Raw genomic sequence first — 56,056 nt, forward strand, 5'->3', positions numbered from 1 at the left:
CGTCCGAGACCTCGTTTCTTGACGGCCATGAGGATTCCTTAAGTTGGCTGGGCTGCAGCGGTGCGGGAGTTGCGGCGTTGGCGACGAACCATCTCGCCCGCCAGGGCCAGGTAGGCAATAGCACCACGGGATGACTTGTCGTACGCCAGCGCGGGCATGCCATAGCTTGGCGCTTCGGCCAGGCGAATGTTGCGTGGAATCACGGTGTCGTACAACTGATCACCAAAGTGTTCCTTGAGCTGCGCCGACACATCGTTCATCAGGCTCAACCGCGGGTCATACATCGTCCGCAGCAAACCTTCGACCTTCAGGTTCGGATTGAGCAATTCGGCGATACGCTTGATGTTATCCACAAGATCGCTCAAGCCTTCCAGGGCGAAGTACTCGCACTGCATGGGGATAATCACCCCATCGGCGGCAACCAATGCGTTCAGCGTGAGCATCGACAGCGACGGTGGGCAGTCGATCAAAATGTAGTCGTAGTTCTCGCGGATCGGCGCCAAGGCGCTACGCAGACGACTTTCTTTCATCTGCATTTCCAACAGCACCACTTCCGCCGCAGTCAAATCGCGGTTGGCCGGCAGCAGTTGATAACCACCGTGCTCGGAATAGTGCATGGCCTGGGCCAGGTCACACTCGCCAATCAGCAAGTCGTAGACCGAGTTTTCCAGGCCGTGTTTATCCACACCGCTACCCATGGTGGCGTTGCCCTGTGGATCGAGGTCGATCAACAGCACCCGACGCTTGGTAGCGACCAGGGATGCTGCGAGGTTGATGCAGGTGGTGGTTTTGCCCACGCCACCTTTCTGGTTCGCTATCGCGAATACCTTAGCCATTCTTGCTTGTGTTCCCAATCATGCCGTGCGGCGCAGTATCAGCAGATGGCGTTGGCCTTGGCAACCGGGTACGGCCAAGGCGTGTTCGCTATCGAGGTGGAAGTCTGCCGGCAATGCTAACAGCTCGTCGCTTGGATGAACGCCCTTCATTGCCAGCCAACGCGTATCGCGGTCGCCAAGATGGCGGGTCCAGTTGCTGAAGTTCTCCATGCTGCTGAACGCCCGGGACACAATTCCGTTGAAAGGCTGTTCAGGCGTGAAGGCTTCGACGCGGCTGTGGATAACTTGCAGGTTATCCAGCTTGAGTTCGAGTTTGACCTGCGTCAGGAAGCGCGTTTTCTTGCCGTTGCTGTCCAGGCAGGTCACTTGCGACTCGGGAAACAGGATCGCCAATGGGATGCCAGGCATGCCACCACCGCTGCCAACGTCGAGCCAGCGGCCATTTTCGATAAACGGCATGACGCTGAGGCTGTCGAGCAAATGCCGGGAAACCATTTCATCAGGATCCCGTACGGCGGTGAGGTTGTAAGCCTTGTTCCATTTGATCAACAGGGCCAGATAACCCAACAGCAGTTCGTGCTGGGCCTCGGTCAGGTTGATGCCAAGTTGGCGAGCGCCTGTGGATAACTCTTCGGCGTGTTGCAAGGTGACCAACGAACTCAAGCGCTTTGCTCCAACTGACGGCCCGCGCCGCGTTTTTTCAAATGAATCATCAACAGCGAAATGGCTGCCGGGGTGACGCCCGGGATACGCGACGCTTGGCCCAGGGTTTCCGGCCGAGTTATCCCCAGCTTGCTTTGGATCTCTTTGGAGAGACCCGAGATGTTCGTGTAATCGATATCCACAGGCAGCTTGGTATCTTCACTGGCACGCAGACGAACGATCTCGTCTTGCTGGCGATCGATGTAGCCCGCGTACTTGGTCTTGATTTCGACCTGTTCGGCGACCTGTGGATCTTCTGCACCGCCGCCAGTTACCGAGATCAGACCAGCGTAGTCGATTTCCGGACGGGACAGCAGGTTCAGCAGGTTGTACTCATGAGTCAGCGGTGTGCCGAATTTTTCAGCAATGGCATCGCCCTGCTCGGTGCCCGGGCGAACCCAGGTACTTTTCAGGCGCTGCTCTTCCAAATCGATGCTTTCGCGTTTTTTGCAGAAGGCGGCCCAACGCACGTCATCCACCAGGCCCAATTCGCGACCTTTTTCGGTCAAGCGCAGGTCGGCGTTGTCTTCACGCAGAATCAGGCGGTATTCGGCCCGGGAAGTGAACATCCGGTACGGTTCCTGGGTTCCCAGGGTAATCAAATCGTCGACTAACACGCCGATATACGCTTCATCACGACGCGGGCACCAGCTGTCTTTGCCCTGAGCGCGCAATGCTGCGTTGGCTCCGGCCAGCAAACCTTGGGCGCCGGCCTCTTCGTAACCGGTGGTGCCGTTGATTTGCCCGGCGAAGAACAAGCCGCCGATAACTTTGGTTTCCAGGCTGTACTTCAAATCACGCGGATCGAAGTAGTCGTACTCGATGGCATAGCCAGGCCGCACGATATGGGCGTTTTCCATGCCGCGAATCGACTGCACAATCTGGATTTGCACGTCGAACGGCAGGGAAGTGGAAATCCCATTCGGGTACAGCTCGTGGGTGGTCAAACCTTCCGGTTCGATAAACACCTGATGGCTTTCCTTGTCGGCAAAGCGGTGGATCTTGTCTTCGATCGACGGGCAGTAACGCGGGCCAATGCCTTCGATCACCCCGGAATACATCGGCGAACGATCGAGGTTCGCGGCAATGATTTCGTGGGTTCGGGCGTTGGTGTGGGTAATCCAGCAACTGACCTGCTTGGGATGCTGTTCCTTGGAGCCCATGAACGACATCACCGGAATCGGCGTATCACCGGCCTGCTCGGTCATCACCGAGAAATCCACAGAACGACCGTCGATACGCGGTGGTGTACCGGTTTTCAGGCGGCCCACCCGCAGCGGCAGTTCGCGAAGGCGCTGAGCCAGGGCGATTGACGGTGGATCACCGGCACGACCACCGGAATAGTTCTGCATACCGATGTGGATAAGTCCACCGAGGAAGGTACCAGTGGTCAACACCACGGATTCTGCGAAGAAACGCAGGCCCATTTGGGTGACAACACCGCGTACCTGATCCTGTTCGACGATCAAGTCATCGGCGGCTTGTTGAAATATCCACAGGTTCGGCTGGTTTTCCAGGGTTTCGCGGACAGCGGCCTTGTACAGGATCCGGTCGGCTTGAGCCCGAGTGGCTCGCACAGCCGGGCCTTTGCGGCTGTTCAATACGCGAAATTGAATACCACCCTTATCGGTGGCCATGGCCATCGCGCCGCCCAGGGCATCGATTTCCTTGACCAGATGGCTTTTGCCAATCCCACCAATGGCAGGGTTACAGCTCATGGCACCGAGGGTTTCCACGTTATGCGTCAGCAACAGGGTTTTTGCCCCCATGCGTGCTGACGCCAGTGCTGCCTCGGTACCGGCATGACCGCCGCCGATGACGATCACTTCAAAACGGGAAGGGAAATCCACCACGCACCTCGTGCCTGCTTCATGTAGGTAATTAGGAATGGGCGTTCGAGCTTTGGTTTTCGAACGCGTTGGCAAGTATAGGGACTTCGCCCTTCCTAAAGAACCCTTTGCACAAAATTTAACCAGCTGTGGATGAATCACAGACAATAGAAATTAAAAGAGAGAAATTTATTAAATCTTTGTTTTTATGTTTATTTCTACTGAGCCTACTTTCTGTGGATAGAATCCTACAGGCTATATTTTACGCTGTGTACAGAGATTCAAAAGTCTGTGGTTAGGTACCAATGAGGCCCTTGGATAAGTGGTTTAAGCCTGTGGATTAAACAGGTGGTTATCCACAGAGGGAGTTTTACTCAGTTTTCGCGCCCTGTTATCAACTGGGCACAAGGGTGGTTATTCACAGGGCTTAATCCACAGAAAAGCGTCCGCCACAGCAAATAGCGCCCACGAAAAAGCCGCCGCTACCGATAGCGTTTGTCAAAAGTTGGAGTTGAGTGCCCTGAAACGGACGGAACAGACAGGCACGAATGGCCTGTCTGTGAGTAACGAAGGACTATTTACCGATGCAGAAGCTGGAAAAGATCCTGCCCAGCAGATCATCGGAGCTGAATGCGCCAGTAATTTCTCCCAGCAGCCGTTGAGCCTGGCGCAAATCCTCGGCAAGCAGCTCTCCTGCTCCAGCCAACGTCAGCTGCGCTCGTCCATGCTCAAGGGCCGCGCTGGCATGTCGCAGAGCCTCCAGGTGCCGGCGGCGGGCACTGAAGCTGCTTTCCGATGTCTGTTCGTAGCCCATGCACGCTTTGAGGTGGTCGCGCAGCAGTTCCAGACCATTGCCTGCCGACTTGGCACTGAGGCTGATGGTCACGTGGCCATCCTCACTGACTTCCAAAGCAATTGGCTCTCCCGTGAGGTCCGCCTTGTTTCGAATCAGGGTGACTTTGGCCGGATCCGGCCGCTGTTCGAGGAATTCCGGCCATAGAGCAAAAGGATCCACAGCCTCCGGAGCAGTGGCATCTACCACCAACAACACCCGGTCGGCCTCGCCAATGGCCTTGAGCGCTCGCTCCACACCGATTTTTTCCACCTGGTCATCGGTATCGCGCAGCCCTGCGGTATCCACGACGTGCAGCGGCATACCATCGATGTGGATATGTTCGCGCAAGATATCTCGCGTAGTGCCGGCGATCTCTGTAACGATGGCCGCCTCACGCCCGGCCAAGGCATTGAGCAGGCTGGACTTGCCGGCATTCGGTCGACCGGCAATCACTACGGTCATCCCGTCACGCAGCAATGCGCCTTGCCCGGCTTCGCGAAGAACGGTGGATAACTCATCACGGACCTTATCGAGCATGGCCAATACATGGCCATCAGCGAGGAAGTCGATTTCCTCTTCCGGAAAATCAATGGCCGCCTCGACGTAGATCCGCAAGCTGATCAACTGTTCGGTGAGGTTATGCACACGCAGGGAAAACGCGCCCTGCAACGAGCGCAACGCATTGCGCGCAGCTTGTGCAGAACTGGCCTCGATCAGGTCTGCGATAGCTTCAGCCTGCGCCAGGTCGAGCTTGTCATTGAGAAACGCGCGTTCACTGAATTCACCCGGCCGGGCCAGGCGGCAACCCAGTTGCAGGCAGCGCTGCAGCAACATGTCCAGGACAACCGGGCCTCCATGGCCTTGCAGCTCCAGAACATCTTCACCAGTGAAGGAGTTGGGCCCAGGGAAATACAGGGCAATACCTTCGTCCAGGACTTCTTCGTTATCGCCCAGGAACGGGCCGTAATGGGCATACCTCGGTTTCAGCTCACGGCCACTGATGGCCTGTGCCGCCACGCGGGCGAGCGGCCCGGAAATACGGACGATGCCGACACCACCACGACCTTGAGCGGTGGCAACGGCGGCGATGGTTTCACGAGGAGCGCTCATCAACGGGTACCCAGACAAAAGTGACGGAAAGCAAAACGCCCCACTAGGGGGCGTCTTGAGTGGTTATCCACAGAGTAAGTTACGCCTCGGCTTTTTTGGTAGCCGCTTCGATCTTACGTGTGATGTACCACTGTTGAGAGATCGACAACACGTTGTTGACCACCCAGTACAGAACCAGACCAGCCGGGAACCACAGGAAGAAGAAGGTGAAGATGATTGGCATCATTTTCATTACCTTGGCCTGCATCGGATCCGGAGGTGTAGGGTTCAGGCGCTGCTGGATAAACATGGTCGCGCCCATGATGATCGGCAGGATAAAGAACGGGTCTTTGATCGACAGGTCAGTTATCCACAGCATGAACGGAGCCTGGCGCATTTCCACGCTTTCCAGGAGTACCCAGTACAGCGACAGGAATACCGGCATCTGTACCAGAATCGGCAAGCATCCACCCAACGGGTTGATCTTCTCTTTCTTGTACAGCTCCATCATGGCTTGCGACATTTTCTGCCGGTCATCGCCATGTTGCTCTTTCAGCGCGGCCAGTTTCGGGGCCACGGCACGCATACGCGCCATCGACTTGTAGCTGGCAGCCGACAGTGGGAAGAAGATCCCCTTGATCAGCATGGTCAGGAAGATGATCGAGAAGCCCCAGTTACCGACGATGCTGTGGATATGTTGCAACAGCCAGAAAATCGGTTGGGCAATGAACCACAGGAAGCCGTAATCCACAGTCAATTCCAGACCTGGGGACAACTCTTTGAGCACAGCCTGGCTTTTCGGACCGGCGTACAGAGTAGCGCTGGTTTCTGCCTTGGCACCTGGCGCGACGGTCAATACCGGCCCAGTGAAACCAATGATGTAGTTGCCTTGGCTGTCTTTACGGGTTTGAACCAGGTTTGCATCACCCTTGGCCGGAATCCACGCGGTCACGAAGTAGTGTTGCAACCAGGCAACCCAACCACCTTGAACGGTTTCTTTCAGCGAGCCCTTGTCGATATCTTTCATCGACACTTTTTTGTACGGCTCGTTACTTGTCCACAGGGCAGCGCCCAGGTAAGTAGCTGTGCCGGTAGCGGTGCTGGAAGATGGATCAGCGCTTGCGTCACGCTTGAGTTGGGCAAACAGGTTGCCCGTCCATGGCTTGGCGCTTTCGTTGTCGATCAGATAAGTGACTTTCAGATCGTACAAACCGCGGGTAAAGCTGAAACGCTTGATGTAGTTGACGCCGTCGTGACTGAATTTCAGGTCGACGTTCAACTGATTCTGGCCATCAGCCAGTTGATAAGACTTTTGTTCGGTCGAATAAATCGGACGACCGGTAGCACGAGCATCCGGGCCGTCAGTGCCAGTCAGGCCACTTTGAGCCAGATAAGTACGTTCGCCACCGTTATCGAACAGTTGGAACGGAACATCTGGATGGTCTTGGCGACGTGGATACAGCGGCAGCTTCAGCTGTGCAATATCACCGCCTTGTGGGTCGATAGCCAGGTCCAGCACATCCGTTTTGACGTGGATGAGGTCTTTATTGGTAACGACTGGAGTTTCCAGAGGTGCGCTGGTGTTGGTATTCGCGCTGGGTACATCGGCACTGGCGGCAGCATTGTTACCCAACGGGGTGTCCGGAATAGCCGGTGCAGCCTGATTGGTAGCAACATTCTGAGTCGGCAGGGCAGCCTGGCCATAGTCCTGGTTCCACTTAAGAACCATGACGTAGGACACGATTGCCAGGGCGACGATCAGGATCGTGCGTTTAATATCCATGATTACTCGGCCATCGAAGAAGAACGGGAGGTAGGGATAGGTGGAACCGGGTCATAACCACCGGGATTCCACGGATGACAGCGACCTAAACGACGAAAGGCCAGCCAGCCACCGCGCAGAAGGCCATGATTTTCTATGGCTTCCAACGCGTAGCAGGAACAACTGGGGTAGAAGCGACAGTGATTTGCCATCAGAGGACTAATGGCATAGCGGTAAAACTGGATCGGAACGAGGGCCAGTTTACGCATCAGTACTGTCTACCCCTACAGTTTCGGGGCTGACTGCTGGTGCTGGCTTGTTGGTACGAGCCAAACGTTTCCAGAGCTTGCCGAAATGCTGAATCAATTCGGGGTTTTCTACGTCCCCCAAGCCTTTGCGCGCGACGATAACAATATCCCAACCAACCAGAGTGTCCTGGTGGAGGCGAAACGATTCGCGCATCAGACGCTTGAGGCGATTGCGCTCAACGGAGAGCTTTACGCTCTTCTTGCCAATCACCAACCCAAGACGGGGGTGATCAAGATCGTTGTTACGCGCAAGGAGCAGGAGATTTTTCCCCGGAACCTTGCCGGTGGGGGAGTCAAAGACTGCCTTGAAATGCCGGGGGGTTAGCAGACGCTTTTCCCGACTGAAGTCCTGACTCACCACCAGTGCCGGATTATCAAACTGCCAGACGCGCACGACCTTTGGCGCGACGACGCGACAGGACGGCACGACCGTTCTTGGTGGCCATGCGGGCACGGAAGCCGTGGGTACGGGCGCGTTTGATGGTGCTGGGTTGGAAAGTACGTTTCATGGCGTGTTACCTGGTTCGTCCACAACGGGCCGGAATGGCCCCCGTTTTAAGAGACCGGCGATTCTAGAGAAAGCAAGCCTCTAGGTCAATTTCCAACCAGCTTTTCCTTTAATTAGGTATTCGAGACGTTTTCAACCCCTCGAGCTTTCATGAGCAATGCCATAGATATAAAAATAAAGAAGGAAGTTATTTAAAGCTTTTCTGTAAAGCTTATAAAAGCTAGGGAGACCATCTTCTGTGGATAACTGCCTTCAGGCCATGTTCTACGTGATGTACAGAGAATGACAACACAGGGGAGAAACGGTGCTCTGCCTGTGCTGCGCTATCGGATAAGCTGTGTGTGGAATGGCTAGTTATCCACAGGCCAGTTACCCACAGACTTTCGCCCCCACTTGTACAACGAGCTTAGGGTCGCTTATCCACAGAGCTTATGCACAGACCATTTGTCGCCTTTTTTACGGTTAAAGCATTGATTCTTGGTGGCCTGTGAGCAACCTACATGTGGATAAGTGGGCGGCTGGCCGCTACAATGGCGGCTGTTTTTGCCTCACCGGCTTTCAACTTAGGGGATATCCGTGTCAGTGGAACTTTGGCAGCAGTGCGTGGAGCTTTTGCGCGATGAGCTGCCTGCCCAGCAATTCAACACCTGGATCCGTCCGCTACAGGTCGAAGCCGAAGGCGACGAGTTGCGTGTCTACGCGCCCAATCGCTTTGTTCTCGACTGGGTCAACGAGAAGTACCTGAGCCGCGTTCTCGAATTGCTCGATGAACATGGCAATGGGCTTTCCCCAGTGCTCTCCTTATTAATAGGCAGCAAGCGCAGTTCCGCACCTCGTGCCGCACCGAACGCGCCGCTGGCGGCTGCCGTATCGCAAGCCCAGGCTGCGGCGGCTCCGGTCAACAACACGCTGGGTGCGCCTGCTGCTGTGACCCCTTCCAAATCATCGACGCAGAAAAACGCGCCGATGAACGAAGAGCCATCCCGTGACAGTTTCGATCCGATGGCAGGTGCCAGCTCACAGCTGGCACCGATTCGTGCCGAGCAACGTACCGTGCAGGTCGAAGGTGCGCTCAAGCACACCAGCTACCTGAACCGCACGTTCACGTTTGAGAACTTTGTCGAAGGTAAATCCAACCAGCTGGCCCGTGCGGCCGCCTGGCAGGTCGCCGACAACCCCAAGCACGGCTACAACCCGCTGTTCCTTTATGGTGGCGTTGGCTTGGGTAAAACTCACTTGATGCACGCTGTGGGTAACCATCTATTAAAGAAGAACCCGAATGCCAAGGTTGTGTACCTGCACTCTGAGCGCTTCGTGGCTGACATGGTCAAGGCCTTGCAGCTCAATGCAATCAACGAGTTCAAACGGTTCTACCGTTCTGTTGATGCACTGCTGATCGATGACATTCAATTCTTCGCCCGCAAGGAACGTTCCCAGGAAGAGTTTTTCCATACGTTCAACGCCTTGCTCGAAGGTGGCCAGCAGGTCATCTTGACCAGTGACCGTTACCCAAAGGAAATCGAAGGCCTGGAAGAGCGCTTGAAGTCGCGTTTTGGATGGGGCTTGACCGTTGCGGTAGAGCCGCCGGAGCTGGAAACACGGGTCGCAATCCTGATGAAAAAGGCCGATCAGGCGAAAGTCGATCTGCCCCACGACGCTGCATTCTTTATTGCCCAGCGCATTCGCTCCAACGTGCGTGAACTGGAAGGCGCGCTCAAGCGGGTCATCGCTCACTCGCACTTCATGGGCCGCGATATCACCATCGAGCTGATTCGCGAATCCCTGAAAGACCTGTTGGCGCTACAGGACAAACTGGTCAGTGTGGATAACATTCAACGCACGGTGGCCGAGTACTACAAGATCAAGATTTCTGACCTGCTGTCCAAGCGCCGTTCGCGCTCGGTAGCACGTCCTCGTCAGGTGGCCATGGCGCTCTCCAAGGAGCTGACCAACCATAGCCTGCCGGAAATTGGTGATGTGTTTGGCGGTCGCGACCACACCACGGTCTTGCACGCGTGCCGCAAGATCAACGAACTTAAGGAATCCGACGCGGATATTCGCGAGGACTACAAGAACCTGCTGCGTACACTGACTACTTGATGAACACCAGCGCAGCTTATTAAGGCAAGGGACTAGACCATGCATTTCACCATTCAACGCGAAGCCCTGTTGAAACCCCTGCAACTGGTCGCAGGTGTCGTCGAGCGCCGACAGACCTTGCCGGTGCTTTCTAACGTATTGCTGGTTGTCGAAGGCCAGCAACTGTCGCTGACCGGTACCGACCTGGAAGTCGAACTGGTTGGTCGTGTCCAATTGGAAGAGCCCGCCGAGCCTGGCGAGATCACCGTGCCAGCGCGCAAGCTGATGGACATCTGCAAAAGCCTGCCCAACGATGCGCTGATCGACATCAAGGTCGACGAGCAGAAGCTGGTGATTAAGGCGGGTCGTAGTCGTTTCACGCTGTCCACCTTGCCTGCCAACGATTTCCCGACCGTGGAAGAAGGCCCGGGTTCGCTGACCTGCAGCTTGGAACAAAGCAAGCTGCGTCGCTTGATCGAGCGCACCAGCTTCGCCATGGCCCAGCAGGATGTGCGTTACTACCTCAACGGTATGTTGCTGGAAGTATCGGAAGGCATCATCCGCGCCGTAGCCACCGACGGTCACCGTCTGGCTATGTGCTCGATGAAGGCCGATATCGGTCAACCGGATCGCCACCAGGTCATCGTGCCGCGTAAAGGTATCCTCGAGTTGGCACGTCTGCTCACCGAACCGGACGGCAACGTCAGCATTGTTCTGGGCCAGCATCATATCCGTGCGACCACCGGCGAGTTCACCTTCACCTCCAAGCTGGTAGACGGCAAGTTCCCGGACTACGAGCGTGTGCTGCCTAAAGGTGGAGACAAGCTGGTGATCGGTGATCGTCAAGCTCTGCGTGAAGCGTTCAGCCGTACTGCGATTCTGTCCAACGAAAAGTACCGTGGTATTCGTCTGCAACTGGCCAACGGTCAGCTGAAAATTCAGGCCAACAACCCGGAGCAGGAAGAAGCGGAAGAAGAAGTGGGCGTCGACTACAACGGCGGCAACCTGGAAATTGGCTTCAACGTCAGCTACTTGCTGGACGTGCTGGGTGTAATGACTACCGAACAGGTTCGCCTGATTCTGTCCGACTCCAACAGCAGCGCTCTGGTGCAAGAGTCCGACAACGATGATTCGGCTTACGTTGTCATGCCGATGCGCCTGTAATCATGTTCAGCAGAAGCTAGATGTCCCTCAGTCGTGTCTCGGTCACCGCGGTGCGCAATCTGCACCCGGTGACCTTCTCCCCCTCTCCTCGTATCAATATCCTCCATGGCGCCAACGGCAGTGGTAAAACCAGCGTGCTGGAAGCCATTCACTTGTTGGGCCTTGCCCGTTCCTTTCGCAGTGCCCGTTTATTGCCGGTGATTCAATACGAACAATTGGCGTGCACGGTATTTGGTCAAGTCGAATTGGCCGAAGGCGGGCATAGCAGCCTGGGGATATCTCGTGATCGTCAGGGGGAGTTTCAGATTCGTATTGATGGGCAGAACGCTCGCAGTGCGGCGCAGTTGGCAGAGATTCTTCCATTGCAACTGATCAACCCCGACAGCTTTCGACTGTTGGAAGGTGCACCGAAAATCCGCAGGCAATTCCTCGATTGGGGAGTGTTCCACGTGGAACCGCGTTTCATGGCCACTTGGCAGCGCCTGCAGAAGGCCCTGCGGCAGCGGAACTCATGGCTGCGGCATGGTACACTTGACGCCGCTTCACAAGCTGCCTGGGACCGGGAACTGTGCCTGGCCAGCGCTGAAATAGATGAATACCGCCGCGCTTATATCAAAGCCTTGAAACCAGTCTTTGAGCAAACCTTGAGCGAGTTGTTGGAGCTCGAAGGTTTAACGCTGAGCTATTACCGAGGTTGGGACAAAGAGCGAGAGCTGAGTGCAGTGCTCGCGACGTCCTTGCAACGGGATCAGCAAATTGGCCACACCCAGGCCGGACCACAACGGGCTGATTTGCGCCTTAGACTAGGTGCACATAATGCCGCAGATATCTTGTCTCGCGGTCAGCAGAAGTTGGTGGTGTGTGCCCTGCGTATCGCCCAAGGGCATCTGGTTAGCCAGGCCCGGCGAGGTCAGTGTATTTATCTGGTGGATGACTTGCCGTCCGAACTGGATGAGCAGCACCGCCGCGCGCTTTGCCGCTTGTTGGAAGACTTACGCTGCCAGGTGTTTATCACCTGTGTAGACCACGAATTATTGAGGGAAGGCTGGCAGACGGAAACGCCAGTCGCTTTGTTCCACGTGGAACAAGGCCGTATCACCCAGACCCACGACCATCGGGAGTGAAGGCATGAGCGAAGAAAATACGTACGACTCGACCAGCATTAAAGTGCTTAAAGGTTTGGATGCCGTACGCAAACGTCCCGGTATGTACATCGGCGATACCGATGATGGCAGCGGTCTGCACCACATGGTGTTCGAGGTGGTCGATAACTCGATCGACGAAGCTTTGGCCGGTCACTGCGACGACATCAGCATCATCATCCACCCGGACGAGTCCATCACCGTGCGCGACAACGGTCGCGGCATTCCGGTAGATGTGCATAAAGAAGAAGGCGTATCGGCGGCAGAGGTCATCATGACCGTGCTCCACGCTGGCGGTAAGTTCGACGACAACTCCTATAAAGTATCCGGCGGTTTGCACGGTGTAGGTGTTTCCGTGGTGAACGCCCTCTCCGAACTGCTGGTGCTGACCGTGCGTCGCAGCGGTAAGATCTGGGAGCAGACTTACGTTCACGGCGTTCCGCAAGAACCGATGAAAATCGTCGGCGAGAGCGAAACCACCGGTACCCAGATTCATTTCCGTCCATCCGACCAGACCTTCAAGAACATCCACTTCAGCTGGGACATCCTGGCCAAGCGGATCCGTGAACTGTCCTTCCTCAACTCCGGTGTGGGTATCGTCCTCAAGGATGAGCGCAGCGGCAAGGAAGAGCTGTTCAAGTATGAAGGCGGCCTGCGGGCGTTCGTTGAATACCTGAACACCAACAAGACTGCGGTCAACCAGGTGTTCCACTTCAATGTTCAGCGTGAAGACGGCATCGGTGTGGAAATTGCCCTGCAGTGGAACGACAGCTTCAACGAGAACCTGTTGTGCTTCACCAACAACATTCCACAGCGCGATGGTGGTACTCACCTGGTGGGTTTCCGTTCCGCACTGACACGTAACCTCAACACCTACATCGAAGCGGAAGGCTTGGCGAAGAAGCATAAAGTCGCCACCACCGGTGACGATGCACGTGAAGGCCTGACCGCGATTATCTCGGTGAAAGTGCCGGATCCAAAGTTCAGCTCCCAGACCAAAGATAAACTGGTCTCTTCCGAAGTGAAGACTGCAGTGGAACAGGAGATGGGCAAGTACTTCTCCGACTTCCTGCTGGAAAACCCGAACGAAGCCAAGCTGGTTGTCGGCAAGATGATCGACGCGGCTCGCGCTCGTGAAGCAGCACGTAAAGCCCGTGAGATGACCCGTCGTAAAGGCGCGTTGGACATCGCTGGTCTGCCGGGCAAACTGGCGGACTGCCAGGAGAAGGACCCTGCTCTCTCCGAACTGTACCTGGTGGAAGGTGACTCTGCTGGCGGTTCCGCCAAGCAGGGCCGTAACCGTCGTACCCAGGCCATCCTGCCGTTGAAGGGTAAGATCCTCAACGTCGAGAAGGCACGTTTTGACAAGATGATTTCCTCGCAGGAAGTCGGCACCTTGATCACGGCCCTGGGCTGTGGCATTGGCCGTGACGAATACAACATCGACAAGCTGCGCTACCACAACATCATCATCATGACCGATGCTGACGTCGACGGTTCGCACATCCGTACCCTGCTGCTGACGTTCTTCTTCCGTCAGTTGCCGGAGCTGATCGAGCGTGGCTACATCTACATCGCCCAGCCGCCGTTGTACAAAGTGAAAAAGGGCAAGCAAGAGCAATACATCAAAGACGACGACGCCATGGAAGAGTACATGACACAGTCGGCCCTGGAAGATGCCAGCCTGCACTTGAACGATGAGGCCCCTGGGATCTCCGGTGAGGCGCTGGAGCGCTTGGTAAACGACTTCCGCATGGTAATGAAGACTCTCAAGCGTTTGTCGCGCCTGTACCCCCAGGAGCTAACCGAGCACTTCATCTACCTGCCAGCCGTCAGCCTGGAGCAGTTGGGCGATCACGCACACATGCAGGATTGGCTGGCCCAGTACGAAGTTCGCCTGCGTACCGTGGAGAAATCCGGCCTGGTCTACAAAGCCAGCCTGCGTGAAGACCGTGAACGTAACGTCTGGCTGCCAGAGGTCGAACTGATCTCCCACGGGCTGTCGAACTACGTCACCTTCAACCGCGACTTCTTCGGTAGCAACGATTACAAGACCGTTGTGACCCTCGGCGCGCAACTGAGCACTCTGCTGGACGACGGTGCTTATATTCAGCGTGGCGAACGTAAGAAAGTGGTCAAGGAGTTCAAGGAAGCCTTGGACTGGTTGATGGCCGAAAGTACCAAACGTCACACCATTCAGCGATACAAAGGTCTGGGCGAAATGAACCCGGATCAGCTGTGGGAAACCACCATGGACCCAGCCCAGCGCCGTATGCTGCGGGTGACCATCGAAGACGCCATTGGTGCGGATCAGATCTTCAACACCCTGATGGGTGATGCGGTTGAGCCTCGTCGTGACTTCATCGAGAGCAACGCCCTGGCTGTGTCCAACCTGGACTTCTAATAGGGTTCTCAGTCGGTAAAACAAAAAGGCCAACGCTTAGCGTTGGCCTTTTTTATTGGACTGGAATTGAGGTTTTTAGAAATGCTCCACGTGGAACATCAAAAAGCGTCTCAGTTGTCAGTGGTCGTCACACTCTCCAACCGATATCCATATCCATAGATCGTCAGCAATTGCCAACCCCTGTCCGCGGTAAGCCCCAGTTTGTTGCGTAGACGATAGATATGCGTATCCAACGGGCGTGAGGACACCATCTCTTCATGGGTCCAGAACCGTTCATAGAGGTACTCACGGGACAGCGGACGCGCCAAGTTAGCAAACAGACACCGGGCCAAGCGGTACTCGCGCTCGGTCAGGCTGATGGGCTTGCCGGCCCGAGTGACGGTCAGCTCGGCGTCATCGAATGTCAGGTCATTGAAGGTGAGTACTTCGCCGGCGGCGGATTTCTGCAAGCCATGGCGTCGCAGGACGGCTGTCACACGAGCCTTGAGCTCGTTCGGACGAAAGGGCTTGCTGACGTAATCATCTGCGCCACTGTTCAGCGCCTGAACGATATCGCTCTCGGCATCTCGGCTGGTGAGCATGATGGCGGCGGGTGGTACCTCCATGTGCTCACGCGTCCAGCGCAACAGTGCCAGACCGCTCAAATCAGGCAATTGCCAATCCAGAATCAGCAGGTCAAACGTTTCACGGCGCAGTTGGCGCAGTAAATCTTCACCGCTCTCAAAGCAATGCAGCGTCCATGGCTGTTCCGAGGCGGTGGGGATTTGTCGCAGTGTCTGTTCCACCCGCCGTAATTCTGCAGGTTCGTCATCCAGTATTGCGACACGCATGGGAGGGTCCTTTCTTCTTGAAGAGTGCGGCTAGTTGTCGGCCTGTTTCGATAAGGGCTGTACTGCGTAAATTCTAGCTGTTGAATCTGAACAATTATCGCCAAATTCTCAAGCCCCCTGGATCTATAGGTACGCTGATATCAAATGGCCGTTAAGCCGTAGGAAATCATCAATACCCAAGCTGGGAAGATACCGGCTCGAGACCGTCAGGAAAAGGATCAATGGCAATCAGGCTTTATGCTGTGTCGGGACGAGCGATCGTTATGGAGCGGGTCAATGTGTGGGGGAGGATGGTTTTGTTGGTGATCGCGGCGGGTCTGGGGACCGAAACGGTAGGAGCCTCTAGCCCGGCAGTGGCACCTACCCCCTTTGACAAGCGGCAGACATTAAGTGAACCAGGCAATGGAATGGGCTTCGCGAGCTCGCCCTTCCAGCAAGCCAGCGTGACTCAAGAGAACCAGCGCTGGGTCTTCTAGTTGTGTTGAATCTGAACAAATGTTGCAGATTCCCCTGATGCACCTCTGCTGTAGGTAAATTCTCTCCCGCTGAGTGACACACAGATTGGAGCGCGGGAGGCGCTCCGACACAGGATGTGTCAACCACAGTCCGAGGTTCGCCACGAACTGTTGTCGGAGGGATGAGAAGGACAGTGTTTCTTCGATGTATACCCCGGACCAGGGCACATGGCCGGGTTCGACACAGGGACGTGTCATCCTCTCAATGGATTCCACGCCCCGAACATTACGGCTATCGAGTGCGATACATCATCGGGTATCGTAGGCGGCATTCAAGGTCTTCCTGCTGCAAGACGCTTTCTGAAAGTGCTTTCTGATGACCCATTAGAACTAGAATCTTGATGAGCGCCATGACCTTCTTTTCCTACCGATACCGTCACCTCTTTTCCACACTGTTAGGCTCAGGCCTGATCGTTACGCTGGGTGCAGTCAGTCTGCCTGCCGTTGCGCGCCCCGCTCTTCCCCGCGCCCCCTACATTGATGACAACCTGCTATGTCGTGCGCAGCCGTTGCCGGCCGTCGTCCAGCATCTGACGGGCGAAGCCTGGAAGCTGGATGACAAAGGCGTGCCGACCGTTCTGATGGAAGGCATGGTCATTGATGAGCAGGAGAGTGTGAAAACCTCTCCTTCGGCATTTGTCAGCCTGCTGCTGGGGGATGGTTCGCGGATCGTGCTGCCTTCCAGCTCCCAGGTCCGCTTGCACCTGGTAGAGGAACAGGCGATCCCTCAGGTCATTCTTGAGCAGGGCCAGGTCGAAGCCTATGTGATCAAGCGTGCCAGCGATTATGACCGTTTCCAGATCGTGACCCCGGTGGGCGTACTCGGTGTACGCGGTACGCACTTCCGGGTTCGCAACGATGGCGAACAATCGGTGGTTGAAGTGCTTAATGGGCAAGTGGCGGTCAATCGTGATGAGACGCCGCCCACTACTAAGGCCATTAAAAAGAAACCGGTGGTCGGTCCGGTGGCGGGCGAAGTGAAGGTCGGCGCTCGCCAAGGGTTGGTGTTCAAGAAACAAGGGGAGCTCAAGCCGGTAGAGCTGCTGGACCCTCCTACCTTGGTGGGCCAGGATGGCCAGAAGGGCGATGCGCCGGTCTGGACCCTGTTCCTGCGACCGCTGCCGGGCGCTCAGCGTTATCGAGCACAGGTCGCTACCGATAAGGAGTTCATGAACATCAAGCAGGAAAACTTCTCCAGTAAGCCGCAAATGAGCTTCACTGGGCTGAAAGCGTCGTTCTACCACGTGCGCTTGTCTGCTTATGATGAACAGGGTCTGGAAGGAGCCACCGGGGTCTATGACATCTTCTACTACCCGCCCGCGACGCGTGTGCAGCAGACCTCCGGCGGTTGACCGGTGAGGCTGTGGCGCAGGGCTGAGAAGCGCCAGCCGACCCAGGCCCAGCGGCTGTTCAACGGCCTGGTTCGTGAGTGGCTGTGGATTAGCCTCCTGTTGTTGCCCATGACGGCATTCCTGTCCCTGAGCCCGGGTCTTGCCCTCAATAACCTGCTGTATGACAGCCTCCGCCGCTTCAGCCCCTTATCGGTTGATCCACGCATTCTATTGGTGACCATTGATGACCGCAGCCTTAAACAGCTGGGCCAATGGCCGTGGTCGCGGCGCATACACGCCGACCTCATTGATCGCCTGAGTGCTGCCAAACCCGCAGGCATTCTGTTTGATGTGATTTTCAGCGAGCCGGCCCGTGAGCCCGCCAACGATCAACGTTTGGCCGAGGCCATCTGCAACGCCGGCAATGTATTGCTGCCACTGATTCGTGAGGGGATGCCTCGCTATGGCCAGCCTGTGGCGCAAATCCAACCCGTGCTGCCGCTGCGTGATTGTGCCCGGGGTGTTGGCCATATCAATGTTGAAGCCGACAGCGATGGCATTGTTCGCAGCCTCTATTTACGTGAAGGTCCACCCGGCCAAATGACGCCACAGTTGGCGTGGCTGGCGTTCGAACTGGCTGGACAGAAAGCCTCGATGCCGGGCCTGTCCGAGCCATCGGAGCGTGCCGATTGGCAGCGGGAGAATGCCATTCGGATTCCTTTCATTGATGCCAGTGCCGGCTTTGCCAGTGTCCCCTATGTCAGCGTGTTGCGTGGAGAGGTTCCGCCTGAGATTTTGCGTGATCGCCTGATTCTGGTGGGTGCCACCGCGCCCGGCATGGGCGACCGTTATGTCACGCCACTGTCAGCCAGTGTGGGCACCACTGCTGGCGTCGAGATTCAGGCCAACATCCTCAATGGTCTGCTGCAAGAGCGCAGCATCGTAGTGTTGCCCGGTTGGCTGGCAGCGTTGATGGCCACCGCCATGGTGGCCCTGCTGCTGGGCTTGTTGCTGTTCCGCCCCCGCTACGCACTGTGGTTGACCTTGGGCTGCATGAGCGCCGCCCTCCTCAGTTCCTGGGGCTTGTTGCGCCTAGGTGGCTGGTGGTCGCCTGCAGCGTGTCTGATCGGCTTACTGCTCGCCTACCTGATCTGGAACTGGCGCCGCCTGAGCGTGATCCTGGCCTATTTCGGCTGGGAACTGGCCCGCCTGGACAACGAACCCAAGGTGCTGCCCGAACGCCGTCGTGCGCCCGCCAGCAAGGGCGATGTGTTGCAAGGGCGGATCTTTGCCCTGGAACAAGCCGTCAGCCGTACCCGCGATACCCGGCGCTTCATGGCGGACGGCCTGGAGTGCTTGCCGGTGGCGACATTGATCACCGACCCGGTGGGGAAGATCCTGCTGGCCAACCGGATTGCCCGAGACGTGTTTGGTAATGAGTTGATTGCCGAAAACCTGCTCGGACAACTGGCCGGATTGGGTTATCCACCGCTACAGGATGGCCTTCGTCCTTCGTTGTCGACGTTGGAAATCGTCGAGTTCCGCGACACCCAGCAACGCAGCCTACGCCTGGACCTGGCCCCCCTGCGGCCGGCAGACGGCGATGTGGCCCTGGGTTGGCTGCTGAGCATGACGGACTTGAGCATCGAGCGTGATGCCCAGCAGCAACGGGAAACCCTGCTGCGTTTTCTGTCCCATGACTTGCGCGCGCCTCATTCGGCAATCCTGGCCTTGCTGGATGTCCAGCGCCACGAATCCTCAAGGGACACGCCGGTGTTCGCCCAGATCGAACAGCAGGTGCGACGGGCGCTGAGCCTTACTGAATCATTTGTCCAACTGGCCAAGGCCGAATCCGACGGCTACCAATTCCAGCCCAGCTTGTTCGCCATGCTCGTGCTCGACGCGTTTGACCAAGTGGCGCTAATTGCCCAACTGAAGGGTATCCACTTGGTTCACGATCTGGACGAGGCCGGCGAAGAGATGGTCTCGGCGGATCAATCGCTGCTGACTCGCGCTCTGTTCAATGTGCTGGAGAACGCGATCAAATACAGCCCGTCCGGGACCACGGTAACGTTGAGTCTGAGCTGTGCTGGCGAGTGGCTGACATGTCGAATCAGCGACCAGGGCCCTGGCATTGCCCCCGAGGACTTGCCTGTCTTGTTTGGTCAGTACCGGCGCTTTGCGTCGTCCCAAGGCAGCGAAGGCTTGGGGTTGGGGCTGACCATGGTCAAGGCGGTAGTGGATCGCCATGGTGGACGTGTCGAGTGTGAGAGTGAGGTGGGGAAAGGCACCACATTCAGCCTGCAATTGCCGTTGTGGAACGAGTGAGTTGGCACGCTTTTTACCTGTGCATAAAAAACCGGCCACGAGAGCCGGTTTTTTAATGCGGAAAAAACTTATGCACCTTTTTCGTTGTTTTATGAGCTTGAGAAATATGTAATTAAATCAGCAATTTATTCGGTAAAAACGCCAATTCGCCAACAAACCGTACACAGGTTATCCACAGAAATTCAAATTGCCGCCGAATCAATTTCAACAGGCAGCGGTGGCAATGAACCCATGGCCCGTTGTTGGGCCTCATTCCAGGCTGCGGCGCGGTCATTGAGCGCTGCAATGGCTCGCGGTCCTTCGCCTTCGGCGTACATCGGTTCGCCGATCACCACCGTAATGGTGCCTTCGCGCTTGGCCCAACCGGTCTTCGGCCAGAACTTGCCGGCGTTGTGGGCAATCGGCAGCACGGGCAGGTTGGCATTGACTGCCAGCGCTGTACCACCGCGAGAGAACTTGCCAACGGTGCCATACGGTACACGCGTACCTTCCGGGAAGATCAGTACCCAAACCCCATCCTTGAGCAGCTCATCACCCTTCTTTGCCACATGCTTGAGCGCTGCCTTGGGGTTGTCGCGGTCGATGGCGATCGGTCGCAACATGGCCATGGCCCAGCCGAAGAACGGCACGTACAGCAACTCACGCTTGAGCACCTGGCTCAGCGGCGAGAAGTAGGCAGAAAGGAAGAAGGTTTCCCAAGTGCTTTGGTGGTTGGACAGAATCACGCAAGGCTGGTCCGGGACGTTTTCGGCGCCCTTGATCTCGAAACGAATATTCAGGAACACCTTGGTCAGCCACAACGCGCAGCGGCACCAAAAGACATTAATGAAACGATAGCGCGCCTTGAACGGCAAAAAAGGCGCGATAAAAAAGCTCAGGGTGCACCAGAGAAACGAACTGGTGCCCAACAGCAGGTAAAAGAAGAAGGTTCTGATGGCCTGCAAAATCGACATGGCGGCATTTACCGTTGCGGGACTACGCCCGCCTGTTAAAAGCGCGCTCCCGAACAGTCCTTGGTCAGGAAGTCAGAAGGGCTGCTAGTTGTTGATAAGTTCTGCGGCAACGGCCGCCAGATCGTCAAAAATCAAGGTGCCTACCGGCAGGGGTTTACCCTGGGTCTTTTCGCCTTTCCCGGTTTTTACCAAAACTGGCTGTGAGTCGACGGCCTTGGCCGCCTCCAGGTCACCGAGACTGTCCCCGACGAACCATAGGCCAGTCAACGGCACATTGTAATATTCGGCAATGGTTTTTAGCATGCCCGGTTTGGGCTTGCGGCATGCGCAGCCCTCATCCGGCCCATGAGGGCAATAAACCACCAGCCCCAACTCACCGCCCTGCTCTGCCACCAATGTGCGCAAACGCGCGTGCATGGCGTCCAGGGTGGCGATGTCGTAGTAGCCGCGGGCAATGCCGGACTGGTTGGTGGCGACTGCCACCGTCCAGCCGGCCTTGCTCAACTGCGCGATGGCCTCGATCGAGCCGGGCAGTGGAATCCACTCCTCCACCGACTTGATGTAAGCGTCGGAGTCGTAATTGATCACTCCGTCCCGATCGAGAATCAGCAGTTTCAACATGATCAGCCCAGTACGGAAATGTCAGCGATGTTGATGAACAACCCACGCAGGCGCGCCAGCATGGCGTAGCGGTTTTTCCGCACACCCGCGTCTTCGGCGTTGATCATCACGGCTTCGAAGAACGCATCCACCGGCTCACGCAAGCTGGCCAGACGGGCCAGTGCTTCGGCGTAGTTGCGTTCGGCGATCAGCGGCTTCACTGCATTTTCTGCCTTGGCGATGGCCGAGTTCAGCGAGAACTCCTTGGCATCGGCAAACAGGCCCGGGTCGACTTCGGCATTACCGAGGTTCTCGGCCTTGCTCAGCAGGTTTGACACACGCTTGTTCACGGCGGCCAGGGCACCGGCTTCCGGCAATTTGCGGAAGGCCTGTACGGCCTGTACACGTTGGTCGAAGTCCAGTGCCGAACCTGGTTGCAGGGCACGCACCGACAGGTACACCGACACGTCCACGCCTTCGTCTTCGTAACGGGCACGCAGACGGTCGAACACGAACTCCAGCACTTGCTCGGCCAGGCCGGCTTGCTTGACCTTGGTACCGAACTGGCCGACCGCAAACACCACGGCCTGGGTCAGGTCGAGGTCGAGCTTTTTGTCGATCAGGATACGCAGCACACCCAGGGCTGCACGACGCAGGGCATACGGGTCTTTGCTGCCGGTAGGCAGCATGCCGATGCCGAAGATACCGACGAGGGTATCCAGCTTGTCAGCGATGGCCACGGCCGCACCGGTGAGGGTGGTCGGCAGTTCGGCGCCAGCGCCGCGCGGCATGTACTGCTCGTTCAGAGCCAGAGCGACGTCTTGTGGCTCGCCGTCATTGAGGGCGTAGTAGTAACCGGCAACACCTTGCATCTCCGGGAACTCGCCGACCATCTCGGTGGCCAGGTCGCACTTGGAGAGCAGGCCTGCGCGGGCTGCCCAAGCGGCGTCACCGCCAATGCGTGGCGCGATGTAGGCGGCCAGTTTGGAAACCCGTACAGCCTTGTCGTAGACGCTGCCCAGTTTTTCCTGGAACACCACGTTCTGCAGGCGCAGGTTGAAGTCTTCGAGCTTCTGCTTCTTGTCTTGCTTGAAGAAGAACTCGGCGTCGGTCAGGCGCGGGCGAACGACTTTTTCGTTACCGGCGATGATCTGCTGCGGGTCCTTGCTTTCGATGTTGGCCACGGTGATAAAGCGCGGCAGCAGCTTGCCATCGGCGTCCAGCAGGCAGAAATACTTCTGGTTGTCCTGCATGGTGGTGATCAGCGCTTCTTGCGGCACGTCGAGGAAACGCTCTTCGAACGAGCACACCAGCGGCACCGGCCACTCAACCAATGCGGTCACCTCGTCCAGCAGGCTCGGCGGCACAATGGCGGTGCCTTCCTGTAGACGTGCCAGCTCTTCGGTGCGTTTGCTGATCAGCTCGCGACGCTCGTTGGCGTCGGCCAGCACGTAGGCGGCACGCAGGTCGTTGAGGTAGTTGGCGGGCGCGGTGATGCGCACGTTTTCTGGATGGTGGAAGCGGTGACCACGGGAATCACGGCCAGCCTTCTGAGCGAGGATGGTGCAATCGATGACCTGGTCACCGAGCAGCATCACCAGCCATTGGGTTGGACGCACGAACTCTTCCTTGCGAGCACCCCAGCGCATGCGCTTAGGGATAGGCAGGTCGTTCAGGGAGTCTTCGACGATGGTCGGCAACAGGCTGGCGGTTGCCTTGCCTTTGATGACCTGGCTGAAACGCAGCTTTGGGCCGCTCTGGTCGATTTCGCTCAGCTCAACGCCGCACTTCTTGGCAAAACCAAGCGCGGCTTGTGTCGGATTGCCTTCGGCATCGAAGGCCGCCTGGCGTGGCGGGCCGTCGAGGTTGATGCTGCGGTCCGGCTGCTGGGTTTCCAGCGAGGTGAGCAACACGGCCAGGCGGCGTGGCGCGGCGTAGACTTTCTTCGCTTCGAACTTCAGGCCGGCGGTTTGCAGGCCTTTTTCGATACCGGCCAGGAACGCGTCGGCCAGGGTGTTCAGTGCCTTGGGTGGCAGCTCTTCGGTGCCCAGTTCAACCAGGAAATCTTGAGCACTCATTGTGCAGCCTCCAGCTTAGCCAACACTTCATCACGCAGATCCGGGGTCGCCATCGGGAAGCCCAGCTTGGCGCGAGCCAGCAGGTAGGCTTGGGCGACGGAGCGCGCCAGGGTGCGTACACGCAGAATGTATTGCTGGCGCGCAGTGACCGAGATGGCTCGGCGGGCATCCAGCAGGTTGAAGGTGTGGGATGCCTTCAGGACCATTTCATAGCTCGGCAACGGCAGCGGCTGATCCAGTTCGATCAGGCGCTTGGCTTCGCTTTCATAGAAGTCGAACAGCTCGAACAGTTTCTCGACGTTGGCGTGTTCGAAGTTGTAGGTCGACTGCTCCACTTCGTTCTGGTGGAACACATCGCCATAGGTGACCTTGCCGAACGGACCGTCAGCCCACACCAGGTCGTAGACCGAATCCACGCCTTGCAGGTACATGGCCAGGCGCTCGAGACCGTAAGTGATCTCGCCGGTTACCGGGTAGCACTCGATGCCGCCTGCTTGCTGGAAGTAGGTGAACTGGGTGACTTCCATACCGTTGAGCCAGACTTCCCAGCCCAGACCCCAGGCGCCCAGGGTCGGCGATTCCCAGTTGTCTTCGACGAAACGGATGTCGTGGACCAACGGGTCCAGGCCGACGTGTTTCAACGAGCCCAGGTACAGTTCCTGGAAGTTGTCAGGGTTTGGCTTCAGTACCACCTGGAACTGGTAGTAGTGCTGCAGGCGGTTAGGGTTTTCGCCGTAGCGGCCGTCAGTCGGGCGACGACTGGGCTGCACATAAGCGGCGTTCCAGGTTTCCGGGCCGATGGCCCGCAGGAATGTTGCGGTGTGGAAAGTGCCGGCGCCTACTTCCATATCGTAGGGCTGAAGTACCACACAACCTTGCTCGGCCCAGTATTGCTGGAGGGCGAGGATCAAGTCTTGGAAGGTACGCACGGCTGGCGTAGGCTGGCTCACGAAATTCACCTGTTACTTGGGCTGCGATTTAAAGAGCGGGAGTATACCCGATTCGGCCCCGCCACCACTCCCTGGAGCCTTATGCCACGCTGCTTTTGGTGTTCTGAAGATCCGCTGTACATGGCTTATCACGATCAGGAGTGGGGAACGCCGCTGCGCGATGCGCAGGGCTTGTTTGAACTGCTTTTGCTCGAAGGGTTCCAGGCGGGTCTGTCCTGGATCACCGTTTTACGCAAACGCGAGCATTATCGGAAGGTCTTGTTTGGCTTTGATGCACAGCGTCTGGCGCAGATGAGCGATGAAGAAATCGAGGCGCTGATGCTCGATCCGGGTATCGTTCGAAACCGCCTGAAACTCAACGCTACCCGGCGCAATGCCGCTGCCTGGCTGGCGTTGGAGGACCCGGTGAAGTTTCTTTGGTCGTTTGTTGGCGGCGTGCCCAAGGTCAATCATTTCAAGGACCGCAGCGAAGTCCCGGCGATTACGCCAGAGGCCGAAACCATGAGCCGCGCCCTGAAAAAAGCCGGATTTACTTTTGTTGGACCGACCATCTGCTACGCGTTCATGCAGGCCTCGGGCATGGTCATGGACCACACTCGGGACTGCGATCGCTACGCCACCTTGGTCCACGGCGGTTAGAATGACCGCTTTGCGCACCGCACAAGATCAGGAGTGACCTGTGGAAAAGTTTAAAGGCGCCTTGTTGGTAGGCGCTCTTCGGTTGTTTGCCCTGCTGCCCTGGCGCGCTGTGCAAGCCGTGGGTTCGGCCATTGGCTGGATCATGTGGAAAACTCCTAACCGCTCCCGTGAAACGGTACGAATCAACCTCTCCAAATGCTTCCCGGACATGGATCCGGCCGAGCGCGAGCGCCTGGTAGGCCAGAGCCTGATGGACATCGGTAAGTCGTTGACCGAAAGCGCCTGCGCCTGGATCTGGCCGGCCCAGCGTTCCATCGACCTGGTGCGTGAAGTCGAAGGCCTGGAAGTGCTGCACGAAGCCCTGGCCTCGGGCAAAGGCGTGGTGGGCATCACCAGCCACTTGGGCAACTGGGAAGTGTTGAACCACTTCTATTGCAGCCAGTGCAAACCGATCATTTTCTACCGTCCACCCAAGCTCAAGGCGGTGGATGACCTGCTACGCAAACAGCGGGTGCAGTTGGGCAACCGAGTCGCCGCATCCACCAAGGAAGGCATCCTTAGTGTGATCAAGGAAGTGCGCAAAGGTGGCCAGGTGGGCATTCCCGCTGACCCGGAGCCGGCGGAATCGGCCGGGATCTTCGTGCCGTTCTTTGCAACCCAGGCGCTGACCAGCAAGTTTGTGCCGAACATGTTGGCGGGCGGCAAGGCAGTGGGTGTGTTCCTGCATGCGCTGCGGCTGCCGGACGGTTCGGGCTACAAGGTGATTCTGGAGGCGGCGCCGGAAGACATGTACAGCACTGACACCGCCACTTCATGCGCGGCGATGAGCAAGGTGGTGGAGCGGTATGTGGGGGCGTACCCGAGCCAGTACATGTGGAGCATGAAGCGCTTCAAGAAGCGCCCACCGGGTGAGGCGCGGTGGTATTGAATTGCGCTGATCTATAGGCCAATGGAGATCTAATGTGGGAGCTGGCTTGCCTGCGATGCAGGCAACTCAGTCTTTCAGTTACACCGAGGTGATGCTATCGCAGGCAAGCCAGCTCCCACAGGGATCACCTCAGGCTTGGCGATCGAGTTTCTTCAGAAACACCGTCATTTCTTTTTCGGCCTGTTTGTCGCCATGTGCCAGGGCCGCTTCGATGCCCTTCTCCCAAGCTCGTCGTGCTGCGACGTTATCCCCCAACCCCAACTGCGCCTTCCCCAACAACTTCCACGCCGCCGAATACTTCGGGTCAAACTCGACGCATTTCTGCAAATGCTCGGCCGCCTTGGCGTTATCTTTCAGATCCAGATAACCCTTGCCCAAACCAAACCGCAGTAATGAGTTATCCACACCCTTGGCGAGCATTTTTTCCAGGGATTCGAGCATGTTGTGAACTCCGTATAGACCTGTAGCCGCTGCCGCAGGCTGCGATAAGACCAAAGGTCTTCAGCGATCTGGAAATTTTACGACCCTGCGGGCCGATCGCAGTCTGCGGCAGCGGCTACAAGATCAGAAAAAGCTCAGCCCCACGTGGAACAACTTCTCCACGTCGCGGATATGTTTTTTATCCACAAGGAACAGAATCACATGGTCGCCGGTGGCGATTACCGTGTCGTCGTGGGCGATGATGACTTCTTCATCCCGAATGATCGCGCCAATGGTCGTGCCAGGCGGCAAGCCAATGTCACGGATGGCCTTGCCAATCACTTTGCTCGACTTCGAGTCACCGTGGGCGATTGCCTCGATGGCTTCCGCCGCGCCCCGACGCAACGAGTGCACGCTGACGATATCGCCGCGCCGCACGTGGGCAAGCAAGGTGCCGATGGTCGCCAGTTGTGGGCTGATGGCGATGTCGATATCGCCGCCCTGGATCAGGTCGACGTAGGCCGGGTTGTTGATGATGGTCATCACCTTCTTCGCACCCAGCCGCTTGGCCAGCAACGACGACATGATGTTGGCTTCGTCATCGTTGGTCAGGGCCAGGAAGATATCCGCGTCGGCGATGTTTTCTTCCAGCAGCAGGTCGCGGTCCGAGGCACTGCCTTGTAGTACGACGGTGCTGTCGAGGGTGTCGGACAAATACCGGCAGCGCGCCGGGTTCATCTCGATAATCTTCACCTGGTAGCGGCTTTCGATGGCCTCGGCCAAGCGCTCGCCGATCTGCCCGCCACCGGCGATGACAATGCGTTTGTAGTTCTCTTCGAGACGGCGCATTTCGCTCATGACTGCACGAATATTGGCTTTGGCGGCGATGAAGAAAACCTCGTCGTCAGCCTCGATCACTGTATCGCCTTGGGGCAGGATCGGTCGGTCGCGACGGAAGATCGCGGCTACCCGCGTCTCAACATTCGGCATGTGCTCACGCAACTGCCGCAGTTGCTGCCCCACCAACGGCCCGCCGTAGTAAGCCTTGACCGCCACCAGTTGCGCCTTGCCTTCGGCGAAGTCGATCACCTGCAAGGCGCCGGGAATCTCGATCAGGCGCTTGATGTAGTGGGTGACGACCTGCTCCGGGCTGATCAGCACGTCCACCGGAATCGCGTCGTTGTCGAACAGGCCGGCGCGGGTCAGGTAGGCCGCCTCACGCACCCGGGCGATTTTGGTCGGGGTGTGGAACAGGGTGTGGGCGACCTGGCAGGCGACCATGTTGGTCTCGTCGCTGTTGGTCACCGCCACCAGCATGTCGGCGTCGTCCGCGCCGGCTTGGCGCAGCACCGTGGGGAACGAGGCACGGCCTTGCACGGTGCGGATGTCCAGGCGGTCGCCCAAGTCACGCAGGCGCTCGGCGTCGGTGTCGACCACGGTGATGTCGTTGGCTTCACTGGCCAAATGCTCGGCCAGCGTACCGCCGACCTGCCCTGCGCCGAGGATGATGATTTTCATCCGGTCACTCCCTTAAAACCATTCAGCCGCGTGCGGCGGCAATCTTGATCAGCTTGGCGTAATAGAATCCGTCGTGGCCGCCTTCCTGGGCCAGCAACTGCCGTCCATGAGGCTGCTTGATCCCGGCCTGGATGTCGAGGTCCAGTTCCCGCGCGCCGCTGGTGCGGGTGAGGAACGCTTCGATCACTTCGGTGTTCTCGGTGGGCAGCGTCGAGCAGGTGGCGTAAAGCAGCACGCCGCCGACTTCCAGGGTAGGCCACAACGCGTCCAGCAGCTCACCTTGCAACACGGCCAAGGCGGCGATGTCGTCGGGTTGGCGGGTCAGCTTGATGTCCGGGTGGCGACGAATCACCCCGGTGGCGGAACACGGTGCGTCCAGCAGGATGCGTTGGAACGGCTTGCCGTCCCACCAGGCGGCGGTGTCGCGGCCGTCGGCGGCGATCAGCTCGGCGCTCAGGCCCAGGCGTGCGAGGTTTTCACGCACGCGCACCAGGCGCTTGGCTTCCAGATCCACAGCCACCACGCCGGCGAGGCCAGGCTCTACTTCCATGATGTGGCAAGTCTTGCCGCCCGGTGCACAGCAGGCGTCCAGCACCCGTTGGCCGGGCGCCAGGTCCAGCAGGTCGGCGGCCAGTTGGGCGGCCTCGTCCTGCACGCTGATCCAGCCTTCGGCAAAACCAGGCAGGCTACGAACGTCGCCAGGCTCTGTCAGAACGATACCGTCCTGGCTGTAGACACAGGCACTGGCTGCTACACCGGCTTCGCTCAGCAATGTGAGATAGGCATCGCGTGTCTTGTGACGGCGATTGACCCGCAAGATCATCGGCGGATGCGCATTGTTGGCGGCGCAGATGGCTTCCCATTGCTCAGGCCAGAACGCCTTCAGGGATTTTTGCAGCCAGCGCGGGTGAGCGGTGCGCACCACCGGGTCATGTTCCAGCTCGGCCAGCAGGGCTTCGCTCTCGCGCTGGGCGCGGCGCAGCACCGCGTTGAGCAACGCCTTGGCCCAGGGCTTTTTCAGCTTGTCGGCGCAACCCACGGTTTCGCCGATAGCGGCATGGGCCGGAACGCGGGTGTAGAGCAATTGGTAGAGGCCCACCAGCAGCAGTGCTTCGACATCGGCATCAGCAGCCTTGAACGGCTTTTGCAGCAGCTTGGCCGCGAGCGCCGACAAACGCGGCTGCCAGCGGGCGGTGCCAAACGCCAGGTCCTGGGTGAAGCCGCGGTCACGGTCTTCGACTTTATCCAGTTGGGTCGGCAACGAACTGTTGAGGGAAGCCTTGCCGTTGAGAACGGCGGCCAAGGCCTTGGCGGCGGCCAGACGTGGGTTCATTGGGCTTCCACCGCTTGGCCCAGGATGATCCCGACGGCAAATTTCTCACGGCGGCTGTTGAACAAATCGCTGAAGTTCAGCGCCTTGCCGCCGGGTAATTGCAGACGGGTCAGACACAATGCTTGCTCACCGCAGGCGACCAACAGGCCGTCCTTGCTGGCGCCGATGATCTCGCCTGGTGCGCCTTTGCCTTCGGCCAAGCTGGCCGCCAGTACTTTCAGGGCTTCGCCATTGAGGGTGCTGTGGCAGACCGGCCATGGGTTGAAGGCGCGTACCAAGCGCTCCAGTTCTACGGCCGGGCGGCTCCAGTCGATGCGCGCTTCGTCTTTGTTCAACTTGTGGGCGTAGGTGGCGAGGCTATCGTCCTGGATTTCGCCTTCCAGAGTACCTGCCGCCAGACCGGTGATGGCCTGGACGACAGCGGGCGGGCCCATTTCGGCCAGGCGATCGTGCAGGCTGCCGCCAGTGTCCTCAGCACTGATCGGTGTGGTGACTTTCAGCAGCATCGGGCCGGTGTCCAGGCCTGCTTCCATGCGCATCACGGTTACACCGCTCATCGCGTCACCGGCTTCGACGGCGCGCTGGATCGGCGCGGCGCCGCGCCAGCGTGGCAGCAGTGAGGCATGGCTGTTGATGCAACCCAGGCGGGGGATATCCAGCACCGCCTGGGGCAGGATCAAACCGTAGGCCACCACCACCAGCAAGTCGGGTTTCAGCGCGGCGAGCTCGGCTTGAGCATCGACGTTACGCAGGGTCGGCGGTTGCAGCACGACGATGTTGTGCTCCAAGGCCAACTGCTTGACCGGGCTGGGCATCAGTTTTTGCCCACGACCGGCCGGACGGTCCGGCTGGGTATAGACCGCCACGATCTCGTAGGGACTATCGAGCAGAGCCTTGAGGTGTTCGGCGGCAAACTCTGGGGTACCGGCAAAAACGATGCGCAGTGGCTCGGTCATGGGAAACGTCTCACAAAAGAAAAAGGCTTGCCGGAGCAAGCCTTTGAAAGAAAGGAATCAAGCTTGCTGGCGATGTTTCTTTTCCAGCTTCTTCTTGATCCGGTCGCGTTTAAGCGTGGACAGGTAATCGACGAACAACTTGCCGTTGAGGTGATCGCATTCATGCTGGATGCACACCGCCAACAGGCCTTCGGCAATCAGCTCGAACGGCTTGCCGTCACGGTCCAGGGCCTTGATCTTGACCTGCTGCGGACGGTCGACGTTCTCGTAGAAGTCCGGCACCGACAGGCAGCCTTCCTGGTACTGGCCCATCTCGTCGGTCAGGGTCTCGAACTCAGGATTGATAAACACCAGAGGCTCGCTGCGATCTTCGGACAGGTCCATGACCACGACGCGCTGATGCACGTCGACCTGGGTCGCGGCGAGGCCGATACCCGGGGCTTCATACATTGTTTCAAACATGTCATCGACCAACTGACGAACCTTGGCGTCCACTACGGCCACTGGCTTGGCAATAGTGCGCAGGCGTGAGTCCGGAAATTCGAGGATGTTCAAAATAGCCATAAGCGTAATTGCTGCACATGTGAGGTAAAGGCAAGTCGGCATCGGGGATGGACCCCGGGAGTGCCGGTGGAAAACGTCCGAAAGCCGCTAAGGCCAAGGCGTTTCACGCGAACGTACATAATAAAGGAGATTCACCCCGTGAGGAAATCGCTACTCGTCTTGCTGTTGTGGGCCATGACTGCCGAGGCCCATGTACCGGCGCTGTCCAGCGACACTTATCCACAGCTCCCGCAGGCCCTGGACAGCCAGACCCGAAAGGCTATCCAGCGCTTTTTACTGCACAACCGAATACTTGATACCCCACACATTCTGGACACCGCGCCTTACATTATTGCCGCCGAGGCTGGGCGGGTACTGGGTGCCAATGGTGAGCGAGTCCACGCGCGGGGCGTTCTGGACCCTGCGCAACCTACCTATGGAATTTTCCGCCGGGGCAAGGTTTACACCGACCCTGACAGCCAGGAGTTCTTGGGCGTCAACGCCGACGATATCGGCACCGCCCGCTTTGTGATGGCAGGTGATGTGACGACCTTGGCCGTGCAACGCGTGACCCAGGAGGTGCGACCGGGGGATCGTTTGCTCGCCGCGCAGCCCTCAGCCTCTCTGTCGGACTTACTGGCTCAAGTGCCTGCGCAGCGCATTGCAGGGCGAATCATCGACGTGCCTCGTGGCGTGACGCAGATTGGTGTGCTCGACGCAGTCACCCTGAACAAGGGACGCCGCGACGGCTTGGTGGAAGGCCATTTGCTTACGGTGACAAAAACCGGGGAAACCGTGCGCGACCGGATCACGGGCGCTGCGGTGAAGATTCCAGATGAACGTGTCGGCACCCTTTTGGTGTTTCGCACCTATGAAAAACTCAGTTACGGACTGGTCCTTAGCGCTTCACGCTCGCTAGCGGTGATGGACCGTTTCGAGAGTCCTGAACAAACACAATAATTAGCCAGCTAAATAAGTTACCAACAGAGTTATCCACAGCTTGTTCCGATCAAGGATGATCACATGTCATCGACCGATATCCGCACCTTTTCCCCGGCAGAACTGGAAGCACGCTTGCGTTTGCACCGGCTACCGGAGCTTGGGCCCAAGCGTTTCAAAAAATTGATCGAGGCCTTTGGCTCAGCCTCGAAAGCCATTAGTGCACCAGCCAGCGCCTGGCGCTCCCTGGGTTTGCCACTGGTTTGCAGCGAGGCCCGGCGCAGCCAGGAAGTTCGCGACGGCGCCAGTGCCGCATTGGCCTGGCTTGAGCGCCCGGCCCAGCATTTGCTGATGTGGGACCAGCCGGACTACCCCGCGCTACTGGCAGAAATTGCAGATGCACCGCCGCTGTTATTTGTCGCCGGCGACCCCACCATCCTGGAAAAGCCGCAACTGGCCATGGTGGGCAGCCGTCGCGCATCCAGGCCTGGCATGGACACTGCTGCGGCGTTTTCCCGCAGCCTGGCAAGTGCCGGTTTTGTCATCACCAGCGGCTTGGCGCTTGGAATAGACGGTGCGGCGCATCAGGCAGCATTAGATGTCGGTGGACAGACAATCGGCGTGTTGGGCACCGGCCTGGAAAATTTTTATCCACAGCGCCACCGGCGTCTGGCGGCAGCGATGATTGCCCAGGGCAGCGCGGTGGTTTCCGAGTTCCCCTTGGATGCGGCTCCTCAGGCAGGCAACTTCCCACGGCGCAATCGCATCATCAGTGGTTTGTCCCTGGGGGTGTTGGTGGTGGAGGCCAGCGTCGCCAGTGGTTCGCTGATCACCGCTCGGCTGGCGGCGGAGCAGGGGCGCGAGGTGTATGCGATCCCCGGTTCCATCCACCATCCGGGCGCCAAGGGTTGCCATCAGTTGATACGCGATGGCGCAATGCTGGTGGAGACCATCGAACACATTCTTGAGGGCCTGCGGGGCTGGCAGGCGTTGTCCCGCCCAGCGCCGATCGCGGTGACTCATCCATTGGTGGCGCTGCTGCATGCCGCTCCCCACACCAGCGAAGCCTTGGCGGTTGCCAGCGGCCAAGCGCTGTCCCACGTGCTGGCAACGCTCACGGAATTGGAACTGGAGGGCCGGGTTATCTGTGAAAGCGGTCGTTGGCTTGCGCGCAGCTAGGTTTTGTAACGAAGATCGGTAAACTGCGCAGAGCTTTAGTCCGGAGAGTGAGTAATGGTCAACAGGTGGCGTGTGCGGGAAGCCGCGCGAGAAATTCGCGCAGGCGCGGTGATTGCCTATCCAACCGAGGCGGTCTGGGGCCTGGGCTGCGACCCTTGGAACGAGGAAGCGGTGGATCGTTTGCTGGCGATCAAGGGCCGTTCAGTGGATAAGGGGCTGATCCTGATTGCCGATAACATCCGCCAGTTCGATTTTCTCTTCGAAGACTTCCCTGATCTGTGGATAGATCGCATGGCCAGCACCTGGCCGGGGCCTAACACTTGGCTGGTGCCTCATCAGGACTTGCTGCCCGAATGGATCACTGGGGTGCATGACACGGTGGCGTTGCGGGTCAGTGATCATCCACTGGTGCGGGATTTGTGCTCGCTGGTGGGGCCGCTGATCTCCACCTCGGCCAACCCTCAGGGCCGCCCGGCGGCGCGCACGCGGATTCGCGTGGAGCAGTATTTCCGTGGACAGGTGGATCTGGTGCTGGGTGGGAATCTGGGTGGGCGCAAGAACCCGAGCCTGATTCGGGATCTGGCGAGTGGTGAGATTGTGCGGCCGTCTTGAGACCGAGTTGAGGTCATCGCGAGCAAGCCCGGCTCCCACATATGACCGTATTTCAATGTGGGAGCCGGGCTTGCCCGCGATGAGGACCGTCCAGGCCCCAGAGATCTAAAGCCTCAAGGCAAGAGAATGGTCGACCCCGTTGTCCGTCGCGCCGACAGCTCCGTCTGCGCCTTCGCCGCCTCCGCCAGCGAATACCGCTGATTGATATCAATGCGCACCTTGCCGCTCTTGATCATCGAAAACAGATCATCCGCCATCGCCTGCAGGTTTTTCGGGTTGTTGGCATAGGTCGCCAGCGTCGGTCGGGTCACATACAGCGAGCCCTTGGCCGCCAGAATCCCCAGGTTGACCCCATCCACGGCGCCCGACGCATTACCAAAACTCACCACCAGGCCGCGCGGTGCCACGCTGTCCAGCGACGTCAGCCAGGTGTCCTTGCCCACGCCGTCGTACACCACCGGGCATTTCTTGCCGTCGGTCAGTTCCAGTACGCGTTGTGCGACGTTTTCCTTGCTGTAGTCGATGGTTTCCCAGGCGCCGAGGGATTTGGCCAATGCGGCTTTTTCCGGCGAGCTGACGGTACCGATCAGCTTCACGCCCAAGGCCTTGGCCCACTGGCAGGCCAGAGAGCCGACGCCACCGGCAGCGGCGTGGAACAAGATGGTTTCGCCACCTTTCAACTCATAGGTCTGGCGCAGCAGGTATTGCACGGTTAGGCCCTTGAGCATGGCGCCTGCGGCCTGTTCGAAACTGATGTCGTCCGGCAGGTGCACCAGGTTGGCAGCCGGTAACACATGCAGCTCGCTGTAGGCGCCCAACGGGCCGCTGCCATAGGCCACGCGGTCGCCGACCTTGAATTGAGTCACTTCACTGCCCACCGCCTCCACCACCCCGGCGCCTTCCGCGCCCAGGCCTGATGGCAACGCCGGTGGCGCGTACAGACCACTGCGAAAATAAGTGTCGATGAAGTTCAGGCCAATGGCCTTGTTGCTCACGCGAACCTGCAGCGGGCCCGGTTCTGCCGGCGTGTAGTCGACATACTCAAGCACTTCGGGGCCGCCATGGGCACGGAACTGGATACGTTTGGCCATCTGCACTCTCCTCAAGTCAATGTCGCGAAGGGCTCCTATCGGACTCCTAAGCTTGATCTTCGTCAACTGCGGCGCAACCCGGTGCGGTGGTATCCTGTGCGCCCATTTGCCGCCGACGCCCAATGGCCTCGCGTAGCTTTGCCCGATTCAAGGTGATGCCATGACTACCCGCACCGAGGCTGTTAAAGCCTACCTGCTCGACCTGCAAGACCGCATTTGCAGCGCCCTGGAAACCTTCGAGACGGACACTCGCTTTATCGAAGACGCCTGGACCCGGCCTGCCGGCGGTGGCGGTCGTACCCGTGTGATCGAAAACGGTTCGGTGATCGAAAAAGGCGGCGTCAACTTTTCCCACGTCTTCGGCAGCGGCTTGCCGCCGTCCGCCAGCGCCCATCGTCCGGAACTCGCCGGTCGTGGTTTTGAGGCCCTCGGCGTGTCGTTAGTGATTCACCCCCATAACCCTCACGTGCCGACGTCCCACGCCAACGTGCGCTTTTTCATTGCTGAAAAAGAAGGCGAAGAGTCGGTGTGGTGGTTCGGTGGCGGCTTTGACCTGACGCCCTACTATGGCAACGAAGAAGACTGCATCCACTGGCACCGCGTGGCCGAGCAGGCCTGTGCACCCTTCGGCCCGGACGTCTATTCGCGCTACAAGGCCTGGTGCGACAGCTACTTCCACATCAAGCACCGCAACGAACCCCGGGGTATCGGCGGCCTGTTCTTCGATGATTTGAACGAGTGGGACTTCGACACCTGCTTCGCCTTCATACGCGCCATTGGCGATGCCTACATCGACGCTTACCTGCCGATCGTCCAGCGCCGCCAAGCCACGGCCTATACCGAGCAGCAGCGCGAATTTCAGGAATTCCGCCGTGGCCGCTACGTCGAATTCAACCTGGTCTATGACCGTGGCACCCTGTTTGGCCTGCAATCGGGTGGCCGCACCGAGTCGATCCTGATGTCCCTGCCGCCGCAAGTGCGCTGGAGCTATGACTGGAAAGCAGAGGCCGGCAGCGAAGAAGCACGCCTGACCGACTACTTCCTGCAAGACCGCGACTGGCTGGGTGTTGTTGCACCCAAGGCAGCGGTTTGATGGATCGTTATGTCGTTTTTGGTAACCCTATTGGCCACAGCAAGTCGCCACTGATTCATCGCTTGTTCGCTGAGCAGACCGGCGAACAGCTGGACTACAGCACCTTGCTGGCTCCGCTGGAGGATTTCACTGGCTGCGCCCGTGAGTTTTTCCTACAAGGCCGTGGCGCCAACGTGACTGTGCCGTTCAAGGAACAAGCCTATCGTCTGGCCAACACCCTGACTGAACGTGCCCTGCGCGCTGGTGCGGTAAACACCCTGAGTAAACTTGCAGATGGCAGCCTGCTAGGCGACAACACCGACGGTGCCGGCCTGGTGCGGGATTTGACTATCAACGCTGGCTTGAGCCTGCAAGGCAAACGCATCTTGCTGCTGGGCGCGGGCGGCGCGGTGCGTGGTGCTCTGGAGCCGTTGCTGGCTGAGCTGCCGGCCTCGTTGATCATTGCCAACCGCACCGTCGAAAAGGCCGAATTGCTGACCGCGTTGTTTGATGATCTTGGTCCCGTATCCGCCAGCGGTTTTGACTGGTTGCGCGAGCCAGTGGACGTGATCATCAACGCCACCTCTGCCAGCCTGTCGGGTGATGTTCCGCCGATTGCCAGCAGCCTGATCGAGCCGGGAAAGACTTTTTGCTACGACATGATGTACGCCAAGGAGCCTACGGCGTTCTGCCGCTGGGCCAGCGAACAGGGCGCAGCGCAGGCAATGGATGGCTTGGGAATGCTGGTGGAACAGGCGGCGGAAGCGTTCTTCCTGTGGCGCGGCGTACGACCGGAGTCGGCGCCGGTGCTGGCTGAGTTAAGGCGGCAGTTGGCCTGACACAAATCTAAATGTGTTCAGTCTTCAAAATGGAGGGGGCATTTATCGGCCCCTTCCAGCTTCTTCAACTCTTCCACCACCTGCGGCCTGGCCCGGCGCAACGTCAGGCTGCGTCCCAACCCCTTCAATCGCCGCGCTTCCTGGTGCAGCATTTCCACCCCGGAATAGTCGATAAAGTTGATCTGCTGCGCCTCGATCACCACCCGCTGGCCCTGCAAGCTTTGCAGGCGCACTTGCAGGTAATGGCTGGCGCCAAAAAAGATCGATCCGCCCACCCGCAACACATCTTCCTCGCCGTCACGCCATTGCTGGACCCGTGGCTGCGAGGTGCGCTTGAGGTAGAAAAACAACGACGCTAATACGCCAGCGTAGATCGCCGTCTGCAACTCCAGCAGCAGCGTGGCGGCGCAGGTCAGGCTCATCACCACGAACTCGGCGTGGCTGACCCGGAACAATGCGCGAATGCCCCGATGGTCCACCAGCCCCCAACAAATCAGCAGAATGCTGGCGGCCATGCTTGGGATTGGGATATGGGCGATCAACGCGGCGCCGAACAGCGCAAACACTGCGACCCACAGCGCAGAAAATACGCCGGCCAAGGGTGAGCAGGCGCCCGCCTCGTAGCTCAGGCCCGAACGGGTGAAGGAACCGGCCGATAGATACCCGGAGAAAAATCCGCCCACGATGTTCGACAGTCCCTGGGCGCGGACTTCCTGGTTGGCGTCGAGCAATTGTTGGGAGCGTGCCGACAACGAGCGAGCAATCGACAGGCTGGTCACCAACCCCAGCATGCCCACCGCCACAGCGCTGGGCAGAAGGCGCAGGACCATGTCCAGATCCATCGGCAGCGGGCTGAACGGTGGCAGTTTGCCGACGAAGGCGCTGACCAGCGCGACGTGCCCGAACATCGCCGGCCACAGCCAGGCCACCAGGCTGCCCAGGGTCAGGGCAATCAACAAGGTCGGCCAGCGTGGCACCACTAACTTGAGCAATACACCCACGGCCAAGGTGCCCAACCCGAGCACGAGCGAAGGATGATCCCACTCCCCCGCGTGGTTGATCAGCGCCAGCAGGCTGTTGATCGCCGTGGCCTCGCTCGGCAGGTCCAGCCCCAGCAGATTGGGTAACTGCCCCAAGGCAATCACCACCGCCGCACCGAGGGTGAAACCGAGCACCACGGAGTGCGAGACGAAATTCACCAAGGCGCCGAAGCGCAGCATGCCCAGTAACCACTGAAACACTCCGGCGAGGAGGGTCAGCAGCAGGATCAAGGTGATGTAGTCCTGGGATCCGGGCACTGCCAGCGGGCTGATGCTGGCATAGAGCACGATGGAGATCGCCGCCGTCGGGCCGCAGATCAAATGCCAGGATGAGCCCCAGAGGCAGGCGATCAATACCGGGATAATCGCGGCGTAGAGGCCATATTCTGGTGGGAGACCGGCGATCAATGCGTAGGCAATGGATTGCGGTAGCGCCAGGACTGCGCCACTGAGCCCGACGATGGCGTCCCGCCCGACGCTGGCGCGGGTTTGGCGCGGCAGCCAGCTCAGGAAGGGGAAAAGGGTATGGCGGTTGGGCCGGGGCATTGGGCGCTCGGTTGAAAAGGTTTGAATCAGGGTATCACCCGACTGTGGGAGCCGGGCTTGCCCGCGATGCAGGCGCCTTGGGTTACCTGTTAAAACGCGTGATGCTATCGCAGGCAAGCCAGCTCCCACAGGGATAGGTGTCGGGCGTCAGAGTTTGGCTTTTACCGCCGCCAATGCATCCTGCCCATCCACGGTTTTAACCCCGTCCAACCACTTATCCAGCACCGCCGGATTCGCCTTGATCCACGCCTTCGCCGCCTCAGCATTGCTGACTTTCTTGTTCACCGCCTCAGCCATGATGCTGTTCTCCATCTCCTGGGTAAAACTCAGGTTGGTCAGCAGTTTCCCCACGTTGGGGCAAGACTGCGCATAGCCCTTGCGCGTCAACGTGTACACGCTGCCTGTGTCGCCAAAGTACTTCTCCCCACCCTTGAGGTAATGCATCTTCAACTGCACGTTCATCGGGTGCGGGGTCCAGCCGAGGAAGGTCACGAAGCGCTGTTTTTTCACCGCCCGGGACACTTCGGCGAGCATCGCCTGTTCGCTGGATTCGATCAGCTTCCACTGGCCCAGGTCGAAGTCGTTCTTCTTGATGATCTCTTGCAGCGAGATATTCGCCGGTGCACCCGAACCGATGCCGTAGATCTTCTTGTCGAACTTGTCGGCAAATTTGTTGAGGTCGGCAAAGTCATGCACACCGGCGTCCCACACATAGTCCGGCACGGCGAGGGTGAACTCGGTGCCGTCGAGGTTCTTCGCCAGTTGCACCACATCGCCATTGGCCACGAACTTGTCATAGAAGCCTTGCTGCGCGGGCATCCAGTTACCCATGAACACATCCACCTGGCCGTCCTTGAGCCCACCAAACGTGATGGGTACCGCGAGGGTATCGACCTTGGCTTTGTAGCCCATGCCGGTCAGTAAAAAACCGGTAATGGCGTTGGTCGCGGCGATATCACTCCAGCCTGGATCGGCCATTTTCACCGTCTCGCAACTCGAGTCCGCGTAAGCGTTGGCGCTGCTTAATGCCAGCAGACCGACGCCCAGTGCTGTGGATAACTTCATCATGGCCTTCCCCTTGGTTTTATTGGTTTTGGCAGGGTTGTGGGTAACGTGCTTTACGCTCCAGATCGTCAAGGTCGATATGGTTGCGCATGTATTGCTGACTGGCGTCCACCAGTGGCTGGTGGTCCCAGCTCTTCAGCTTGCCCTGGGTCAGCGCCTGGCTGACCAGGCGACGACGACGTTGGCTGGCGAGCACCTGCTGGTGGATCGCCGGAATGTCCCATTTGGCCCGCGCTTCATTAAGGAATGCATCGAACCGCGACCGGTGTTCCGGTGACTGGCTGAGCTCTTTCTGCTCGTGCGGGTCGTTGTGTACATCGAACAATAGACACGGATCGTCTTCGCTGTAGATGAACTTGTAGGCGCCCCGGCGGATCATCATCAGCGGCCCGATGGTGCCTTCGGCCATGTATTCGCCGAACACTTCGTCATGCCCGCCCTGCCCTTGCAAGTGCGGGACCAGCGAGCGGCCATCCAGTGGCAAGTTAGCTTCAAGCTCTCCGCCAGCCAGTTGCACCAGGGTCGGCAGCAGGTCGGCGGTGGAGACCGCCGCCGTCACGCGGCCTGCCTTGAATTGCCCCGGCGCACTGATCAGCAGCGGCACCCGGGCGGCCATTTCAAACCAGTGCATTTTGTACCAGAGCCCACGCTCGCCGAGCATGTCGCCGTGGTCGCCGGAGAAGATGATGATGGTGTCGTCTGCCAGGCCGGTGTCTTCCAGGGTTTGCAGCAGCTTGCCGACGTTGCTGTCGATGTAGCTGCAGGCGCCGAAGTACGCGCGGCGGGCATCGCGGATCTTGTCCACAGGCAGCGGCTCGTCCCACAGGTCGTAGACCTTGAGCAGGCGTTGGGAATGTGGGTCTAGATCAGCCTGTGGCGGGGTTGCAGGCAGCGGGATGTCGTTGTCGTCGTACAGGTCCCAGAACGGCTTGGGAATGGTGTACGGGTCGTGTGGATGGGTCATCGACACGGTGAGGCAAAACGGCTGGTCACCGTCCTCGCGGATATGGTCGAACAGGTACTGCTGGGCCTTGAACACCACCTCTTCGTCGAAATCCAACTGGTTGGTGCGCACGCACGGCCCGGCTTGCAGCACCGACGACATGTTGTGATACCAGGTTGGGCGCACGTCCGGTTCATCCCAGTTCACCGCCCAGCCATAGTCGGCCGGGTAGATGTCGCTGGTCAGGCGTTCTTCATAGCCGTGGAGTTGATCCGGGCCGCAGAAATGCATCTTGCCCGAGAGCGCGGTGCGGTAGCCGAGGCGGCGCAGGTAGTGGGCATAAGTCGGTACGTCGGCAGGGAAATCCGCCGCGTTGTCGTAGGCGCCGATCTTGCTCGGCAGTTGCCCGCTCACCAGGGTAAAGCGCGAGGGTGCGCACAGCGGACTGTTGCAATAAGCGGCGTCGAACACCACGCCTTCGGCGGCCAGGCGGCTCAGGTTCGGCAGTTTGATAGGCGAAGGACCGTAGAACGGAAGCATCGGCGCGGCCATTTGATCGGCCATGATGAAAAGAATGTTCTTGCGCTTCATGGTTTCGCGGCATTCCATAGTCGATATTTATGCGATTGAGCATGCAGGCCATGGAAAACGTGGTAAAGCCCATGAAAAGCAATGTCTAGGATAAGCACAGCTTATGTATGAATCCCTCGGCGACCTGTCACTGGATCTGCTGCGCGCCTTTGAAGCGGCAGCGCGGCAACGCAGTTTTACCGCGGCGGCAATGGAACTGGGCACTACCCAGCCCGCCATCAGCCAGCAGATCAAGCGCCTGGAAGAACAACTGGCGGTGCGCCTGTTTGACCGCATCTACCGTGGCATTGAACTGACCGATGCCGGCGCGCTGCTGTTCGAGCACGTACAGGCCGGCTTGCAGAACATCAACCAGGGCTTGAGCACCATCACCCAACAGGATCAGCACGAAGTGCTGCAAGTGGCGACCGATTTTGCCTTCGCCGCCTATTGGCTGATGCCGCGTCTGCATCGCTTCCATGAAGCCAACCCGCAGGTGGATGTGAGCCTGGTCACCAGCGAGCGCAATCACGCCACGTTGCGCAGCGATATCGATGTGGCCGTGTTGTTTGGCGACGGACGCTTCAAGCAGGGCGAGAGCCTGTGGTTGTTCAACGAAGAGGTGTTTCCGGTGTGCAGCCCGCAGTTGCTCAAGGACCGCACGACCCCGTTGTCGATACAGAGCCTGCAGGAGTACCCGTTGCTGCACCTGCGCCAGGAAAACAACAGCCAGTGGTTCGACTGGAGCGGCGTATTCCGCGAACTGGGTATCACCGCCGCGCCCACGCCTGGCCAACTGCGCTTCGATAACTACACGCTGTTGATCCAGGCGGCGATTGCCGGGCAAGGCGTGGCCATCGGTTGGCGACACCTGGTGGATAACTTGCTGGAACAAAAGTGGCTGTGCCGGCCGATTGGCGACACCGTGATCTCGCGTTTTGGTTATTACGTGGTGCTGCCCCAACGCAAACGTCGGGGGCAGTTGATCGAACGCTTTGTCGACTGGCTGGTGGCGGAGCAGGCCCGCAGCGCGCAATCCCTGACTGGCCTGGCCCTGCCGTCCATTGCGGTCTAGGATTTGCCGATCATTGAGTCCGGAGCCTGTCATGCAACGTATCAAGGGCTACCACGCCCATATCTATTTCGACGCCAGCACGATCGATCAGGCGCGCAAGCTCTGCGAAGAGGCCGCGCAATTGTTCCCGCTGCGCATGGGCCGAGTACATGAGCGCCCGGTGGGGCCGCACCCGGATTGGAGTTGTCAGTTGGCGTTTGAGCCGGAATACATCGGCGTGGTCTTGCCGTGGCTGGCGCTCAATCGCAACGGTCTGGTGGTGTTTCTGCATCCCGATACCGGTGATGACTTGAAAGACCATACCGAGCATGCGATCTGGATGGGGGCGATGCGGACATTGGACTTGTCGATATTTTAGATGTTTTTGTTCCCTATATATGGGACTGATATTTATATATTGAGACTTTAAGGCTCTTGGGTTTATATTCGCCTCATCCGCTCAGAAGACTTCAGGTGAAGCGATGCAGGCGCAATTGATCGCGCTCGATTGGGGAACCAGTTCCCTTCGTGCTTATAAGCTCGGCCCCGCAGGCGTCGTCCTCGAACGACGCGCATTGGCGTCGGGGATCATGCACCTGCCCACCGAGCCTCGGGAGATCGCCGGGGTTTTGTGCAGCAATGGTTTCGAATTGGCGTTTGACGCTGCCTGTAGCGATTGGCTGGATGAGCAGCCCACGCTCCCTGTCATCGCTTGCGGCATGGTGGGCAGTGCGCAGGGTTGGAGTGAAGCGGCTTATCGCGACACGCCGGCCGATGTCGCGACCCTCGGCCAGGCATTGCACGTTGTGCGCAGCCTGCGGGGCGTCGATGTGCATATCGTGCCTGGTGTGATCCAGCGCGGCGGCTTGCCTAACGTAATGCGCGGCGAAGAAACCCAGGTGTTGGGGGTGCTGCAAAGCTTGCCGCTCGATGTGGCCAACCGACGGTTGATCGGCCTGCCGGGCAGCCATTCAAAATGGGTCGAGGTGGTGGAAGGCTGTATCACTCATTTCGACACCTTCATGACCGGCGAGCTGTTCGCCGTGCTCAGCCAGCACAGCATCCTGGGACGTACCCAACAACCGTCCGCGCAGTTTCAGGCCGAGGCTTTTGACCGGGGCGTGCGGGTAGCGTTGTCGGCGGACGGCCAACGCGGGCCGCTGTCGACCTTGTTCAGCGCTCGCACGCTGGGGCTGACCGGTGAGCTGGCGGGCCATGAGCAAGCGGACTATCTGTCCGGGCTGCTGATCGGTCATGAATTGCTGGCACTCAATAGCAACCCGCAGCCCGACATCGTTCTAGTGGGCAACACTCAACTGTGCACCCGCTACCAACGTGCGCTGGCACTCTGCGGCTTTTCCCACGTGACCCTCGCACAAGAGGCCACCGAGCGCGGTTTGTGGCAGCTCGCAGTCGCCGCCGGGCTGGTTGCCGCATCCGTTCAACCTGACTAGAGGCCCGACATGCTCAAGCAAGCACTGACACACAACGGTTTGATCGCGATCCTGCGCGGCGTGCGTCCTGAAGAGGCCGCGGGCATCGGCCAGGTGCTGTACCAGGCCGGCTTTCGGGTGATCGAAGTGCCGCTCAACTCACCGGATCCGTACACCAGTATCCGCACCCTGCGCGATACCTTGCCGGCTGATTGCCTGATCGGTGCCGGCACCGTATTGACCCCCGAACAGGTGACGCAGGTGAAAGCCGCCGGCGGCCAAGTGATCGTCATGCCCCACAGCGATGCCAAGGTGTTGCGGGCGGCCAAAGCGGCGGGTTTGTATCTGTCGCCCGGGGTCGCCACGCCCACCGAAGCCTTCGCCGCGCTGGCCGAAGGCGCCGATGTGTTGAAGCTGTTCCCCGCCGAGCAAATGGGCCCGGCGGTGGTCAAGGCCTGGCTCGCGGTATTGCCGGCGGGCACGGTGTTGCTGCCGGTGGGCGGGATTACGCCAGAGAACATGCAGGTGTTTTTCGACGCGGGCGTCAAAGGTTTCGGCCTGGGCTCCGGGTTATTCAAGCCGGGCATGACTGCAGATCAAGTGGCGAGCCGCGCCCAAGCCTACGTCGCGGCCTGGAACGCCTTGGGCTGATTACCTTTCTCCATCTACAAGAGCGATAAGAAGATGAAAATCACCAAACTGACGACCTTCATCGTCCCGCCGCGCTGGTGCTTCCTCAAGGTAGAAACCGACCAGGGCGTGACCGGCTGGGGCGAGCCCGTAGTCGAGGGCCGCGCCCATACCGTGGCCGCCGCAGTGGAAGAGCTTTCCGACTACTTGATCGGCAAAGACCCACGCAACATCGAAGACATCTGGACCGTGCTCTATCGCGGCGGCTTCTACCGTGGCGGCGCGATTCACATGAGCGCGTTGGCTGGTATCGACCAGGCGCTGTGGGACATCAAGGGCAAGGCCCTCGGTGTGTCGGTCAGCGACCTGCTGGGTGGTCAGGTGCGGGACAAGATCCGCGTCTATTCGTGGATCGGCGGTGACCGTCCGGCAGACACCGCTCGTGCAGCTAAAGAAGCCGTTGCCCGCGGCTTTACCGCTGTGAAAATGAACGGCACCGAAGAGCTGCAATTTCTCGACAGTTTTGAAAAAGTCGACCTGGCCCTGGCCAACGTGGCTGCCGTACGTGATGCGGTGGGCCCGAACGTCGGCATCGGCGTGGACTTCCATGGCCGGGTGCACAAGCCCATGGCCAAGGTGCTGATGAAGGAGCTGGACCCTTACAAATTGATGTTTATCGAAGAGCCGGTGCTCAGCGAAAACTACGAAGCCCTGAAAGAATTGGCGCCCTTGACCAGCACCCCGATAGCCCTTGGCGAACGGCTGTTCTCCCGCTGGGATTTCAAACGCGTGCTCAGTGAGGGTTACGTCGACATCATCCAGCCCGACGCGTCCCACGCCGGCGGCATCACCGAAACCCGCAAGATCGCCAACATGGCCGAAGCCTACGACGTGGCCCTGGCGCTGCACTGCCCGCTGGGCCCGATTGCCCTGGCGGCGTGCCTGCAACTGGACGCGGTCTGCTACAACGCGTTCATCCAGGAACAGAGCCTGGGCATCCACTACAACGAGAGCAACGATCTGCTGGACTACGTCCGCGATCCGGGGGTTTTCGACTACGACCAGGGCTTCGTGAAAATCCCTAACGGGCCGGGGCTGGGCATTGAGATCAACGAGGAGTATGTGATCGAGCGTGCTGCCATCGGGCACCGCTGGCGCAACCCGATCTGGCGCCATGCCGATGGGAGTTTTGCGGAGTGGTAAGCCCCGCGCGAATCATCTGAAGGAACGCGGTCAATGTGGGAGCGGCGGTGCGACGATTCGACTTGCTCGCTCCCACCTTTGATCCGTTTTCTCCAACAAGTCCCTCAATAAACATAAAAAGAGGCACCCCCCATGCAACCTGAATCCTTTACAGGGCAGGCGAAGCTGGTCACGCCCAGCCGAAAGCGCTATTTCATCATGGTCCTGCTGTTTATCACCGTGGTGATCAACTACCTGGACCGCAGCAACCTGTCGATTGCCGCACCCGCCCTGACCTCTGACTTGGGCATCGACCCGGTGCATGTGGGGTTGATCTTCTCCGCTTTCGGCTGGACCTACGCCGCCATGCAAATCCCTGGTGGGTGGCTGGTGGACCGGGTTCCACCACGTATTCTGTACACCGTGGCCTTGTTGCTATGGTCTATTGCCACCGTCATGCTCGGATTTGCCGCGAGCTTCATTGCACTGTTTGTTTTACGCATGGCGGTGGGTGCTCTGGAGGCCCCGGCTTATCCTATCAACAGCCGCGTGGTCACCAGCTGGTTTCCCGAGCGTGAACGCGCCACTGCCATTGGTTTCTATACCTCCGGGCAGTTTGTCGGGTTGGCGTTCCTGACGCCCGTACTGGCTTGGATGCAGCATCACTATGGCTGGCAAGTAGTGTTTTTCAGCACCGGGGCCGTGGGAATTCTCTGGGCCTTGGTCTGGTACGCGGTGTACCGTGAGCCACGGGATTTCAAGGGTGTTAACAGCGCTGAAATCGAACTGATCCGTGAGGGGGGCGGGTTGGTGGACCTGTCTTCGCAAACTGCCAAACGCAAGACTCCCTTCAGTTGGGTTGACTTGGGGATTGTGTTGAGCAAACGCAAACTCTGGGGCATTTACCTGGGGCAGTTCTGCCTGAACTCGACGCTGTGGTTTTTCCTGACGTGGTTCCCTACCTACTTGGTGAAATATCGCGGCATGGACTTCATCAAGTCTGGCCTGCTGGCGTCCCTGCCCTTCCTGGCTGCGTTTGTCGGCGTACTGTGTTCGGGGCTGTTTTCCGACTGGCTGATTCGTCGCGGTGCTTCGGTGGGCTTTGCGCGTAAGCTGCCGATCATTGGTGGGCTGCTGATTTCCACAGCGATCATCGGGGCCAACTTTGTTGACTCGACAGGCTGGGTGATTGCGTTCCTGGCGGTGGCATTCTTCGGTAATGGTCTGGCGTCGATCACCTGGTCACTGGTGTCGACCCTGGCGCCCGCACGGTTGCTGGGATTAACGGGTGGCGTGTTCAATTTCATTGGCAATCTGTCGGCTATCACCACGCCGATTGTTATAGGCTTTCTGGCCAGCGGGGATTCGTTTGCCCCGGCTATCACGTACATCTCAGTACTCGCGCTGCTGGGTGCGTTGTCCTATGTACTGCTGGTGGGCAAGGTTGAACGTATCGAATTGAAGGACGAGCGGGCGACCTGAGGTCGCCCGCTTTATCCAGGTTACGGCCCTGTCGGGACTGACATTTCGTTACGGAAGATATTGTGAGGGTCCCAGCGTTTCTTGGTGCGGCGTAGGCGGCTTTCAATGATGGTGTTCGGGAAAAATATCCGGTACCACTGGTCGTTTTTCTCGTTGGCCGGATCGCCTCCCAGGAACGTCATGTCCAAGTCTGGATAGTTGATGTAACACCCCTCGAACTGGTCATTGACGGGTACGCCCACAGTGTCGGAGAAGGCTTGGAAATAGAGTCCACGGATCCAGTCTGCGTGGGCCTGGTCCGACTCGGCAGACGCGTCACGCCAGTAACATTGTGGTTGCCACTTGAGGTAGGACGAGCGTTGGGCCGCCGAGGTCTGCGCTCGTACCGGGCCATCCATTTCATTGATGCGACCGCCAAAGGACTGGATCTGGATCAGGCTCTGGGTCAGGAAGTTCTCTGGGTCCGGTCGGGTCAGGGTCGCCCAGATCGCGGTGAGCACCTGAGGCGTAAAAATACCTTTCTGGTAGGCCGACTTGTAGCGGCCTCGTTGGTTGTCGCCGGAGCCGTTGACCGATTGGGTGAAGGCCAGCCAATCCATGCGCCTGGCCACTTGATGCGCCACCTCCAGTGAGTCGATCGTGCGTCCGGCCTGGCTGCCCCGCGGCAGGTGAACAACGTAGAACGGCGTGATGGATTCGGTCGCCCTTATCCCGGCGGCGGCGAGCAGGCGGCTGACGAAATCATCGAAGGGCGCCATGTCCTCAAGCAGTCCATTCTTGTCCACATAGTGAATGCCTAATGTCACGTTGCCAGTGTGCTGATGGCGCATCTCCAGTTTGGTCGCCAGGCCCCAGGTGTCGGGGTTTGCTTGGTTGTCGACGAACCAGGCTTGATAGGCCGCCAGCAGGCGATTGAGAACTTGGGGGGTGAGATCGGCCCAGTCCCATTCCAGCACTAGCCAACAGACTTCCTTGGGGGCCTCGGGCAGCGCCTTGAAGTAATAGCTGGTGATGATACCGAACTGCCCGCCGCCGGCACCGCAGCAGGCGGCGAACAGATCCAGCTCATCAACTGCGGTGCTTTCGCGTGAAACGTGCACCTTCAGCAAACCCGTGCCGTCCGGGTTGGGCACCAGCATGTCGACGCCGGACAACCAATCGCAGGTCAGGCCCTGCTGGCGTGAGAAAAATCCATACCCACCACCGCAGATATGTCCGCCCGCGCCGACGGAATAACACGAGCCGCCCGGTAGGGTCTTGCCTGCGGTTTTGTACAGTGCGACGGCCGTATCCCAGTTCTGGCTACCGGCGCCCAAGCGAAACTGATAGAGGTACTGCGCCTCCGGAACCAGCGTCGAGCCGATCTTCCCGTCGGCCTGGTACGCTAGGGCATTCAACCGGCCGATATCGAGAATCGACAGTTCTTCGTCGGTAGCGCCAGGCATTCGGTTCGCAACGAACCCTTCATAACAGTGCCCGCCACTGCGCACCGTGATACGCCCGCCGGGGACGGCAAGGGCCAGGGCGGCGGCCTCGATAATGTCCTCTTCGTTGTAGCAAATGTAGATATTCGTCGCGCCCTGAGGCGAGGACTCGCCTTGGACATTGTCCCGTGGCCAACGCAGATTGAAGCCCTTTTGCAAGGTAGAGTGGCGACGGTCCGAGGGGGTAATGAGATCAAATGCCATGATGTACTCCAAAGAGTCAGAATGACTTCTGATGCGACTAAACTTAACGACCGAAATGGCAAGAAATGCAGATGCGAGCTTGCAGGGAAGTTAGATAGCAATAGGCATGAAGTGCGTTACGGGCCCGGATACCTATGAAGCCCGCCCATTGAGCCTAGCGCAGAAAATGAAACGGCCGAGGGTTTAAGCAACCCCTCGGCCGTTTGCTCTCCAGATGGGTTCTAGTACAGCGCGCCGTCCAGAATCTGATAGACGATGCTGGTGCCAATCGCGATCAACACGACATCTCCACCTGAGCGCCTCCACTCGTAGCCAGGGTATTGCGGCAGGTGCGCCAGGGCGCGATTGTCCAGGCGTTCGCCGTAATAGTTACGAGGCAGTGGCTGGCCCTGGACCAGACGAATACCGCGCGGCGGCGGTGCACCACGGCGGAAATCGTTGTGGTTGTCGCGGATGGCTTGTCGCACAGGGCCGAAGTCCTGGGGCGGGCCGCCACGGTGGTTGTCCTGGGGGCCACGACGGTCATCGCCACGGTGTTCATTTTGGCCTGGTCCCCCGCGGTCAGGTCCGCCACCCTGGTCGTAGGGTGCAGCTTGCGCCAGGGCGCTGGCACCGAGCAGCAACACGCCGAGACCGGCTATCAAGCGTTTAGGCATTTTCATGGGGGTTACTTCCTCGCGGCTGCACGAACAAAAAAGGGATTTCGAACTCGGTTCGAAATCCCTTGGTCTTGCTGTTTAGGCCGTGATTTAGCGACATGATTCCTCTGTATCAGGAACTTTACCTACCGCTTACAGGCCGCTTACAGGCGAGCGTTGCGGACACCTTCCGACAGCGCGGCACACAGGCTCAAAACCCCATCGATTGCCTGCTGATCGTTACTGGCATTGGCGATGTGATCGATCAGCGCCGAACCTACCACCACACCGTCCGCCAGACGTGCGATGGCTGCGGCCTGCTCCGGGGTGCGGATACCAAAACCGATGCTGATGGGCAGGTCGGTATGGCGACGCAAACGCGTAACGGCTTCTTCAACGTGTTCCAGGGTGGCCGCGCCAGCACCGGTCACACCGGCAACCGACACGTAGTACACAAAGCCGGAGCTGCCGTTGAGCACGGTCGGGAGGCGCACATCGTCAGTGGTCGGCGTGGTCAGGCGGATAAAGTCGATACCGGCAGCTTGGGCCGGGTCGCACAGTTCGCCGTTATGCTCTGGTGGCATGTCGACCACGATCAGGCCATCAACGCCCGCTTCCTTGGCATCGCTGATGAAGCGCGGCACGCCGTACATGTGAATCGGGTTGAAGTAGCCCATCAGCACCAGCGGTGTGTCGCTGTTGCCCTTGCGGAACTCGCGGACCATTTGCAGGGTTTTCGTCAGGTTCTGCTTGGCGGTCAGCGCGCGGATGTTGGCCAGTTGAATGGCCGGGCCGTCGGCCATCGGGTCGGTGAAGGGCATGCCCAGCTCGATCACGTCGGCACCGGCCGCCGGCAGGCCCTTGAGGATCGCCAGCGAGGTGTCATAACCCGGGTCGCCAGCGGTGACGAAGGTCACCAGGGCGGCGCGGTTTTGTTCTTTCAGTTGCGCAAAACGTGTTTGCAGGCGGCTCATTAGTGTTTCTCCTGCTGAGACTGTTCCATGTGGTGCATCACGGTTTGCATGTCTTTGTCGCCACGGCCCGACAGGTTGACCACCATCAGGTGATCCTTGGGCAGGGTCGGTGCGCGCTTGAAGACTTCGGCCAGGGCGTGGGCGCTTTCCAGTGCAGGAATAATCCCTTCCAGGCGGCAGCATTTGTGAAAGGCGTCGAGGGCCTCAACGTCAGTCACTGAGGTGTACTGAACGCGGCCGATGTCATGCAACCAGGCATGTTCAGGGCCAATGCCGGGGTAATCCAGGCCTGCAGAAATCGAGTGGGCGTCGATGATCTGGCCGTCGTCGTCCTGCAGCAGGAAGGTGCGGTTGCCGTGGAGCACGCCCGGTACGCCGCCGTTTAGGCTGGCGGCGTGCTTGCCGGTTTCGATGCCATGGCCAGCCGCTTCGACGCCGATGATTTCCACGCTGGTGTCATTCAGGAATGGGTGGAACAGGCCCATGGCGTTGGAGCCGCCACCGATGCACGCCACCAGGCTGTCGGGCAGACGGCCTTCCTGGGCTTGCAACTGGTCACGGGTTTCCTTGCCGATCACCGCCTGGAAGTCGCGGACCATGGCCGGATACGGGTGTGGACCGGCCACGGTACCGATCAGGTAGAAGGTGCTGTCGACGTTGGTTACCCAGTCACGCAGGGCTTCGTTCATCGCATCTTTGAGGGTGCCGGTGCCGGCCACCACAGGGATTACTTCGGCGCCCAGCAGCTTCATGCGGAACACGTTGGCCTGTTGGCGCTCGATGTCGGTGGTGCCCATGTAGATCACGCATTGCAGGCCAAAGCGCGCGGCGACGGTGGCAGTGGCCACACCGTGCATGCCGGCGCCGGTCTCGGCAATGATGCGCTTTTTGCCCATGCGCCGCGCCAGCAGGATCTGGCCGATGCAGTTGTTGATCTTGTGGGCACCGGTGTGGTTCAGCTCTTCGCGCTTGAGGTAGATCTTGGCGCCACCGCAGAACTCGGTCAGGCGTTCGGCGAAGTACAGCGGGCTTGGACGTCCGACGTAGTCGCGTTGGAAGTAGGCCAATTCTTCGTTGAAGGCCGGATCGATCTTCGCCGCTTCGTATTCGCGGGCCAGGTCGAGGATCAACGGCATCAGGGTTTCCGCCACGTAGCGGCCGCCGAACGCGCCAAACAGGCCGTTGGCATCAGGGCCGTTGCGTAAATCGGTCTGGGTCTGAGTCATGGGACGCTCCAGGGCTGCTATTTGAAAAGAGGAATAAGAAAACAATGATGGCCACTCTACCTCTGACGCTTTGCGGTGAAAACCGATAAGATCGCCGTAACCTGTCAGGAAAACTCACAGATGAATAGAGACCTTCCGCCACTCAATGCCCTGCGTGCGTTCGAGGCCACTGCCCGGCTCAATAGCGTCAGCCAGGCTGCTGAGCAGTTGCATGTGACCCATGGTGCGGTCAGCCGACAGTTGAAAGTGTTGGAAGAACACTTAGGTGTGAGCTTGTTCATCAAGGATGGGCGCGGCCTTAAACTCACAGATGCAGGCATCAGGCTGCGGGACGCCAGTTTTGAGGCGTTTGAGCGCTTGAGGGATGTCTGCGCAGAACTCACGCAAAGCAGTGCTGATGCGCCGTTTGTGCTTGGATGTTCAGGAAGCTTGCTGGCCCGTTGGTTCATTCCCCGATTGGGGCGCTTGAACGCCGAGCTGCCGGACTTGCGCTTGCACCTGTCGGCGGGTGAAGGCGACCTCGATCCTCGGCGCCCGGGGCTGGACGCGCTGCTGGTATTTGCGGAACCGCCATGGCCCGCTGATATGCAGGTCTACGAATTGGCCAGTGAGCGTATCGGTCCGGTGATGAGCCCGCGTTTTGTTCATTATGAGCGTCTGCGCCAAGCGTCTGCCGAGGCGCTGCTGGGCGAATCCCTGCTGCACACCACTTCGCGTCCGCAAGCCTGGCCCAGTTGGGCGCAGCACCACGGGATCGAGTCCGGCGCGTTGAAGTACGGGCAGGGTTTTGAGCATTTATATTATTTGCTGGAAGCCGCCGTGGCTGGCCTGGGTGTGGCGATTGCCCCTGAGCCGTTGGTGGCGGAAGACTTGCGGGCGGGGCGCCTGGTTGCGCCGTGGGGTTTCAGTGAAACCCCGGCGCAACTGGCGTTGTGGCTACCCAAGCGCGCCGCTGACGGGCGCGCTCGGCAACTGGCGCAATGGCTCAAGGCTGAGCTGGCGCGCCAGAACGGTTAGTCGCCGCGTTTGCACAGCAGGTAAGCGGCCAGCAGGCCCAGCGCACCGATGGCGACACCCGCAGTCGTCCATGGGTGTTCCTGGGCGTAGTCTCGGGTGGCGGCACCGGTTTCACGGATTTTGACTTTGCTTTCTTCGTAGGCATCGCTGATCAGGTGACGTGAATGCTTGAGGGCATTCTCGGCGTTGCTTTTCAGGGCCTTCAAGGTTTTGCGCGACTCGTCCGACGCATCGTCCTTGAGGCTCTCGAGGGATTTGAGCAGGCTCGAAATCTCGGCTTCCATGCTTTCCAATGACGCTTTGCGTAACGAGGTGTTGGCCATGTGGGCTCTCCTGGAGTGATTGAGTGGCGTGTGTTGATTCCGACTGCGGCGGTTTCAGAAAGTGCAGTAAATCTGAACTTCCGAGTGGGAAGGGCCGCCAGAAGCAGTACGAGGAATCACTGCTAGGCTTGATTAACGACTAAAGGAGAAACTGCCATGACCGATCATCACACCTACAAGAAAGTCGAATTGGTGGGCTCGTCCCCTACCAGCATCGAAGACGCCATCAACAATGCCCTGGCCGAGGCCAGCAAGAGCATCAAGCATCTTGAGTGGTTTGAGGTGACCGAAACCCGTGGGCATATCAAGGATGGCAAGGCGGCGCATTTCCAGGTCACCCTCAAGGTGGGCTTCCGTATTGCGAATAGTTGATTGCGTGGGTTGAACTTGCGGGCTGGCCGATTGCCATAAGCTGCGCTACAACCTTAGGGGGGCCGACGCGCTACGTGTCGGTGCGCTCTTTTCAACCAGCGCAAGGAAAGTAACGGATGAAAAACTTCTTTTTGGTAACAGGTTTGGCGGTAGGTTTGTTGGGTGCGGGCACAGCCCTGGCGGCCAAGCCGTGTGAAGAGCTGAAAAGCGAGATTGCAGCGAAGATCGATGCCAAAGGCGTTCCGCATTATTCGCTGGAAATTGTCGACAAAGGCGCTTCTGCTGGCGGCACGGTAGTCGGTCGCTGCGACGGCGGCACCAAGGAAATCGTCTACAAGCGCGGGTGATCTCGTGTTGCAGACATGAAAACCGACGCAAGTGCGTCGGTTTTTTTATGCCTCGCGTTTAACCCTTCATCACCTGCGATAGCAGCTCGTAGGAATGAATCCGGTCAGCGTGCTCGTACAGGTCGCAGGTAAAGATCAGTTCATCGGCGCCGGTTTGCTCAATCAACACTTCCAGCTTGGCACGAATTTTCGCCGGGCTGCCCACCATCGCCAGTCCGAGGAAGCTGCCTACGGCGTCTTTCTCATGGGGTAGCCACAGGCCGTCCATGGTTTTCACCGGCGGGCGTTGCACCAGGCTTTGCCCACGCATCAACGCGAGGATTCGCTGGTAAACCGAGGTGGCCAGGTAATCGGCCTGCTCGTCGGTATCGGCGGCCACCAGCGGGATGCCGAGCATCACGTAGGGCTTATCCAGCACCGCCGAAGGCTTGAAGTGGTTGCGGTAGACGCGAATCGCCTCGTGCATCAGGCGCGGTGCGAAATGCGAGGCGAAGGCGTAAGGCAAGCCGCGCTCCCCCGCCAGTTGCGCGCTGAACAAGCTCGAGCCCAATAGCCACACGGGCACGTTGGTGCCGGTGCCTGGCACGGCGATCACCCGCTGGTCTGGAGTACGCGGGCCCAGGTAGGCCATCAGTTCTGTTACATCTTCCGGGAAGTCATCGGCGCTGCCGGAGCGTTCACGGCGCAGGGCGCGGGCGGTCATCTGGTCGGAGCCGGGCGCGCGGCCCAGGCCCAGGTCGATACGGCCCGGGTAGAGGCTTTCCAGGGTACCGAATTGTTCGGCGATCACCAGCGGCGCGTGGTTGGGCAGCATCACACCCCCGGAGCCGACCCGAATGGTCGAGGTACCACCGGCCAGATAGCCCAACAACACCGAGGTCGCCGAGCTGGCGATACCGTCCATGTTGTGGTGTTCGGCCACCCAGAAGCGGTTATAGCCGAATTTTTCCACATGTTGGGCAAGGTCCAGGGAATTGCGCAGTGATTGCGCCGGACTGCCATTGGCCCGCACGGGCACCAGGTCGAGGGTCGAGAACTTCACGTCGGACAGCGATTTCATAAGCCTGCTTCTCCAAGGGGGCGCAGGCTTTTTGACGAACCAAAACCTGCCGCTTCATGTGCATGTTCTATGCAATGAGGGCATATACCCGAGATTCAATAGCGGATGTGAATTTGCCTACTCGATAAGTGGTGCTGTCCGACAAGATGAACTTTGCCAGAGCTTCTATCCTCAGAATCCTTATAGACGCAAAACCACAGTTGAGGAGACAGCTATGAGTATCAAGAAAAAAGCATCGGCTCATTGGGAAGGTGATCTGAAAACTGGCATCGGTTCGATTTCCACGGAAACCGGTGTGCTCCGTGAAGCGCCCTACGGCTTCAAGGCCCGTTTCGAAGGCGGCAAGGGCACCAACCCCGAAGAGCTTATCGGCGCTGCCCATGCAGGGTGTTTCTCCATGGCCTTTTCCATGATTCTCGGGGATGCCGGGCTCAAGGCCGACAGCATCGACACGCAGGCCGAAGTCACCCTGGACCAGGTGGACGGCGGCTTTGCGATCACGGCGGTGCACCTGATCCTCAAGGCGAAAATTCCCGGCGCCAGCCAGGCGCAGTTCGATGAACTGAGCAAGAAGGCCAAGGAAGGTTGCCCGGTGTCCAAGGTGTTGAATGCCAAGATCACGTTGGATGGCACCCTGGTTAGTTGATCCAAGCCCCTTGCAGGAGCGAGCAGGCTCGCTCCTGCCTGTGCAAATGTGGTCGAATAGATGACTGCAGCGTGAGCGCACACTCGTGCGCGATGCATTTAGGGAGCTTCACTCATGAAACGTTTTGCCTTGGCGATTATCTGCGGTGCACTGGCGACTTCGGCCCTGGCCGCGCCAAAGGACTGTGAAGAGCTTCGCAAAGAGATCGAAGTCAAGATCCAGGCCAATGCCGTTCCGTCCTACACCCTGGAAGTCGTCAGCAAGGAAGAAGCGGATAAGCACGATAGCGCCATGGTCGTTGGTACCTGTGAAAACGGCACCAAAGCCATTGTTTATCAAAAGAACAACGACTGATCAGAGGCAGTTGACGCTGCGTTCTTCAGCCAGCAATTGGCGCGCCGCGTTGTATAGCCGGATGTTTGGGGTATAGGCCAACGACCGCCCTTCCAGGCGATAGCGCTGGCCGGCTTCGAAATGGTCGTACTGCACGGTGATGAAGCAGGTTCGCTCATCCGTTTGCCCCAGCCCGCCGAAGCTGCCGCCGGTAGGCACTTCGAAATCAAAACGCACCATCAATTCGTGGCTGCCGGGCGGGACCTGGAAGAAGCGCCCGTCGCTCAGGGTTTTTCCATCCAGGCGTTGAGCCATTACCAATTTGGCCCCTGGTGTCGGGGTGGCGAAGTCGATCCAGGCTTGCTGTGGGTCGACCGGCGGGATGGGTGTCAACGTGCAGGCGCTTAGAAAAATCGCGGCAATTGGAAGCAAAAGCTGACGCATGGTAAGCACTCGACGCTAGGAATAGCTCCAGCATAGCGCCGATCAACTCTGTTGGCAGCCCGCGGGTTTGGCTTGGCTGATGACCTTGTGATCCTGGTCATACAATTTTGCCCAAGCCCTGAAACCGGTGCTGCCGGCATGCACCTGGTAGCGCTCGCCGGCGCTGAAATCCTTGAACGTCAGGTTGAGCCGGCAATCACGCCACAGGCGCTGCGCATCGGGGCCGATGTTGGTGGCCTCGACAGGGAATTGATAGCGCACTGTCAATTCATGGCGGCCCGGCGGCACTTCGAAATAACGTTTGTCGGTGGTGGCCTTGTCATCGACTTCCAGCGCGTGCAGCGCCGCTTCCTGACCGTTGTCGAGGTCAATCCAGGCCTGGGCCGGATCGGGGTCCGGTAACCCGACACAACCTGTCAGGATCAGCACACTACCGGTCAGCATGAACATGCGCATGGCAAAACTCCGTGCAAGCGAGATAGTCTGGCGGGCAGACTCTGCGAGGTGGTGGTAATGGTTGGGCGTTGGTGTTTACGTCATGGGTTACTTGATCGTCATTTCCGGTTTTTGTTTCCGGGTCTCATGCTTTGGCTGCTCAACGGTTGTTCGAGCGTGGGTTACTACGGCCAGTTGGCGAGCGGCCAATGGCAACTGCTGCGTGCCCGGGAACCAGTAGCCCAGGTGATCGCAGACCCTTCGCGACCACAGGTCCTGCGCGATCACCTGACCCA

General features: G+C 58.9%; 56 protein-coding genes (2 of these 56 running past the window's edge). 25 read left to right on the plus strand and 31 right to left on the minus strand.

Annotated elements, in window-relative coordinates:
- The 9 genes from HKK55_RS25470 to rpmH all read right to left on the minus strand — a co-directional run.
- Positions 1 to 29: the 5' end (the start) of a ParB/RepB/Spo0J family partition protein gene (locus tag HKK55_RS25470; protein WP_169357147.1), read on the minus strand. It extends 844 nt beyond the left edge of the window; the window shows 29 of its 873 coding nt (coding positions 1-29); the start codon lies at positions 27 to 29; its stop codon lies off the left edge, out of view.
- 9 nt (positions 30 to 38) lie between these two features.
- A complete protein-coding gene (locus HKK55_RS25475; RefSeq protein WP_005792605.1) occupies positions 39 to 836 on the minus strand; it encodes a ParA family protein in 798 nt (265 codons plus the stop codon).
- Between the two features lie 18 nt (positions 837 to 854).
- Positions 855 to 1,499 carry a 16S rRNA (guanine(527)-N(7))-methyltransferase RsmG gene (rsmG, locus tag HKK55_RS25480; RefSeq protein ID WP_169357148.1) on the minus strand — a complete coding sequence of 215 codons (645 nt, stop codon included), beginning with the start codon at positions 1,497 to 1,499 and terminating at the stop codon, positions 855 to 857.
- Entirely contained in the window at positions 1,496 to 3,388 is a 1,893-nt protein-coding gene (gene mnmG / locus HKK55_RS25485; RefSeq protein WP_169357149.1) for a tRNA uridine-5-carboxymethylaminomethyl(34) synthesis enzyme MnmG, read from the minus strand. Before mnmG ends, rsmG begins: the two co-directional genes overlap by 4 nt.
- Before the next feature lie 553 nt (positions 3,389 to 3,941).
- Positions 3,942 to 5,312 carry a tRNA uridine-5-carboxymethylaminomethyl(34) synthesis GTPase MnmE gene (gene mnmE, locus HKK55_RS25490; RefSeq protein WP_169357150.1) on the minus strand — a complete coding sequence of 457 codons (1,371 nt, stop codon included), beginning with the start codon at positions 5,310 to 5,312 and terminating at the stop codon, positions 3,942 to 3,944.
- Between the two features lie 79 nt (positions 5,313 to 5,391).
- A complete protein-coding gene (yidC, locus tag HKK55_RS25495) occupies positions 5,392 to 7,074 on the minus strand; it encodes a membrane protein insertase YidC (RefSeq protein ID WP_169357151.1) in 1,683 nt (560 codons plus the stop codon).
- Positions 7,075 to 7,076: 2 nt separating this feature from the next.
- Positions 7,077 to 7,322 carry a membrane protein insertion efficiency factor YidD gene (gene yidD, locus HKK55_RS25500; RefSeq protein WP_077430980.1) on the minus strand — a complete coding sequence of 82 codons (246 nt, stop codon included), beginning with the start codon at positions 7,320 to 7,322 and terminating at the stop codon, positions 7,077 to 7,079.
- A complete protein-coding gene (rnpA, locus tag HKK55_RS25505; RefSeq protein WP_202020936.1) occupies positions 7,315 to 7,719 on the minus strand; it encodes a ribonuclease P protein component in 405 nt (134 codons plus the stop codon). Before rnpA ends, yidD begins: the two co-directional genes overlap by 8 nt.
- 16 nt (positions 7,720 to 7,735) lie before the next feature.
- Positions 7,736 to 7,870, minus strand: coding sequence for a 50S ribosomal protein L34 (gene rpmH / locus HKK55_RS25510; protein WP_003213577.1), 135 nt, complete (start codon positions 7,868 to 7,870; stop codon positions 7,736 to 7,738).
- Between the two features lie 575 nt (positions 7,871 to 8,445).
- Here rpmH and dnaA point away from each other — a divergent pair.
- The 4 genes from dnaA to gyrB are packed head-to-tail and all read left to right on the plus strand — an operon-like array spanning position 8,446 to position 14,658.
- On the plus strand, positions 8,446 to 9,969 hold the full coding sequence (dnaA, locus tag HKK55_RS25515) for a chromosomal replication initiator protein DnaA (RefSeq protein ID WP_169357153.1): 1,524 nt from the start codon (positions 8,446 to 8,448) through the stop codon (positions 9,967 to 9,969).
- Between the two features lie 39 nt (positions 9,970 to 10,008).
- Entirely contained in the window at positions 10,009 to 11,112 is a 1,104-nt protein-coding gene (dnaN, locus tag HKK55_RS25520) for a DNA polymerase III subunit beta (protein ID WP_169357154.1), read from the plus strand.
- Positions 11,113 to 11,132: 20 nt separating this feature from the next.
- Positions 11,133 to 12,236, plus strand: a complete 1,104-nt coding sequence (gene recF, locus HKK55_RS25525; protein WP_155582315.1) for a DNA replication/repair protein RecF — start codon at positions 11,133 to 11,135, stop codon at positions 12,234 to 12,236.
- 4 nt (positions 12,237 to 12,240) lie between these two features.
- The gene (gyrB, locus tag HKK55_RS25530; RefSeq protein ID WP_169357155.1) at positions 12,241 to 14,658 is read left to right on the plus strand and encodes a DNA topoisomerase (ATP-hydrolyzing) subunit B; all 2,418 of its coding nucleotides are present in this window, start codon (positions 12,241 to 12,243) and stop codon (positions 14,656 to 14,658) included.
- A gap of 110 nt (positions 14,659 to 14,768) precedes the next feature.
- Here the strand turns inward: gyrB and HKK55_RS25535 are convergent, their stop codons facing one another.
- Positions 14,769 to 15,488, minus strand: a complete 720-nt coding sequence (locus HKK55_RS25535; RefSeq protein WP_169357156.1) for a response regulator transcription factor — start codon at positions 15,486 to 15,488, stop codon at positions 14,769 to 14,771.
- A gap of 865 nt (positions 15,489 to 16,353) precedes the next feature.
- Here HKK55_RS25535 and HKK55_RS25540 point away from each other — a divergent pair.
- Together HKK55_RS25540 and HKK55_RS25545 are read left to right on the plus strand one after the other, a co-directional pair.
- Positions 16,354 to 17,355: a FecR domain-containing protein gene (locus HKK55_RS25540; RefSeq protein WP_178128900.1), complete on the plus strand. Its 1,002-nt coding sequence runs from the start codon at positions 16,354 to 16,356 to the stop codon at positions 17,353 to 17,355.
- A gap of 3 nt (positions 17,356 to 17,358) precedes the next feature.
- Positions 17,359 to 19,662 (plus strand): CHASE2 domain-containing protein, encoded by a 2,304-nt coding sequence (locus tag HKK55_RS25545; RefSeq protein ID WP_169357157.1) that lies wholly within the window; start codon positions 17,359 to 17,361, stop codon positions 19,660 to 19,662.
- A gap of 182 nt (positions 19,663 to 19,844) precedes the next feature.
- On the opposite strand, the gene HKK55_RS25550 is transcribed toward HKK55_RS25545, so the two are convergent.
- The 4 genes from HKK55_RS25550 to glyQ all read right to left on the minus strand — a co-directional run bounded on the left by HKK55_RS25550 (position 19,845) and on the right by glyQ (position 24,243).
- Complete coding sequence (locus HKK55_RS25550; RefSeq protein WP_155582311.1) at positions 19,845 to 20,615, minus strand: 1-acyl-sn-glycerol-3-phosphate acyltransferase; 771 nt, start codon at positions 20,613 to 20,615, stop codon at positions 19,845 to 19,847.
- 84 nt (positions 20,616 to 20,699) lie between these two features.
- Positions 20,700 to 21,239, minus strand: coding sequence for a D-glycero-beta-D-manno-heptose 1,7-bisphosphate 7-phosphatase (gmhB, locus tag HKK55_RS25555; RefSeq protein WP_178123218.1), 540 nt, complete (start codon positions 21,237 to 21,239; stop codon positions 20,700 to 20,702).
- Complete coding sequence (glyS, locus tag HKK55_RS25560; RefSeq protein ID WP_169357159.1) at positions 21,239 to 23,293, minus strand: glycine--tRNA ligase subunit beta; 2,055 nt, start codon at positions 23,291 to 23,293, stop codon at positions 21,239 to 21,241. The genes gmhB and glyS overlap by 1 nt, the downstream gene beginning before the upstream one ends.
- Positions 23,290 to 24,243: a glycine--tRNA ligase subunit alpha gene (gene glyQ / locus HKK55_RS25565; protein WP_003213601.1), complete on the minus strand. Its 954-nt coding sequence runs from the start codon at positions 24,241 to 24,243 to the stop codon at positions 23,290 to 23,292. The genes glyS and glyQ overlap by 4 nt, the downstream gene beginning before the upstream one ends.
- Before the next feature lie 81 nt (positions 24,244 to 24,324).
- Between glyQ and HKK55_RS25570 the strand changes: the two genes are divergently transcribed.
- Entirely contained in the window at positions 24,325 to 24,882 is a 558-nt protein-coding gene (locus HKK55_RS25570) for a DNA-3-methyladenine glycosylase I (protein ID WP_169357160.1), read from the plus strand.
- A 40-nt stretch (positions 24,883 to 24,922) separates the two neighbouring features.
- The gene (locus HKK55_RS25575) at positions 24,923 to 25,810 is read left to right on the plus strand and encodes a lysophospholipid acyltransferase (protein WP_169357161.1); all 888 of its coding nucleotides are present in this window, start codon (positions 24,923 to 24,925) and stop codon (positions 25,808 to 25,810) included.
- Between the two features lie 129 nt (positions 25,811 to 25,939).
- On the opposite strand, the gene HKK55_RS25580 is transcribed toward HKK55_RS25575, so the two are convergent.
- The 5 genes from HKK55_RS25580 to def form a co-directional block, all read right to left on the minus strand.
- Positions 25,940 to 26,251, minus strand: coding sequence for a tetratricopeptide repeat protein (locus HKK55_RS25580; RefSeq protein ID WP_169357162.1), 312 nt, complete (start codon positions 26,249 to 26,251; stop codon positions 25,940 to 25,942).
- A 123-nt stretch (positions 26,252 to 26,374) separates the two neighbouring features.
- On the minus strand, positions 26,375 to 27,748 hold the full coding sequence (trkA, locus tag HKK55_RS25585) for a Trk system potassium transporter TrkA (RefSeq protein WP_155582307.1): 1,374 nt from the start codon (positions 27,746 to 27,748) through the stop codon (positions 26,375 to 26,377).
- A 22-nt stretch (positions 27,749 to 27,770) separates the two neighbouring features.
- Positions 27,771 to 29,081 (minus strand): 16S rRNA (cytosine(967)-C(5))-methyltransferase RsmB, encoded by a 1,311-nt coding sequence (gene rsmB, locus HKK55_RS25590; RefSeq protein WP_169357163.1) that lies wholly within the window; start codon positions 29,079 to 29,081, stop codon positions 27,771 to 27,773.
- The gene (fmt, locus tag HKK55_RS25595; RefSeq protein WP_169357164.1) at positions 29,078 to 30,037 is read right to left on the minus strand and encodes a methionyl-tRNA formyltransferase; all 960 of its coding nucleotides are present in this window, start codon (positions 30,035 to 30,037) and stop codon (positions 29,078 to 29,080) included. The genes rsmB and fmt overlap by 4 nt, the downstream gene beginning before the upstream one ends.
- 57 nt (positions 30,038 to 30,094) lie before the next feature.
- Positions 30,095 to 30,601, minus strand: coding sequence for a peptide deformylase (gene def, locus HKK55_RS25600; protein ID WP_155582304.1), 507 nt, complete (start codon positions 30,599 to 30,601; stop codon positions 30,095 to 30,097).
- Positions 30,602 to 30,739: 138 nt separating this feature from the next.
- On the opposite strand from def, the gene HKK55_RS25605 reads away from it, so the two are divergent.
- From HKK55_RS25605 to HKK55_RS25615, 3 genes are all read left to right on the plus strand, one after another.
- Positions 30,740 to 31,540, plus strand: a complete 801-nt coding sequence (locus tag HKK55_RS25605) for a peptidoglycan-binding protein (RefSeq protein ID WP_169357165.1) — start codon at positions 30,740 to 30,742, stop codon at positions 31,538 to 31,540.
- A 63-nt stretch (positions 31,541 to 31,603) separates the two neighbouring features.
- Positions 31,604 to 32,698, plus strand: a complete 1,095-nt coding sequence (dprA, locus tag HKK55_RS25610; protein ID WP_169357166.1) for a DNA-processing protein DprA — start codon at positions 31,604 to 31,606, stop codon at positions 32,696 to 32,698.
- Between the two features lie 54 nt (positions 32,699 to 32,752).
- Positions 32,753 to 33,310: an L-threonylcarbamoyladenylate synthase gene (locus tag HKK55_RS25615; protein WP_169357167.1), complete on the plus strand. Its 558-nt coding sequence runs from the start codon at positions 32,753 to 32,755 to the stop codon at positions 33,308 to 33,310.
- A gap of 113 nt (positions 33,311 to 33,423) precedes the next feature.
- On the opposite strand, the gene HKK55_RS25620 is transcribed toward HKK55_RS25615, so the two are convergent.
- On the minus strand, positions 33,424 to 34,401 hold the full coding sequence (locus HKK55_RS25620) for a quinone oxidoreductase (protein ID WP_169357168.1): 978 nt from the start codon (positions 34,399 to 34,401) through the stop codon (positions 33,424 to 33,426).
- 160 nt (positions 34,402 to 34,561) lie between these two features.
- Here HKK55_RS25620 and hemF point away from each other — a divergent pair, with 160 nt between their 5' ends.
- Complete coding sequence (gene hemF / locus HKK55_RS25625) at positions 34,562 to 35,494, plus strand: oxygen-dependent coproporphyrinogen oxidase (RefSeq protein ID WP_169357169.1); 933 nt, start codon at positions 34,562 to 34,564, stop codon at positions 35,492 to 35,494.
- Positions 35,494 to 36,312 (plus strand): shikimate dehydrogenase, encoded by an 819-nt coding sequence (aroE, locus tag HKK55_RS25630; RefSeq protein ID WP_169357170.1) that lies wholly within the window; start codon positions 35,494 to 35,496, stop codon positions 36,310 to 36,312. The genes hemF and aroE overlap by 1 nt, the downstream gene beginning before the upstream one ends.
- A gap of 17 nt (positions 36,313 to 36,329) precedes the next feature.
- Here aroE and HKK55_RS25635 read toward each other — a convergent pair whose 3' ends face one another.
- The 3 genes from HKK55_RS25635 to betC form a co-directional block, all read right to left on the minus strand.
- The gene (locus HKK55_RS25635; protein WP_169357171.1) at positions 36,330 to 37,898 is read right to left on the minus strand and encodes a SulP family inorganic anion transporter; all 1,569 of its coding nucleotides are present in this window, start codon (positions 37,896 to 37,898) and stop codon (positions 36,330 to 36,332) included.
- A 147-nt stretch (positions 37,899 to 38,045) separates the two neighbouring features.
- Positions 38,046 to 38,966 (minus strand): choline ABC transporter substrate-binding protein, encoded by a 921-nt coding sequence (gene choX / locus HKK55_RS25640; protein ID WP_169357172.1) that lies wholly within the window; start codon positions 38,964 to 38,966, stop codon positions 38,046 to 38,048.
- A 16-nt stretch (positions 38,967 to 38,982) separates the two neighbouring features.
- Positions 38,983 to 40,497 (minus strand): choline-sulfatase, encoded by a 1,515-nt coding sequence (gene betC, locus HKK55_RS25645; protein WP_169357173.1) that lies wholly within the window; start codon positions 40,495 to 40,497, stop codon positions 38,983 to 38,985.
- Positions 40,498 to 40,600: 103 nt separating this feature from the next.
- Here betC and HKK55_RS25650 point away from each other — a divergent pair, with 103 nt between their 5' ends.
- The 6 genes from HKK55_RS25650 (at position 40,601) to HKK55_RS25675 (ending at position 46,257) form a co-directional block, all read left to right on the plus strand.
- Entirely contained in the window at positions 40,601 to 41,551 is a 951-nt protein-coding gene (locus HKK55_RS25650) for a LysR family transcriptional regulator (RefSeq protein WP_169357174.1), read from the plus strand.
- 31 nt (positions 41,552 to 41,582) lie between these two features.
- Entirely contained in the window at positions 41,583 to 41,909 is a 327-nt protein-coding gene (locus tag HKK55_RS25655) for a DOPA 4,5-dioxygenase family protein (protein WP_169357175.1), read from the plus strand.
- Between the two features lie 103 nt (positions 41,910 to 42,012).
- Positions 42,013 to 42,984 carry a 2-dehydro-3-deoxygalactonokinase gene (locus tag HKK55_RS25660; protein ID WP_169357176.1) on the plus strand — a complete coding sequence of 324 codons (972 nt, stop codon included), beginning with the start codon at positions 42,013 to 42,015 and terminating at the stop codon, positions 42,982 to 42,984.
- Positions 42,985 to 42,993: 9 nt separating this feature from the next.
- Positions 42,994 to 43,614: a 2-dehydro-3-deoxy-6-phosphogalactonate aldolase gene (locus HKK55_RS25665; RefSeq protein ID WP_169357177.1), complete on the plus strand. Its 621-nt coding sequence runs from the start codon at positions 42,994 to 42,996 to the stop codon at positions 43,612 to 43,614.
- Positions 43,615 to 43,647: 33 nt separating this feature from the next.
- On the plus strand, positions 43,648 to 44,796 hold the full coding sequence (dgoD, locus tag HKK55_RS25670) for a galactonate dehydratase (RefSeq protein WP_149412796.1): 1,149 nt from the start codon (positions 43,648 to 43,650) through the stop codon (positions 44,794 to 44,796).
- A 132-nt stretch (positions 44,797 to 44,928) separates the two neighbouring features.
- A complete protein-coding gene (locus HKK55_RS25675; protein WP_169357178.1) occupies positions 44,929 to 46,257 on the plus strand; it encodes an MFS transporter in 1,329 nt (442 codons plus the stop codon).
- 20 nt (positions 46,258 to 46,277) lie between these two features.
- On the opposite strand, the gene HKK55_RS25680 is transcribed toward HKK55_RS25675, so the two are convergent.
- From HKK55_RS25680 to trpB, 4 genes are all read right to left on the minus strand, one after another.
- On the minus strand, positions 46,278 to 47,945 hold the full coding sequence (locus HKK55_RS25680; RefSeq protein WP_169357179.1) for a BBE domain-containing protein: 1,668 nt from the start codon (positions 47,943 to 47,945) through the stop codon (positions 46,278 to 46,280).
- A gap of 221 nt (positions 47,946 to 48,166) precedes the next feature.
- Positions 48,167 to 48,607, minus strand: a complete 441-nt coding sequence (locus tag HKK55_RS25685; RefSeq protein ID WP_169357180.1) for an RcnB family protein — start codon at positions 48,605 to 48,607, stop codon at positions 48,167 to 48,169.
- A 140-nt stretch (positions 48,608 to 48,747) separates the two neighbouring features.
- Positions 48,748 to 49,557, minus strand: a complete 810-nt coding sequence (gene trpA, locus HKK55_RS25690) for a tryptophan synthase subunit alpha (protein ID WP_169357181.1) — start codon at positions 49,555 to 49,557, stop codon at positions 48,748 to 48,750.
- Positions 49,557 to 50,783 (minus strand): tryptophan synthase subunit beta, encoded by a 1,227-nt coding sequence (gene trpB / locus HKK55_RS25695; RefSeq protein ID WP_169357182.1) that lies wholly within the window; start codon positions 50,781 to 50,783, stop codon positions 49,557 to 49,559. Before trpB ends, trpA begins: the two co-directional genes overlap by 1 nt.
- Positions 50,784 to 50,903: 120 nt before the next feature.
- Here trpB and HKK55_RS25700 point away from each other — a divergent pair, with 120 nt between their 5' ends.
- A complete protein-coding gene (locus HKK55_RS25700) occupies positions 50,904 to 51,800 on the plus strand; it encodes a LysR family transcriptional regulator (RefSeq protein WP_169357183.1) in 897 nt (298 codons plus the stop codon).
- Here HKK55_RS25700 and HKK55_RS25705 read toward each other — a convergent pair.
- A complete protein-coding gene (locus tag HKK55_RS25705) occupies positions 51,797 to 52,123 on the minus strand; it encodes a YqjD family protein (protein WP_155582285.1) in 327 nt (108 codons plus the stop codon). The two genes, HKK55_RS25700 and HKK55_RS25705, sit on opposite strands and share 4 nt — an antisense overlap.
- A 156-nt stretch (positions 52,124 to 52,279) precedes the next feature.
- On the opposite strand from HKK55_RS25705, the gene HKK55_RS25710 reads away from it, so the two are divergent.
- The gene (locus HKK55_RS25710; RefSeq protein ID WP_029290270.1) at positions 52,280 to 52,495 is read left to right on the plus strand and encodes a dodecin; all 216 of its coding nucleotides are present in this window, start codon (positions 52,280 to 52,282) and stop codon (positions 52,493 to 52,495) included.
- A gap of 116 nt (positions 52,496 to 52,611) precedes the next feature.
- Positions 52,612 to 52,842, plus strand: coding sequence for a DUF1161 domain-containing protein (locus HKK55_RS25715; protein ID WP_155582284.1), 231 nt, complete (start codon positions 52,612 to 52,614; stop codon positions 52,840 to 52,842).
- 58 nt (positions 52,843 to 52,900) lie between these two features.
- Here the strand turns inward: HKK55_RS25715 and HKK55_RS25720 are convergent, their stop codons facing one another.
- Positions 52,901 to 53,902 carry an LLM class flavin-dependent oxidoreductase gene (locus HKK55_RS25720; RefSeq protein ID WP_169357184.1) on the minus strand — a complete coding sequence of 334 codons (1,002 nt, stop codon included), beginning with the start codon at positions 53,900 to 53,902 and terminating at the stop codon, positions 52,901 to 52,903.
- 214 nt (positions 53,903 to 54,116) lie between these two features.
- Here HKK55_RS25720 and HKK55_RS25725 point away from each other — a divergent pair, with 214 nt between their 5' ends.
- On the plus strand, positions 54,117 to 54,548 hold the full coding sequence (locus HKK55_RS25725; RefSeq protein WP_169357185.1) for an OsmC family protein: 432 nt from the start codon (positions 54,117 to 54,119) through the stop codon (positions 54,546 to 54,548).
- A 114-nt stretch (positions 54,549 to 54,662) separates the two neighbouring features.
- Positions 54,663 to 54,902 carry a DUF1161 domain-containing protein gene (locus HKK55_RS25730; RefSeq protein ID WP_155582281.1) on the plus strand — a complete coding sequence of 80 codons (240 nt, stop codon included), beginning with the start codon at positions 54,663 to 54,665 and terminating at the stop codon, positions 54,900 to 54,902.
- Here the strand turns inward: HKK55_RS25730 and HKK55_RS25735 are convergent, their stop codons facing one another.
- Both HKK55_RS25735 and HKK55_RS25740 read right to left on the minus strand, forming a co-directional pair.
- Positions 54,903 to 55,325, minus strand: coding sequence for a hypothetical protein (locus tag HKK55_RS25735; RefSeq protein ID WP_169357186.1), 423 nt, complete (start codon positions 55,323 to 55,325; stop codon positions 54,903 to 54,905). It abuts the gene before it with no gap.
- Positions 55,326 to 55,367: 42 nt separating this feature from the next.
- The gene (locus tag HKK55_RS25740) at positions 55,368 to 55,781 is read right to left on the minus strand and encodes a hypothetical protein (protein ID WP_169357187.1); all 414 of its coding nucleotides are present in this window, start codon (positions 55,779 to 55,781) and stop codon (positions 55,368 to 55,370) included.
- 126 nt (positions 55,782 to 55,907) lie between these two features.
- Here HKK55_RS25740 and HKK55_RS25745 point away from each other — a divergent pair, with 126 nt between their 5' ends.
- On the plus strand, positions 55,908 to 56,056 hold the beginning of the coding sequence (locus HKK55_RS25745) for an aminopeptidase (RefSeq protein WP_169357188.1). 880 nt of this gene lie beyond the right edge of the window; 149 of the gene's 1,029 nt are visible here — the first part of the coding sequence; the start codon lies at positions 55,908 to 55,910; its stop codon lies off the right edge, out of view.

The organism is Pseudomonas sp. ADAK18 (genome assembly GCF_012935695.1).
In the GTDB taxonomy this organism is placed as follows: domain Bacteria; phylum Pseudomonadota; class Gammaproteobacteria; order Pseudomonadales; family Pseudomonadaceae; genus Aquipseudomonas.

Excerpts from the sequence above, each read along its gene's own strand:
- HKK55_RS25675 (WP_169357178.1), top strand. The coding sequence starts at position 44,929 with ATGCAACCTGAATCCTTTACAGGGCAGGCGAAGCTGGTCACGCCCAGC.
- HKK55_RS25680 (WP_169357179.1), bottom strand. The coding sequence starts at position 47,945 with ATGGCATTTGATCTCATTACCCCCTCGGACCGTCGCCACTCTACCTTG.
- HKK55_RS25475 (WP_005792605.1), bottom strand. The coding sequence starts at position 836 with ATGGCTAAGGTATTCGCGATAGCGAACCAGAAAGGTGGCGTGGGCAAA.
- HKK55_RS25665 (WP_169357177.1), top strand. The coding sequence starts at position 42,994 with ATGCTCAAGCAAGCACTGACACACAACGGTTTGATCGCGATCCTGCGC.
- HKK55_RS25620 (WP_169357168.1), bottom strand. The coding sequence starts at position 34,401 with ATGGCCAAACGTATCCAGTTCCGTGCCCATGGCGGCCCCGAAGTGCTT.
- HKK55_RS25535 (WP_169357156.1), bottom strand. The coding sequence starts at position 15,488 with ATGCGTGTCGCAATACTGGATGACGAACCTGCAGAATTACGGCGGGTG.
- trpB (WP_169357182.1), bottom strand. The coding sequence starts at position 50,783 with ATGACTCAGACCCAGACCGATTTACGCAACGGCCCTGATGCCAACGGC.
- dprA (WP_169357166.1), top strand. The coding sequence starts at position 31,604 with ATGTCATCGACCGATATCCGCACCTTTTCCCCGGCAGAACTGGAAGCA.
- HKK55_RS25550 (WP_155582311.1), bottom strand. The coding sequence starts at position 20,615 with ATGTCGATTTTGCAGGCCATCAGAACCTTCTTCTTTTACCTGCTGTTG.
- HKK55_RS25570 (WP_169357160.1), top strand. The coding sequence starts at position 24,325 with ATGCCACGCTGCTTTTGGTGTTCTGAAGATCCGCTGTACATGGCTTAT.
- mnmE (WP_169357150.1), bottom strand. The coding sequence starts at position 5,312 with ATGAGCGCTCCTCGTGAAACCATCGCCGCCGTTGCCACCGCTCAAGGT.
- trkA (WP_155582307.1), bottom strand. The coding sequence starts at position 27,748 with ATGAAAATCATCATCCTCGGCGCAGGGCAGGTCGGCGGTACGCTGGCC.
- rpmH (WP_003213577.1), bottom strand. The coding sequence starts at position 7,870 with ATGAAACGTACTTTCCAACCCAGCACCATCAAACGCGCCCGTACCCAC.
- HKK55_RS25740 (WP_169357187.1), bottom strand. The coding sequence starts at position 55,781 with ATGCGCATGTTCATGCTGACCGGTAGTGTGCTGATCCTGACAGGTTGT.
- HKK55_RS25730 (WP_155582281.1), top strand. The coding sequence starts at position 54,663 with ATGAAACGTTTTGCCTTGGCGATTATCTGCGGTGCACTGGCGACTTCG.
- recF (WP_155582315.1), top strand. The coding sequence starts at position 11,133 with ATGTCCCTCAGTCGTGTCTCGGTCACCGCGGTGCGCAATCTGCACCCG.
- dnaN (WP_169357154.1), top strand. The coding sequence starts at position 10,009 with ATGCATTTCACCATTCAACGCGAAGCCCTGTTGAAACCCCTGCAACTG.
- HKK55_RS25615 (WP_169357167.1), top strand. The coding sequence starts at position 32,753 with ATGGTCAACAGGTGGCGTGTGCGGGAAGCCGCGCGAGAAATTCGCGCA.
- hemF (WP_169357169.1), top strand. The coding sequence starts at position 34,562 with ATGACTACCCGCACCGAGGCTGTTAAAGCCTACCTGCTCGACCTGCAA.
- def (WP_155582304.1), bottom strand. The coding sequence starts at position 30,601 with ATGGCTATTTTGAACATCCTCGAATTTCCGGACTCACGCCTGCGCACT.
- dgoD (WP_149412796.1), top strand. The coding sequence starts at position 43,648 with ATGAAAATCACCAAACTGACGACCTTCATCGTCCCGCCGCGCTGGTGC.
- HKK55_RS25635 (WP_169357171.1), bottom strand. The coding sequence starts at position 37,898 with ATGCCCCGGCCCAACCGCCATACCCTTTTCCCCTTCCTGAGCTGGCTG.
- HKK55_RS25660 (WP_169357176.1), top strand. The coding sequence starts at position 42,013 with ATGCAGGCGCAATTGATCGCGCTCGATTGGGGAACCAGTTCCCTTCGT.
- HKK55_RS25705 (WP_155582285.1), bottom strand. The coding sequence starts at position 52,123 with ATGGCCAACACCTCGTTACGCAAAGCGTCATTGGAAAGCATGGAAGCC.
- glyS (WP_169357159.1), bottom strand. The coding sequence starts at position 23,293 with ATGAGTGCTCAAGATTTCCTGGTTGAACTGGGCACCGAAGAGCTGCCA.
- HKK55_RS25710 (WP_029290270.1), top strand. The coding sequence starts at position 52,280 with ATGACCGATCATCACACCTACAAGAAAGTCGAATTGGTGGGCTCGTCC.
- HKK55_RS25720 (WP_169357184.1), bottom strand. The coding sequence starts at position 53,902 with ATGAAATCGCTGTCCGACGTGAAGTTCTCGACCCTCGACCTGGTGCCC.
- gyrB (WP_169357155.1), top strand. The coding sequence starts at position 12,241 with ATGAGCGAAGAAAATACGTACGACTCGACCAGCATTAAAGTGCTTAAA.
- choX (WP_169357172.1), bottom strand. The coding sequence starts at position 38,966 with ATGATGAAGTTATCCACAGCACTGGGCGTCGGTCTGCTGGCATTAAGC.
- fmt (WP_169357164.1), bottom strand. The coding sequence starts at position 30,037 with ATGACCGAGCCACTGCGCATCGTTTTTGCCGGTACCCCAGAGTTTGCC.
- yidC (WP_169357151.1), bottom strand. The coding sequence starts at position 7,074 with ATGGATATTAAACGCACGATCCTGATCGTCGCCCTGGCAATCGTGTCC.
- HKK55_RS25735 (WP_169357186.1), bottom strand. The coding sequence starts at position 55,325 with ATGCGTCAGCTTTTGCTTCCAATTGCCGCGATTTTTCTAAGCGCCTGC.
- rsmB (WP_169357163.1), bottom strand. The coding sequence starts at position 29,081 with ATGAACCCACGTCTGGCCGCCGCCAAGGCCTTGGCCGCCGTTCTCAAC.
- HKK55_RS25685 (WP_169357180.1), bottom strand. The coding sequence starts at position 48,607 with ATGAAAATGCCTAAACGCTTGATAGCCGGTCTCGGCGTGTTGCTGCTC.
- HKK55_RS25650 (WP_169357174.1), top strand. The coding sequence starts at position 40,601 with ATGTATGAATCCCTCGGCGACCTGTCACTGGATCTGCTGCGCGCCTTT.
- HKK55_RS25540 (WP_178128900.1), top strand. The coding sequence starts at position 16,354 with ATGACCTTCTTTTCCTACCGATACCGTCACCTCTTTTCCACACTGTTA.
- HKK55_RS25580 (WP_169357162.1), bottom strand. The coding sequence starts at position 26,251 with ATGCTCGAATCCCTGGAAAAAATGCTCGCCAAGGGTGTGGATAACTCA.
- HKK55_RS25700 (WP_169357183.1), top strand. The coding sequence starts at position 50,904 with ATGAATAGAGACCTTCCGCCACTCAATGCCCTGCGTGCGTTCGAGGCC.
- HKK55_RS25725 (WP_169357185.1), top strand. The coding sequence starts at position 54,117 with ATGAGTATCAAGAAAAAAGCATCGGCTCATTGGGAAGGTGATCTGAAA.
- aroE (WP_169357170.1), top strand. The coding sequence starts at position 35,494 with ATGGATCGTTATGTCGTTTTTGGTAACCCTATTGGCCACAGCAAGTCG.
- yidD (WP_077430980.1), bottom strand. The coding sequence starts at position 7,322 with ATGCGTAAACTGGCCCTCGTTCCGATCCAGTTTTACCGCTATGCCATT.
- HKK55_RS25655 (WP_169357175.1), top strand. The coding sequence starts at position 41,583 with ATGCAACGTATCAAGGGCTACCACGCCCATATCTATTTCGACGCCAGC.
- HKK55_RS25715 (WP_155582284.1), top strand. The coding sequence starts at position 52,612 with ATGAAAAACTTCTTTTTGGTAACAGGTTTGGCGGTAGGTTTGTTGGGT.
- trpA (WP_169357181.1), bottom strand. The coding sequence starts at position 49,557 with ATGAGCCGCCTGCAAACACGTTTTGCGCAACTGAAAGAACAAAACCGC.
- betC (WP_169357173.1), bottom strand. The coding sequence starts at position 40,497 with ATGAAGCGCAAGAACATTCTTTTCATCATGGCCGATCAAATGGCCGCG.